Below are 54,209 nucleotides of genomic sequence, written 5' to 3' on the forward strand. Positions count from 1 at the left end.
GAATTGAGGAGCTGAGCCGTGAAGATCGTGGTGGGCATGTCGGGCGCCAGCGGCTCGATCTATGGGGTGCGCATGCTGGAGGTGCTGCAGCAGGCCGGTGTCGAGACGCACCTGGTGATGTCGGACGCGGCCAAGCGCACCATCGTCTACGAGACCGACCGGAGCATCGCCGACGTCAAGAAGCTCGCCACCCACGTGCACGAGCTGAGCGACATCGGCGCCTGCATCTCCAGCGGCTCGTTCCGCCACGACGGCATGGTGATTGCGCCGTGCTCGATCAAGACGCTGTCGGCGCTGGCCAACTCGTTCAATGCCAACCTGCTGATCCGCGCCGCCGATGTGACGCTGAAGGAACGCCGCAAGCTGGTGCTGATGGTGCGCGAGACGCCGCTGCACCTGGGCCACCTGCGGCTGATGACGCAGGTCACCGAGACCGGCGCCGTGATCCTGCCGCCGATGCCGGCCTTCTACCATCTGCCGAAGACGCTCGACGACATCATCAACCAGTCGGTCAACAAGGCGCTGGACCAGTTCGGCGTCGACGTCAGCCTGTTCAAGCGCTGGACCGGCAACGAGGAGCGCGAGCATGCACAGGCTCGCCGCTAGCGCGCCGGGCACGGTGCGGCTGTTCGAGGCCGAAGGCACAGTGGCCAGCGGTCTCGGCCAGGGCCGGATACTGACCCAGCTCGACTGGGTGCTGGTGCAACTGCGCCGCCATTTCGACTGGCCGGTGCATCCCGGCACCTTCAACCTGCGCCTGCAGGGTCCGCGCTGGGCCGAGCTGCGCAGCGCCATGCACGCGCATCCTGGCCTGGTGGTCGAGCCGCCAGCCGGTTATTGCGCCGCCAAGTGCTTTCGGGCCCGCGTCGGTGCGGCGCGCCTGCCGGCGGCGGTGGTGCTGCCGGCGGTCGACGGGTACCCGCCCGACCAGCTCGAGCTGGTGGCGTCGGTGAACCTGCGCCAGGCCCTGAACGTGGTGGACGGCGCACGCGTGCCGGTGCTGGTGGAGGCATGACGCAGCGCGCCGGCGCGGCGATGCTGAGCGCGGCTGCATTCAAGGTCCTGCGGCGCTGCTGCCCGGCGCTGGTGCTGAGCGTCGACGCCGATGCCTACGCGCGCTCGACCTATTCGTGGCTGGTGGCGGTCGATGCGCAGACGCTGCGCTTCGCCGTCGATGGCGGCGGCGATACCAGCGCCAACCTGGTGCGCGACGGTCGCGCGACGCTGCAGGTGATCGGGCAGGGCGGTCTCAGCCTGCTGCTGCGCGGTCCGGTGCAGCGGCTGGCCTCGACGCCGCCGGCGCTGGCGGAGCTGGGCATGGAAGCCTGGCAGCTGCAGATCGCGGAGCAGACCGACCAGGCCTGGCCGGGCGTGCGCACCAGCAGCCTACGCTACCGTGCTGCCGATGCAAGCGCCGTGCCGACCATGCGGCAACTGGGGTCACGCATCGGTGCCGGCTTGCTGGGCTAGGGCTGGTGCCGACCACAAGTCAGCAGACGCCATGCGATCGCGCTTGCAGGTCAGGAGCCAATTCGCTTCCCGGCGTCGTCGGCGCGCAGCCGGCGGCGGGTGTCGCATGTGCGACGTGCCCGGCCGGGCGAGCAGGCGCGGAATTGAACTGGATCATCGCGGCCGGCGATCGAAGGGGCAATAGTCATCCGTGGCGGGTCCACGCAGGCCACGCCCATGCCGGATGCCATCTCGCGCCGGCAGCAGGGCACAGGGCAGCGCCGACCACAAAGGGGGTTGATTGCGGAGACGGTGGGTGAAGACCCCGGCGTCGCCCTGACCGGCATAAGCAGCTAGGATCGAGCCAGGTGTCCCATTCCCATCCGTGTGAGCACATCGTTTCGTGACAACCATGGACCGACCGCCACCACCACGCCGCGCTGTCCTGGGTGAGGACGGCCTGTGGCACATCGACGTCCGTGGGCTGGAGCCGCCGCAGCCGCTGGTGAGTATCGTGCGCGAGCTGTACGAGCGGCGCGACGATGCCGGCGCCCGGTTCGTGGCCCACCTCGACCGCGATCCGGTCATGCTCTACCCCGAACTGGCCGAGCGCGGCTGGGTCGCCGAACGTCTGCAGGGAGATCCCGGTGAAGTCCGCTTGCTGCTGCGCCGCCTTGGATGACCGCACCGGTGGCGGCACGCCCGGCGGCGGCACCGAGCGACCCTCGGCGGCCGAGCTGATCGCCGATCCGGCGCATCTGGAGCGGCGCAAGGCCGCGCACGACGCCGCGCTCAAGCGCATCGCGGCCGACCCCAAGATGCAGGCCACGCGCCAGGCCGCGCGCGCCAGCAGCTTCCTCGGCACCGCCAAGAGCCGCTTGCTGCCGGCCTCGATGCCGTTTCGCTTCTTCGGTGCGGCGACGCTGTTCCACCTGCTGTTCTGGCTGCTGCTGCTGCTCGATCCCGCGGCCGCCACCGGTTTCGTCAGCGGCCTCGGGCCGCCGCTGGCGGCGCTGCACAGCCTGACCCTGGGCACGCTGGCGATGACCGCCATCGGCGCCAGCCTGCAACTGCTGCCGGTGGCCACGCGCCAGCCCATCGGCAGCACACGCTGGATCGTGCTGCTGTGGTGGCTGTACCTGCCTTCGCTGCTGCTGCTGCTGGCCGGCATGGCGCTGCCGCAGGTGACGCTGCTGGCGCTCGGCGCGGTCGGCGTCACGCTGGGCCTGGTGGTGTACCTGATGCTGCTGGCGCGCAACCTGGCCGGCGCACGCGGCATGCCGGTGGTGCTGGTGCACGGCTGGCTGGCGCTGGCGGCGCTGGCCGTGCTGCTGCTGGCGGCGCTGTCGATGGTCGGCGGCTACGCCGGCTGGCCGCCGGTGCTGGACCGCGGCCGCGCGCTGCCGCTGCACGTGGCCTATGCCGGCTACGGCTTCATGGTCATGCTGGTGATGGGTTTCTCGGCCATCCTGGTGCCGATGTTCGCGCTGTCGCCGCCGCCGGCGACGCGGCTGGCGCTGGTCGGCGCCGGGCTCGGCGCGGCGGCGCTGCTGCTGGTCTGGTTCGCATTGCCAGAGGCGGCGTCGCCCTGGTGGTGGGTGCTGGCCTGCGTGCTGGCGCTGACCGGTTTCGCCATCCACGTGACGCAGATGCGGCGCTGCCTGGCCCAGGGCATGCGCAAGGAGCTCGGCAGCTCCTTCGTGCTGGTCAAGCTCGGCTGGGCCCTGATTGCCGCCAGCCTGGCGGTGGCGGCGCTGCAGGCGGCCGGCCACGCGCTGCCGGCGCTCGGCGCGCTGCTGGCCTGGCTGCCGGTGACGCTGGCGGCGCTGCTGCTGATGCTCGGCCTGCTCAGCGTGCTCACCGGCATCCTGTCGCGCATCCTGCCGTTCCTGGCCTCGATGCACGCGCCGGCCGGCAAGCGCGGCCCGCCAGTGCCCTCGTCGCTGACCGCCGCGGGTCCGCAGCGCTGGCACGCCTGGGCGCACCCGCTGGCCTGCGCGCTGCTGCTGGTCGCCACCTGGACCGGTCAGCCCTGGCTGATGGCGCTGGCGGCGCTGGCGGGCGCCACCGGCGCACTGGCCTTCGTGGCCTTCTTTGCCCACGCCTGGCGCCGCATGCGGCCGCCAGCCACGACGACGGCCGCGCCGGCGGCCTGAACGATTGCGGGCGGACAGCCCGAAGCTTGCGCTGGATCAATGAAATAGTATTCAAGTACCGAAATACTCCAGACCATGAACAGTGACCGTCAAATCGCCCGACTCCTGACCGAAGAGCACCGCGGGCAGCTCGATCTCCTGGGCCGCGTCGAGGCCGCCATGGCCGGCCGCAAGACCGATGAAGCCGTGCTGCGCGAGCTGGCCAAGGCGCTGCATCAGCAGGTCGAGCACGACGTCGGTCGCCACTTCGACTTCGAGGAGAACGAGTTGTTCACCCGCATGGAGGAATCGGGCGAGGGCGACATCGCCGGGCTGCTGGCCGACGAGCACGCGGCGATCCGCGATGTCGCCGAAGAGTTGCTGCCGTTGGCGGCGGCGGCGATCGAGGGATCGCTGGACGCCGACGGCTGGGACGCGTTGCGCCGCACCGCGCTGGAGATGGTGGAGCGCCAGGTGGCGCACATCCAGAAGGAAGAGATGGCCTTGCTGCCGCTGCTCGACGATCTGCTCGACGACGAGACGGACGCCATGCTGGCCATGGAATACGCAAGCTGAATCCAAGGAGACATTGATGACCGCTACTGCCCAGATCGAACGTGCCGTCGAGATCCGCGCCCTGCGCGCCGACGACCTGCCGAATGTCGTCGACATCGACGCCGGCATGCAAGGCCGTTCGCGCCGCAACTATTTCCAGCGCCGCCTCGATGCGGCGGTCCGGGAGCCGCAACTGCACGCGCAGTTCGCCGCCGTCGACGGCAAGGGGCTGGCCGGCTACGTGCTGGCGCGCGTGATGAGCGGAGAATTCGGCCGCGACCAGCCCGGACTGCGGCTGGAGGTGGTCGGCGTGCGTCCCGATGCGCGCGGCCACGGCATCGGCCGCCAGATGCTGGAGGCGCTGAGCAACTACGCCCAGCGCCACGGCCTGCAGGACATCCGCAGCACCGCGCTGTGGAGCGACGAGCGCATGGTGCGCTGGATGCGGGCGCGCGGCTTCCGCCTCGGCCCGGTGTGGGTGGTGGACGCATCGGTGGCAGCCAACCAGCCCGAGCGCGACGACGCCATGGTGATGGCGCCGACCGACGGCCGCGACTACAGCCTGGACGAGGCCAACGACGCCGAACTGGCCGCGCGCGGCCGGCCCGACGTGCGGCCGATGCGGCCCGAGGACCTGAACGAGATCGTGCGCGTCGACACCGAGCTGACCGGCCGCAACCGCCGCGACTACATCGCCGGGCGCCTGGGCGAGGCCATGAACGACAGCGCGATCCGGGTTTCGCTGACCGCACGCATCGACGACGCCATCGTCGGCTACCTGATGGCCAAGGCCGACCTGGGCGACTTCGGGCGCACCGAGCCGACCGCCATCATCGACACCATCGGTGTCGATCCGGCCTATGCCGGGCGCGGTGTCGGCCGCGCACTGCTCGACGAACTGTTCGCCAACCTGGGCGCCCTGCAGGTCGAGCGGGTCGAGACCGTGGTCGGTCCCGACAACATGAACCTGCTGGGCCTGCTGCTGCGCTGCGGCTTCGCGCCGAGCCAGCGCCTGACCTTCGTACGCGACATCTGACGCGCCGGCACGACCGCACACCGCAAGAGCCGAAACACCGCACGAGCGCCGACACCATGAGCTACCTGCCCGACGACGCCACGATCCGCGACGCGCTGCGCGAGATCGAAGATCCGGAAGCCGGCATGGACATCGTCGAGCTCGGGCTGATCTATGCCATCGACGTGCAGGACGAGCGGGTGACGGTCGACATGACCATGACCTCGCCGGCCTGTCCGGTGGCCGACATGCTGGTCAGCCAGGCCACCGCCGCGGTGCAGCGCCTGTGCCCGCCGGACTGCGAGGTCGAGGTGCGGCTGGTCTGGGAGCCGCCCTGGGACGCATCCATGATGAGTGGCATCGCCAAGGAGTTCTTCGGATGGACGCCCCCCTGAATCCGGGGCCGTTGGCACGTGCACCGCTGCTGGTACTTGGTTTCGTTGCCCTGTTGAGTGGCGCGCTGGCCGGGCTGGCGCGCCTGGGCTGGGGTGTGCCGAATCTGTTCGGCGGGCTGGCGGTGGCGCATGGCCCGCTGATGCTGTGCGGCTTCTTCGGCACCGTGATCGCGCTCGAGCGCGCCGTGGCGCTGGGCCGCGCCTGGGCCTACCTGGGGCCGCTGGCGGCGGCGCTCGGCGTGGTCGCGATGCTGCTGGGCCGGATGCCCTGGAGCATGTGGCTGCTGGTGCTGGCCGCCGCGGTGCTGCTGGCGGCCTCGCTCGACGTGGTGCGGCGCCAGTTCGCGCTCTATACCTTCACGCTGGCGCTCGGCGCGGCGTCCTGGCTGCTCGGCAACTTGGTGTGGACCCTGACCGGCCTCGTGCCGGCGGCGCTGCCCTGGTGGATCGGCTTCCTGGTGCTGACGATTGCCGGCGAACGGCTCGAGCTGTCGCGCATGCGGGCACCGTCGAAGGCGGCGGTGCGCACTTTCGGCCTGATCGTCGCCGTGCTGGTGGCGAGCTTCGTCGGCGTGACGGCCGGGCAGGACTGGGCCATCCGCGTGATGGGTCTCGGGCTGCTGGCGCTGGCGGCCTGGCTCGCGAGCGAGGACGTCGCGCGACGCACCGTGCAGCGCAAGGGGCTGACGCGTTTCATCGCCGTGTGCCTGCTGAGCGGCTACGTCTGGCTGGCGGTCGGCGGCGCGGTGCTGGCCTGGACCGGCTCGCTGCTGCCCGGCAGCGCCGGCTACGACGCCGCCCTGCACGCGCTGCTGCTGGGCTTCGTGTTCGCCATGGTGTTCGGCCACGCGCCGATCATCCTGCCGGCGGTGCTGAAGGTGCTGGTGCCATACCACCCGCTGTTCTACGCCTCGCTGATCGTGCTGCACGCCTCGCTGCTGCTGCGCCTGGGCGGCGACGCGCTCGGCGTGCACGAGCTGCGCAGCTGGGGCGGTATGGGCAACCTGATCGCGCTGCTGATTTTCATCGCCAATACGGTCACCGCAGTGCTGCGTGGACGCGTCAACGTGAATGCACCGCGAGCCGCTGCGCCAGCCAGGCCGCCACCCACGCTGTAAGCCACCCGTCCGCCCATTATTTTCAGACAACCCGGTAGGAGACCACCATGAACGCACCCATCGAACGCATCTTTGTCCCCAGCGTGCCGCCGCCGGAGCGCCACGCCACCATCTTCGCCGCCTTCGATGCGCTGCCGGTGGGCGGTGCGTTCGAGATCCTGAACGACCACGACCCGATGCCGCTGATGTTCCAGTTCGAGCGCACGCGCTCGGGCCAGTTCGACTGGGAATACCTGCAGCGCGGACCGGAGCAGTTCCTGGTGCGGATCAGCCGCCTGGAAGCAGCTGCCGGCGCCGTCGTGGCCGGAGCCGCCGGCGCGCACGGCGCCTCGGGCGGCTGCGGCTGCTCGGGCGGCTGAGCGGCGCACGCGCCAGTCCGGATCGGCCGACGGCAGCGTGCCCGGCCGGCCACACAGCACAGATCAAACAAGAGGAGTCAAGACAGTGAAAGCAAGCCTGCAAGCCGGCGTCAGCGCCACCGAGAGCATCGCCATCGACCGCGAGCGCACCATCGACTTCATGGGCGAGAAGGCGCGCGTCTACGCCACGCCCTCGCTGGTGCGCGATATCGAGGTGAGCTGCCGCAACCTGCTGCTGCAGCATCTGGATGAGGGCGAGGACTCGGTCGGCACGCGCGTCGAGGTGGACCATATGGCCGCCACCCTGATGGACATGGCGGTGGAGCTCACCGTGACCATCGCCGAAGTGAAGGGCCGCATGGTGACTTTCGAGATTACCGGCAAGGACAGTGTGGAGCCGATCTGCCGCGGCCGCCACAGCCGCTTCGTGGTCGACGTCGCCACTACCGAGCAGCGCCTCGCCGCCAAGGCGCAGAAGGCGGGCCTGGCGTGAAGAAAGCCGCCGCCGCGCCGCGCCGCGTGCCCACCTACTGCTACCAGTGCGTGGCCGGGCCGGACCTGCTCACCGTCAAGGTGCAGGACGGCGTGGCCACCGAGGTGGAGCCGAACTTCTGCGCCGCCGAGGTGCATCCCGGCGGCGGCAAGGTGTGCGTCAAGGCCTTCGGCCTGATTCAGAAGACCTACAACCCGAACCGGGTGCTGACGCCGATGAAGCGCACCAACCCGGTCAAGGGCCGCAAGGAGGATCCCGGCTTCGTGCCGATCAGCTGGGACGAGGCCTTCACCTTGATCGCCGACAAGCTGAACGCGATCCGCGCCGAGGGCCTGCTCGACGAATCCGGCTACCCGCGCATGGCGGCCAGCTTCGGCGGCGGCGGCACGCCGCAGTCGTACATGGGCACCTTCCCGGCCTTCTTGTCGGCCTGGGGTCCGGTGGACATGGGCTTCGGCTCGGGGCAGGGGGTCAAGTGCTACCACTCCGAGCACCTGTACGGTGAGTTCTGGCACCGCGCCTTCATCGTCGCGCCCGACACGCCGAGCTGCAATTACCTGATCTCCTGCGGCAGCAACATCGAGGCCTCGGGTGGCGTCGCCGGCGTCTGGCGCCACGCCAACGCGCGCGTGCGCGGCATGAAGCGCGTGCAGGTGGAGCCGCACCTGTCGGTCACCGGCGCCTGCTCGGCCGAGTGGGTGCCGATCAAGCCCAAGACCGACGCCGCCTTCCTGTTCGCGCTGATCCACGTGATGCTGCACGAGGTGCCGGTGGACCGGCTCGACATCGATTTCCTCAAGCGGCGCACGGCGTCGAGCTACCTGGTTGGGCCGGGCGGCGGCTATCTGCGCGATCCGCAGTCGCACAAGCCGCTGGTGTGGGACGCGGTGCAGCAATGCGCGCGCGAGCACGATGCGCCTGGCCTGGTTGAAACCTTGTCCGTGCCTCAGGGCGTACAGATCGAGGCGATCGAGATCGGCGCCGACGACGAGATCACCCACCAGGGCCTGCTCACCGGCGTGACCGCGCACGACAAGCTGATGGCCCACATGCAGCCGTATTCGCCCGAATGGGCGGCAGGCGTGTGCGACGTGCCGGCCGCCACCATGCGCCGCATCGCGCTCGAATACCTGGAGCACGCCTGCATCGGCCAGACCACCGAGGTCGACGGCGTCACGCTGCCGTACCGCCCGGTCGCGGTGACGCTGGGCAAGACCGTCAACAACGGCTGGGGCGGCTACGAATGCTGCTGGGCGCGCACGCTGCTGGCGACGCTGGTCGGCGCGCTCGAGGTGCCGGGCGGCACCATCGGCACCACGGTGCGGCTGGCCAAGCCGCTGGCCGAGCGCCTGCTGAGCGTCAAGCCGGGGCCGGACGGCTTCATGAGCTACCCGCTCAACCCGACCAGCAAGGAAGGCTGGCTGCCGCGCCCCAACATCCGCAACGCCTACAAGACCATGGTGCCGCTGGCCGGCGACGGCGCCTGGAGCCAGGCGCTGGGGCCGACGCACTTCTCGTGGATGTTTCTCGACGAGACGCCCGAGGGCCTGCCCACCGTGACGCCACCCGACGTCTGGTTCTTCTACCGCACCAACCCGTCGATCTCGTTCTGGGACACGCAGGCGCTGGGCGAGAAGATGGCGCGCTTCCCGTTCGTGGTGGCGTTCGCCTACACGCGCGACGAGAGCAACCATTTCGCCGACGTGCTGCTGCCCGACGCCACCGACCTGGAGAGCCTGCAGCTGATCCGCATCGGCGGCACCAAGTACGTCGAGCAGTTCTGGGACCACCAGGGCTACGCGCTGCGCCAGCCGGCGGTCGAGATGCGTGGCGAAACGCGCGACTTCACCGACATCGCGACCGAGCTGGCACGCCGCACCGGCCTGCTGGCGCCCTACAACGCCGCCATCAACCGCGGCGCCGCCGGCGCCCGGCTGCGCACCGCGCACGGCGACTACGCGCTGCAGGAGGACGTGGCGCACGACCGCGACGCCATCTGGGACGCGGTGTGCAAGGCCGCCAGCGCCGAGCTCAGCGGCGGCACCGAGGTGCACGGCCTCGACTGGTGGCGCGAGCAGGGGTTGATGACGCGCCCGTTCCCGCGCCTGGACTGGTACCTGTTCCCGGTGCTGGAGCGCCAGGGCCTGCGCTTCGAGATGCCCTACCAGGAGCGGCTGGCGCGCGTCGGCGTCGAGCTTGGGCGCCGGCTGCACGAGCGCGGCATGCACTGGTGGGACACCCAGCTGGCCGAGTACCAGGCGCTGCCGAAATGGAAGGACTTCCCCGGCCTGTGGGAGGCCGAGTTGCAGCGCAGCGGCGGCGAATCGCCCGACTACCCGTTCTGGCTGCTGACCGCGCGCTCGATGCAGTACGCCTGGGGCGGCAACGCCGGCGTGCAGATGATCCGCGAGGTGGCCGAGAACATCGCCGGCCACCGCGGGCTGATCATGAACACCCGGCGTGCCGTCGAGCTGGGCCTGGCCGAGGGCGACGAGGTGGTGATCCGCACGCCGCAGCGCCTCACGCGCGGCCGGTTGGTGCTGCGCCAGGGCATCCGGCCCGACACGCTGCTGGCGATCGGCCAGTTCGACCACTGGGAAACGCCGCTGGCCAAGGACTTCGGCCTGCCGAGCCTGAACACGCTGGCCAGCATGTCGATGGAGCTGACCGACGCCACCGGCTCCAGCGCCGACATCGTGCGCGTGGCGCTGCACAAGGCCACGGCGGCCGACCGCGCGGCGGCCCCGGCGGCTGGCGGCAAGCGGAGGGCACACGCATGACCAAGTGGACCATGGCAGTCGACCTGCGCCGCTGCGTGGGTTGCCAGACCTGCACCGCCGCCTGCAAGCACGCCAACGCCACGCCGCCGGGCGTGCAGTGGCGGCGCGTGCTCGACATGGAGTTCGGCGAGTACCCGAACGTGCAGCGCGCCTTCGTGCCGGTCGGCTGTCAGCACTGCGACGACCCGCCCTGCCTGCCGGTGTGCCCGACCACGGCGACCAAGAAGCGGCCCGACGGCATCGTCACCATCGACTACGACCTGTGCATCGGTTGCGCCTACTGCGCGGTGTCGTGTCCGTACCAGGCGCGCTACAAGACCGAGCGCGCCACCTTCGCCTACGGCAAGCCGAGCGAGCACGAGGCGCTGCGCCACGACGAGGACCGCCTCGCGGTGGCGACCAAGTGCACCTTCTGCGTCGAGCGCATCGACGAAGGACTGGAGCACGGCCTGACGCCGGGCGTCGACCCGGCGGCGACGCCGGCCTGCGTCAACTCCTGCATCGCGCAGGCGCTGATCTTCGGCGACGTCGAGGACCCGGACAGCAACGTGTCGCAGCTGCTGGCGCGCAGCCAGCACTTCCGCATGCACGAGGAGCTCGGCACCGGCCCCAACATGCGCTACATCTGGGACAGCGCCGACCCGATGCCCGACGAGCTGGCGGCGCGGGTCGAGACCAAGCTGGAGGAAAACCCATGAGCTACGGACCCAACCCCTGGGTGCAGCAGCACTGGGACTTCCGCGCGGCGATGAACTTCATCGGCGGCGGCGCCGGCTGCGGCCTGGTGATCGCGGCCGTGCTGGCCGAAGGCCCGCGCATGCTGCAGGTGGCGTCGCTGCTGCTGGCGCTGGCGCTGATCGGTATCGGCCTGCTGCACGTGTGGGCCGAGATCGGCCGGCCCTGGCGCGCGCTCAACGTGTTCATCAACCCGGGCCAGTCCTGGATGTCGCGCGAGGCCTGGGTCGCGCCCTGGCTGATGGCCAGCGGCGCGCTGGCCGCCTTCGTCTGGCCGGCCGCGGGCTGGCTGGCGGCGCTGCTGGCGGCCGCCTTCCTGTACTGCCAGGCGCGCATCCTGCAGGCATCCAAGGGCATCGTGGCCTGGCGCGAGCCGCGCATCATCCCGCTGATCGTCATCACCGGACTGGTCGAGGGCCTGGGCCTGTACCTGCTGCTGGCCGTGTTCTGGGGCGGCGCTGACCCGGGCCTGTGGCTGGTCTTCGGCGCCCTGCTGCCGCTGCGCCTGCTGGCCGGTCAGCGCTGGCGCCTGGCCCTGGCCAGCGGCCGCACGCCGGCGCGCACGCTGCAGTCCTGCGACGACGCGCTGCGCGTGCTGCATGGCGGCAGCCTGTCGGCGCTGGTGCTGGTGACCCTGGCCCTGCTGGTGCCGATGCACGGCACGCCGCTGGCGATCCTGCAGGTGCTGGCGGGCGCCGTCGCGATGCTGAGCGGCGCGGTGTTCAAGTTCCTGCTGGTCACCCGCGCTGCCTTCAACCAGGGCTTTGCCTTGCCGCACCTGCCGGTGCGTGGCGTGCGTCGCTGACCGGTGCCGCCGGGCAGCCCCATAACCCAGGAGACAAGCCCATGAACACCCACAGCGCCGAAGCGGTGAGCGCAAGCCCGGTCGGGTTGCACCCGCAGATCGAGTCGATGCCGCGCGAGCAGTTGCGCGATCTCCAGTTGCAGCGCCTGCGCGAAACCCTGGCCAACCTGCTGGCCAACGTGCCATGGCAGCGTGAGCGGCTGCGTGAAGCGGGCTTCAGCGATGCGCAGGATCTGCAGTCGCTGGATGACGTGCAGCGGCTGCCTTTCAACCTCAAGACCGACCTGCGCGACCACTACCCGTTCGGCCTGTTCGCTCGGCCGCAGCAGCAGCTGGCGCGCATCCACGCGTCATCGGGCACCACCGGCAAGCCGACCGTGGTCGGCTACACCGCCGGCGACCTCAATCGCTGGGCCGATCTGGTGGCGCGCTCGCTGCACTGCGCCGGCGTGCGCTCGGGCGACCTGGTGCACAACGCCTATGGCTACGGCCTGTTCACCGGCGGGCTGGGCGCGCACGACGGCGCCACACGGCTGGGCTGCCCGGTGGTGCCGGTCTCGGGCGGCAGCAGCGAGCGCCAGATCGGGCTGATCATGGATTTCCGGCCGCGCGTGCTGTGCGCGACGCCGTCGTACGCGCTGACGCTGGCCGAGGTCGCCGAGCAGATGGGCATCGACCTGCGCGGCAGCGGCCTGGGGATCGGCATGTTCGGCGCCGAGCCCTGGAGCGCCGAGATGCGCGCGGAGATCGAGACGCGCATCGGCCTGCGCGCGGTCGACATCTACGGCCTGTCCGAGATCATGGGTCCTGGCGTCGCCTGCGAATGCGAATGCCGCAACGGCCTGCACGGCTGGGAGGACCAGTTCCTGTTCGAGGTCATCGATCGCGACACCGGCCTGCCGCTGCCCGACGGCGAAGTCGGCGAACTGGTGATCACCACGCTGACCAAGGAGGCGCTGCCGATGCTGCGCTACCGCACCCGCGACGTCACGCGCGTCACGCGCGAGCGCTGCGACTGCGGCCGCACCCATGTGCGCATCCTGCGCGTGACCGGGCGCACCGACGACATGCTGATCATCCGCGGCGTCAACGTCTATCCATCGCACATCGAGGCGGTGCTGGTGGGACGCCCCGGCATCGCGCCGCATTACGAACTGACGGTGCGCCGCGAGGGCACGCTGGATACCGTGGCGGTATCGGCCGAGGCCCAGCCCGGTATTCCCGAGGCCTCGTACCCCGAACTGGCGAAGGAGCTGAGCCACCACATCAAGTCGATGATCGGCATCTCGACCAGGGTCACCGTGGTGCCGCCCGGCAGCATTGCGCGCTCGGAGGGCAAGGCGGTGCGGGTGCGCGATCTGCGGCCGAAGGAAGGCGCGGCGGCGACACTGCACTGACGCCGGCGCGGCCGGCCGGCGTGCGAACCGCCCGCGCGTCAGTGGATGCGCTCGGTCAGCAACGACCACACCGGCGTCAGCCCGGCCGGCAGCGGCGCCAGCTTGCCGAGGTCGATGTGGCTCTCGTCGGGGCTGTGAAAGTCGCTGCCGCGCGAGGCCGCCAGGTCGAACTCGCGCGCCAGGTCGGCATACCGCAGCACCTCGGCGGCGCTGTGGTTGCCGGTGACCACCTCGACCGCCTGGCCGCCATGCTGCCGGAATTCGGAGAACAGCGCGTATTCCAGCGTGGCCGAGAAGTTGTAGCGCGCCGGATGCGCGATCACGGCGACGCCGCCGCTGTCGGTGATCCAGCTGACCGCATCGCCCAGCCGCGCCCAGCGGTGTGGCACGAAGCCCGGCTTGCCTTCCGTCAGGTACTTGCGGAATACCTCGGCGGTGTCGCGGCAGACGCCGCTCTCGACCAGGAAGCGGGCGAAATGCGTGCGCGAGATCAGGCGCGGGTTGCCGACGTACTTGAGTGCGCCTTCGTAGGCGCCGGGGATGCCGACCTTGGCCAGTTGCGCGCCCATCTCGACCGCGCGCGGCCCGCGCCCGTCGCGCGTGTCGGCCAGACCCTCCATCATGCGCGGGTCGGTGTGGTCGAAACCGAGGCCGACGACGTGCACCGTGCTGTCGGCGAAGGTGACCGAGATTTCGACGCCGGTCAGGTAGCGCAGGCCCAGCCCGCGCGCGGCGTCCATGGCGCGCTGCTGGCCGCCGACTTCGTCGTGGTCGGTCAGGGCCCACAGGTCGACGCCGTTGGCCTTGGCGCGGGCCGCCAGTTCCTCGGGCGTCAGCGTGCCGTCGGAGGTGGTGGAATGGCAGTGCAGGTCGGGGTTGAGCGGAAAGGTCACGGTGTCGATTCTACGAACCGCACATTGACTTCGCTGCGCTCGATGACTTTGCCGCTGCGCAGCGTCGACGACGGCGGCTGCGCCACCAGGACAACGCCGGAGCGGGCGGTGGCAGCTTGGTCATTTCATCGTCGAAGCCGCGCCGCGGCAAGGCCATGTCGTCATGCGGTCGCCGCCGGCGGCTGCGGCCAGTCCTGCTGCGGCCCGCGGATCAGCTCGAAGGCGCGCGCCATCTGCAGCACGCCGAGGTCGTCGAAGCGCTGGCCGGCGATCTGCAGGCCGATCGGCAGCCGGGCGCCGGGCGTGCCGGGTGAATCCATGTAGCCGCAGTTGACCGAGATCGCCGGCTGCTCGCCCATGTTGAAGGGCACCGTGAATCCGATGTGCTCCAGCCCGCGCAGAGGGTCGTTGGTGGGCGAGGGCCATTCGGCCGGTGCCGGCGCGTTCGGCGCCACTGGCGAGAGGACGTAGTCGAACGCCTGCATCGCCTGGGTGGTGGCGACGCGCGTGGCGTGGGTCTGCGCGTAGGCCTCGAAGACTTCCGGCCCGGACATGTGGTGCGCGCTGTCGGCCCATTCGCGGATGCAGGGCAGCACCTGGGCGCGCGTGTCGTGCGGCATTGCGCGCAGGTCGACGTACGAGCGCATGCGCCAGAAATGGTCCAGGCCGGCCAGCATGGCGGGCGTCAGGAACGCCGGCATCGGCGTCACGATGGCACCCTGGGCCTCGAACAGGTGCGCCGCGTGCTCGACCGCGACCCGGATCGCCGGCTCCACCGGCAGGCCGCAGCCGGGCCGCAGCAGCAGGCCGATGCGCAGGCCCTGCAGCGGCTTGTCCTGGCGCCAGGCCAGCGACCAGTCGATCGCCTGCGGCGGCAGGCTCATGCTGTCGCGTGCGTCGGGCCGGCTCAGCACCTGCATCATCAGCGCCGCGTCGGCGACGTTGCGCGTCATCGGCCCGGCGGCGCGGCCCATGTAGGGTGGGTCGATTGGCACCCGGCCTAGGCTGGGCTTGAGGCCGACGATGCCGCACCAGGCCGCCGGCAGCCGGATCGAGCCACCGATGTCGCTGCCGATGTGCAGCGGCCCGTAGCCCGCAGCCGCCGCTGCGCCGGCGCCGGCGCTGGAGCCGCCCGGCGTCAGCGCCAGATCCCAGGGGTTGCGCGACAGCTGGTGGAAGCTCGACAGCCCCGACGACAGCATGCCGTAGTCGGGCATGGTGGTCTTGGCCAGCAGCACCGCGCCGGCCTCGTGCAGGCGCGCCGCCGGTGGTGCGTCGGCCGTGGCCGGGACAAGCGTCGTCGCACGGGTGCCCAGCGGCACCGGGTCGCCCTGGGTGGCGATGTTCTCCTTGATGGTGACCGGCACGCCATCCAGTGCGCCGCAGGGTTCGCCCCGGAGCCAGCGTGCCTCGGAATCCCGTGCCTGCGCCAGCGCGGCTTCCGGACGCAGCAACCAGGTGGCGGCGATGTGCGGCTCCCAGCGCTCGATCTGCGCCAGCACCCCCTGCACCACCTCGACCGGCGACAGGCTGCGCGCCTTGTAGCCGGCCAGCAGTTCGTGGGCGCTGAGTTGGTGCAGGGCAGTGGTCATGGCGTGGCTCGCTGGCAGGAAAAACGAAAACGGCCCGCGCATGGTACCCGCGCGGGCCGTTTCGGGTTGCCAGGCCGGGGCGGCCGGCCTCGGCTCAACCCCAGCTCAGCGCCGACAGGTCGTTGACGAAGACCGGCATGTCCTTCCACAGGCCCTGCACGCGGCGGTTGGCCACCGTGACCCACTGCGGCTGGTACAGCCAGGCCAGCGCCGCGTCGTCGGCCAGCAACTTCTGCGCCTCGCCGAGCAGCTTGTTGCGCTCGGCGACGTCGGCGGTGGTCTTGATGCGGCTGAACAGCTCGTTGAACTTCGGGTTGTTGTAGCCCCAGTAGTAGTCCGGCTTGGTGAAGTTGTCCAGGTCGAAGGGCTCGACATGGCTGACGATGGTCAGGTCGTAGTTCTTCGGTCCGCCATAGGTGTTGGCCAGCCACTGCGCCCACTCCACGTTCTGCACCTTGGCGGTGATGCCGATCTTGGCCAGCTGCGCCACGATGACCTCGCCGCCCTGGCGTGCGTAGGGCGGCGGCGGCAGCACCAGGCTCAGCTCCAGCGGCGTGCTGATGCCGGCTTCCTTGAGCAGCGCCCGGGCTTTCTCCGGGTTGTAGGGGTTGACGCCGGTGGTGTCGACGAAGCCGGCGGCGCCGGGTACGTAGTGGCTGCCGATCGGCACGCCGAAGCCGTCGCCGGCCCCCGAAATGACCGCCTTGCGGTCGATCGCCATGCTGATGGCGCGGCGCACGCGCACGTCGTTTAGGGGCTTGCGCGCGTTGTTGATGGCCAGCACGGTCTTGGCGCGCGAGCCGCTGACGATGGTCTGCAGCCCACTGTTGGCCTTGAACTGCGCGGCGCCGCGCGGCGTCACGCGCGGGAAGGCGTCGACGTCGCCCGACAGCACGGCCGCCACCTGCGCTGCCGGGTCGCTGATGAAGCGGAAGGTGGCGCGCTTGATGCGGATGCTGCCCGGCGCGCGGAAGGTGGGCGAGGCCTTCAGCGTCAGCGACGAGCCCTTGGCCCAGCTGTCGAGCACATAGGGGCCGGTGCCCACGGGCTTGGTGTTGTTGTCGGCCGCGCTCTTGGGCTCGACCATGACGGCGGTTGCCTGGCCCATGTAGAACAGGAAGTCCGGATCCGGCTCCTTGTTGATCACCACCACCGTGTGGTCGTCGATCACGCGCACGCTCTCCATGGCCGCGAATGTGCGCTTGTCCTTGTTGGTGCTCTTTTCGCCGGCGGCGCGCTCGAACGCGTATTTCACTGTCGCTGCGTTGAACGGCTCGCCGTTGCTGAACTTCACGCCCTTGCGCAGGAAGAAGGTGACCGTGCGCAGGTCGGGCGAGATTTCCCAGCGCTCGGCCAGCAGCGGGCTGATGCTGCCGTCGCTGTTGATCTTGGTCAGCGGCTCCAGCACGTTGTAGTGCACGATCTCGGCGATCGCCGAGGCGGCGCCAGCCGTGGGGTCGAGGCCTGGCGGCTCCAGCGTCATGCCGAGCACGATGGCATCGCGGCGCGACTGGGCGAATGCGGGCAGTTGCGCCAGCGTTGCCACGGCGGGCAGGGTCAGGGCGAAGTCACGGCGTTTCATCGTGGGTGCTCTCCTCGAACGGATCGGTCTGGACGCTGCGCATGGTAGCGCAGCCCCCGCAACGCATCAGACTGCCACGGCGGCGGCAAGTTCAGGCACCGAGGCCAGCAGTGTGCGCGTGTAGGCGTGCTGCGGCTCGCGCAGCACCTGGCGCACCGGCCCCTGCTCGACGATCAGGCCGCCTTTCATCACCGCCACGTCGGCGCACAGGTAGCTGACCACGGCCAGGTCGTGGCTGATGAACAGGAAAGTCACGCCCTGGTTGTCGCGCAGGTCGGCCATCAGGTTGAGCACCTGGGCCTGCACCGAGACGTCGAGCGCGCTCACGGCCTCGTCGGCGACGATGAGCTTCGGCCTGGTGATCAGCGCCCGCGCGATGGCGATGCGCTGGCGCTGGCCGCCGGAGAACTCGTGAGGGAACTTGTCCAGTGCGTCGGCGCGCAGGCCGACCGAGGCCAGCGTGGCGGCGGCGCGCTCGCGCTGCTCGGCGCGCGAGGCGCCTTCCAGCGCCGCTGCCGGCTCGGCCACGGTGCGCCAGATCGGCCGGCGCGGATCGAGCGAGCCATACGGGTCCTGGAACACCATCTGGAAGTCGCGCCGCGCGGCGCGCAACTCGGCGGCGGGCAGGGCGTGCAGATTGCGGCCGAGGAACAGGATCTCGCCGCTGGTGGGCGCCTCCAGCGCCATCACCAGGCGCGCCAGCGTGCTCTTGCCCGAGCCCGATTCGCCGACCAGGCCGAAGCTGCGCCCGGCCGTGACCTGCAGCGACACGCCACGCAGCGCCGGCACTTCGGCCGGTGGCTTGAACAGCGATTCGCGCGGCAGCGTGTAGCGGCGCGTGACCTCGCGCACTTCGAGCAGCAGGGGATTGGCGGCGGCCGTGTTCATGCGGGGCTCTCCGTGCTGCGGGCCGCCCGCAGCACCACCTCGGCGCGGCGGCAGCGGAACCAGTGCGTGTCCGACAGCCGCACCACCGGCGGTTCGGTCGGGTAGCAGGCGTCCTCGGTGAAGGGGCAGCGGCCGGCGAACGGGCAGCCGGTCGGCAGGCCGAACAGGTCCGGCACGCTGCCCGGGATGGTCGGCAGGCGCTCGCTGCGGTGCGCCACCAGGCGGTGACCCAGGCTCGGGCGCGCCGCCAGCAGGCCGCGCGTGTAGGGGTGCGCGGCGTGGCCGAACACCTCGTTCGCGCGGCCGCTCTCGACCACGCTGCCGCCGTACATCACCAGCATGTGCCGCACGTTCTGCGCGATCAGGCCGAGGTCGTGCGAGATCAGGATCAGCGCCATGCCGCGCTCGCGCACCAGCTCGTTGATCAGCGCCAGGATCTGCTGCTGCACCGTGGCGTCGAGCGCGGTGGTCGGCTCGTCGGCGATCAGCACGTCAGGCTCGCAGGCCAGCGCCATGGCGATCATGATGCGCTGGCGCTGGCCGCCGGAGAACTGGTGCGGGAAGCTGTCGATGCGTTGCCCCGGGTTCGGAATGCCGACGCGCTCCAACAGGCTGGTCACCTTCTCGCGCGCGGCGCGGGGCGACAGCCGCTGGTGCAGCATCAGCGGTTCGGCGATCTGCGCGCCGACGCGGTGCACCGGGTTCAGCGCCGTCATCGGTTCCTGGAAGATCATGGCGATCCGGAAGCCCCGGATGGCGCGCCAGTCGCGGTCGCGCAGGCCGATGAGTTGGCGGCCGTCCAGCTTGAGGCTGCCGCTCACCGTCGCGTTCTCGGGCGCCAGGCCCATCAGCGCCAGCGCCGTCATCGACTTGCCGCAGCCCGATTCGCCGATCAGGCCCAGGGTGTCGCCGCGCTCCAGCGTGAACGCCATGTCGCGCACGGCGGGCGCGCTGCCGCGATGGGTGTGGATGTCGACGCGCAGGTCGGAGACTTGGAGCAGGGCCATGCCTTTCAGCCTCTCCTGGAAAGCCGCGGATCGAGCAGGTCGCGCAGCCCGTCGCCCAGCAGGTTGAGGCCCAGCACCGACAGCGCGATCGCCACGCCCGGCCATACGGCCAGAAGCGGCGACTGGAACATCAGCGTCTGCGCCTCGGCCAGCATGCGGCCCCAGCTCGGCTGCGGTGGCTGCGTGCCCAGGCCCAGGTAGGACAGCGCCGCCTCGGCCAGGATGGCGACAGCGAAGCGGATGGTGGCCTGCACGATCAGCACCGCCAGGATGTTGGGCAGGATGTGCTGCCAGGTGATGGCCCACTGGCCCTTGCCCGAGGCGCGTGCGGCCAGCACGTAGTCGCGGCTCCAGACGGCGTTGGCGGCGGCGCGGGTGATGCGTGCGAAGGTCGGGATGTTGTAGATGCCGATGGCGACGATGGCGTTGACGATGCCCGGCCCGTACACGGCGGTGAGCATGATCGCCGACAGGATGGCCGGGAAGGCGAAACCGAAGTCCGACACGCGCATGATGGCTTCCTCGACCCAGCCGCGCCGTGCCGAGGCCAGCAGGCCGAGCGCGGCGCCGACGGCCAGCCCGATGCCGACCGCGATCACGCCGACCAGGATCGAGGCGCGTGCGCCCACCAGCAGCAGCGAGACGATGTCGCGCCCGAAGGCGTCGGTGCCGAGCCAGTGGTGCGCATCCGGCGCCAGCAGCTTGGCGTCCATGTCCACGTCGTAGACCGAGTACGGCGTCCACAGGTAGGACAGCGCGGCCGCCAGCAGCAGCAACGCCGTCAGCACGCCGCCGATGACGAAGCCCGGATGGCGCAGCGCACGCTGTCGGAAGCCTGGGGCAGCGCGCGTATTCATGCCGTGGGTCGACCGCAGGCCGCTCGGAACTTGAGGGCGCTCATATTTCAGACGCCTTCACGCGCGGGTCGATCACGGCGTACAGCACGTCGACGAAGAAGTTGACGATCACCACCATCGCCGCCAGCAGCATCACGCAGTTGCGCACCACGATGACGTCGCGGTTGGCGATGCTCTGGAAGATCAGCCGGCCCAGGCCGGGCAGGTAGAACACGTTCTCGACCACGATGGTGCCGGCCAGCAGCTCGGCGAACTGCAGGCCCATCACGGTGATGACCGGGATCATGGCGTTGCGCAGCACGTGGCCCCAGAGCGTGGCGCGGCGCGACAGGCCCTTGGCGCGCGCGGTGCGCACGAAGTCCTCGCGCAGGACCTCGAGCACCGCCGAGCGCGTGAAGCGCGCCAGGATGGCGGCCTGCACCACGGCCAGCGCGAAGGCCGGCAGGATCAGCGATTGCAGTCCTTCCCACAGCCCGGCCCACACGTCGTCGTCGAAATACCAGCCATCGAAGCCGCCGGCCGACAGCCACTGCAGCTTGACCGAGAACAGCAGGATCAAGAGGATCGCGAACCAGAAGTTGGGGATCGCAATGCCGATCTGCGCCAGCGTCATCAGCCCGACGTCACCGGCGCTGTTGTGGCGCGAGGCCGCGTACACGCCCACCGCCAGTGCAATGACGGTGGTCAGCAGCATGGCCAGCACGGCCAGCGGCACGGTGAGCAGCAGGCGCTCGGCGATCAACTCGGCGACCGGCGAGCCGTAGGCGTAGGAGTTGCCCATGTCGCCGCGCAGCAGGCCGCCCATCCAGTTGAGGTAGCGGGTGAGAGCCGGCCGGTCGAGCCCGAGTTCGGTGGCCTTGGCGGCAACTGCCGCCGGGTCGGCATCGGGGCCCATCAGCATCTGGGCCGCGTTGCCGGGCAGGATCTCCAGCACCGCGAACACGATCACGCTGGTGGCCGCCAGCGTGGCGATCAGCGTGAGGATGCGTTTGAAGAGGAAATAGCTCATGCACGGCCACCGGCGGGGCAGGGCATTATCAACACAAGCGGTGGCGGCTTTGGTGCCGTGCACCGGCCGCACTGCACGCGCACCGGATAATTGGCTCCCGAAATGTCTGCCTGCATGGAGTTGTCGTCATGGCGCTGCTGATCACTGACCAGTGCATCAACTGCGATGTCTGCGAGCCCGAATGCCCGAATGAGGCGATCACGATGGGGCCCGAGATCTATGAGATCGACCCCCACAAGTGCACCGAATGCGTCGGCCACTTCGACGGCCCGCAGTGCGTGGAAGTGTGCCCGGTGGAATGCATCCCGATCGACCCGAACCACGTCGAGGATCGGGAGACCTTGTGGCAGAAGTATCTCCGCCTGCAGGCGGAGAAGGTCTGACCGGCGGCGGTGCTGAGCCCGCCAGTCGGCGCGGGCACCCGGCTTACTTTGGATCCGGTCGCGCGCCGGCGCCTGGCGCTGCGGCTTGGCTTTCCGGGCTCGATGCAGGCAGTGCGACAGGCTTGTCCGGTTTGGTGGGTTTGGCGCGCGGCGGCTTGTCGGTATGGATGTGCGCCGTTGCGCGCGCCATGTCGCCGGCTGCCAGCAGATCGAACGCCTGGGCCGCACGCATGATGGCGGCTTCGATCTGCGTCAGCTCATCGGCTGGCGGACGGCGCAGCACCCAGCCGACCACTTCCGACTTGTGGCCGGGGTGCCCGATACCGATGCGCAGGCGCCAGTAGTCGCCAGTGCCCAGTTGCGCATGGATGTCGCGCAAGCCGTTGTGGCCTGCATGGCCGCCGCCTTGGTTCAGCTTGGCCTGGCCGGGCGCCAGGTCGAGTTCGTCGTGCGCGACCAGGATCTGCTCCGGCGCGATCTTGTAGAAGCGCGCCAGCGCGGCGACCGAACGGCCCGACAGGTTCATGAAGGTCTGCGGCTGCAGCAGCCACACGCTGTGTCCGCCGACGTTGGCGCGCGCCACCAGACCCTGGTAGCTGCGCTCCATCGCCAGCCGGGCATTGAGCTGGTGCGCGACCTGATCGATCCACCAGAAGCCGGCGTTGTGGCGCGTGGCTTCGTACTCGGGTCCCGGGTTGCCCAGGCCGACGAAGAGCTTGATCATGGCCTTGATTATCGACAACTGAGTGCAATGAAAACGGCCCGCGCGAGCGGGCCGTGTGTTGTGCGCGTGCGGCCGCGGGGGCCGCGCTGCATCACTTCTTGTCGGCTTCGGCGTCCGGTGCGGCGCTGCCGGCTTCGCTGGCTGCACCTGCCTCGCCTTCGGCCTCGGCTTCGGCAACGACCGGATTCACCACCGAGATCAGCACCACGTCCTCGGCCGCATGGCCACGCAGCACCGGCTCGACGTGCTCGGGCAGGGTGATGTCGGCGAGCGTCAGCGTGTCGCCCTTCTGCAGCTTCGACAGGTCGACCGAGATCGACTCGGGTAGGTCGGCCGGCAGGCAACTGACTTCCAGTTCGGTCAGGATCTGGCTGACCAGGCACTTGTCGATCTTGACCGCGGTCGATTCTTCCTCGCCGCTGTAGTGCAGGGGCACCTTGATGGTGATCTTTTCCTTGGCCGACACGCGCTGGAAGTCGATGTGCAGGATCTGCTGGCGGAACGGGTGGACCTGCAGGTCGCGCAGCAGCACCTTGCTGACCTTGCCACCGAGGTTCATGTCCAGCACCGACGAATGGAAGGCTTCCTTCTTGACGGCCTGCCACAGCGCGTTGTGATCCAACTCGATGAGCTGCGGCTCACCGTGCCCGCCGTAGACAATGCCCGGCACCTTGCCGGCATTGCGCAGACGGCGGCTCGCACCCGTTCCCTGCTTCTTGCGCTCGAAAGCGACGAATTTCATCTTGATACTCCTTCGGACCCACCGCGACCAGTGTGGCCCAGCTTCAAAAAAGACCGTCCGGCCGAATTGCCGGGCGATCGGCTTGTTCCGCTAGAACAGGTTCTCCTGCTCCTGGAACAGACTCATCACCGATTCGCCGCGCGCGATGCGACTGATCGTCTGCGCGATCAGCGGCGCCACCGAGAGCTGGCGGATCTTGCTGCACTGCGACGCGGCGTCGCTGAGCGGAATGGTGTTGGTGACCACGACCTCGTCGAGCGCCGCGCCCTGGGCGATGCGCTCGATGGCGGGGCCGCTGAAGATCGGGTGCGTGCAGTACGCGTACACCTTGCGGGCGCCGCGTTCCTTCAGCACCTCGGCCGCCTTCACCAGCGTGCCGGCGGTGTCGATCATGTCGTCCATGACGACGCAGTTGCGGCCGTCGATGTCGCCGATCACGTGCATGATCTCGCTGACGTTGGCCTTGGGTCGGCGCTTGTCGATGATGGCCAGGTCGCAGCCGAGCTGCTTGGCCAGGGCGCGCGCGCGCACCACGCCGCCGACGTCGGGGCTCACCACCAGCAGGTCGTCGTAGTTCTTCTGCCGCAAATCGCCCAGCAGCACCGGCGAGGCGTAGATGTTGTCGACCGGGATGTCGAAGAAACCCTGGATCTGGTCGGCGTGCAGGTCCATCATGATGACGCTGGACACGCCGACCGCCTGCAGCATGTTAGCCACCACCTTGGCGCTGATCGGCACCCGGGTCGAGCGCGGGCGGCGATCCTGGCGGGCGTAGCCGAAGTAGGGGATGACGGCGCTGATGCGTTCGGCCGACGAGCGCTTGAGCGCGTCGACCATGATCAGCAGCTCCATCAGGTTCTCGTTGGTCGGCGCGCAGGTCGACTGCACCACGAACACGTCGCGCGCACGCACGTTCTGCTTGATCTCGACCGTGACTTCGCCGTCGGAGAAGCGGCCGACGTCGGCCGCGCCCAGCGTGATCCCCAGGTTGCCCGCGATCTCGGCGGCCAGCGCCGGATTGGCGTTGCCTGTGAACACCAGAAAGTCAGAGGAGTTGAACGGGTGCATGCGCTTTCTGGCGGGTCACTGTACGGTGCGGCGAAAAGCCGGGATCGCGCGCATCGCGCGCGTCCCGGACTCTCGATTGCGAACACTGGTTTGGCAGGGGAGGAAGGATTCGAACCCTCGCATGCCGGAATCAAAATCCGGTGCCTTAACCGACTTGGCTACTCCCCTACACAGGTCGCCGGCCGAAAACGGCTGGCCAGCCACCCTCAACTGTCATCTGGCGCCCAGCCGCGCAGCGGATGGACTTCCAGATTGCCGCAAATGCGCACCTGCCAGCCTGGCGGTACCTCTGGCGTGGCGACCTGGGCCGCCAGCGCATCCGGCACCAAGGCGAACACCGCGCTGCCCGAACCGGTCATTGCGCCCCTGAGGCCCAGTCGCGCCAGTCGCTGGACCGTCTGGGCCACCTGCGGGCAAAGCCGCTCGGCAACCGGTTGCAGGTCGTTGCGGCCGTGGCCGTACGGATCTGCTGCAAAGCCTGAAAGTATAGCAGGAGGCGTGTCGCGTCGCAGGTCCGCGGCGTTGAAAATGTCCGCCGTGGCCAGTCCCTGCGGCGGTTTCACCACAATGAAGCGGGCCGGCGGCAGCGCCAGCGGGCTGATCCGCTCGCCGATGCCTTCAACCCAGCCGTGGCCGCCGTGCAGGAAGAACGGCACGTCGGCGCCCAGTTCGAGGCCGATGGCCGCCAGCTGTGACCGGCTCAGACCCAGGCGCCAGAGCCGGTTCAGCGCCAGCAGGGTGCTGGCCGCGTCCGACGAGCCGCCACCCAGGCCGGCCTGCGCCGGAATGCGTTTCTGCACGCCGATGTGCGCCCCTTCGGTGCAGCCGGTGGCGACCTGCAGCTGCCGCGCGGCACGCACGATCAGGTCGTCGGCCGGCAGCGCCGTGCCAAGGTCCTCGCGCGTGATCGAACCGCCTGTGCGGCGCTCGAAGTGCAGCGTGTCGCACCAGTCGATCAGCATGAAGGCCGACTGCAGCAGGTGGTAGCCGTCGGCGCGCCGGCCGGTGACGTGCAGGAACAGGTTCAGCTTGGCCGGGGCTGGCACCTCGTAGAGCGCGCGCATGGCGGGATTTCAACGCTCCAGCACCACGCGCAGTTCGGCCGTCGGCAGCGGCATCAGCCGGCGGGCGACTAGGCGACCGCTGTCCAGGCTGCCCAGGTCGGCCTCCCAGCCATCGACCGCCTGCGGCGTGCCATTCAGCCAGCCGAACAGCGCGCGCACCGGAATTGCGGCGCCGGTGAGTTCCAGCGCCAGCGCTTCCAGCGATTCGTAGCGGCGCGTCTGTTCGCCCTGGCGCAGCAGGGTCTGGCCCGGTTGCCACTGCATCACCGCCAGCGTGCTGCCCAGCGGCGAGGTCAGGCTGAGCTCGCCGGCCTGCGGGTTGCCGTTCAGCTCGAAACCGGCGAAGAAGGATTGCGGCGGCTCGGAGGCGACGACCAAGCCGAGCCGCCCGGACCAGCGCTCGGGTTGGGTCGTGGCTGTCGGCTGGCCGGGCGGACTGGCGCAGGCCTGCAGCAGCAGCGCTGCGGCGACCAGCAGCCAGCCGGACAGCAGGCGGCGCGTGCTCGCCCATGTCCGGTCCATCGCCGGCTTCACGGTGTCACCTGCAGGCGCTTGAGCGTCTTGACCAGGGTATCGTTCTCGGCATCCAGCCGCAGGCCGTCGCGCCAGATCCGGCGCGCGTGGTCGTGCTCACCGAGCACCCACAGGACCTCGCCCAGGTGCGCCGCGATCTCCGGGTCTGGGCGCTTCTGGTAGGCCGCCTCCAGGATGCTGCGTGCCTCGCTGGCGCGCCCCTGGCGGTAGGCGACCCAGCCCAGGCTGTCCTGGATGTAGCTGTCGTCGGGCGACAACTGCACCGCCTTCTCGACCAGGGCGCGCGCCTCGTCCAGCCGCAGGCCCCGATCGGCCAGCGAATAGCCGAGCGCGTTGTAGGCATGGTGCGCTTCGGGGTTGATCTCGATCAGGCGGCGAAACAGCCGCTCCATTTCGGCCAGGCGCTCGGCGCCCTCGGCGGCCATGCCGGCGTCGTAGAGAAGGACCTCGTCGTCGGGGCTTTTCTCCAGCTCGGCGCTGAGCAGCAGGTAGGCCGCCTCGGCCTGTCCGTGCTCGCGCAGCAGCTGCGCTTCGGCCAGCAGCTTCTGTCGCGCGTCCTCGGCACGGCGTTCAGGCGCCGCGCGGATCGCCTGGCGCGCTTCCTCCAGCTGGCCCTGGCGCGCCAGCAGGTGGGCACGGCGTACCTGCACCGCCAGGATCTGGTCGGGCGAGTCGACCTGGGCCAGCAGCTTCTCGGCGCCGGCGTAGTCGCGGCGGCGCTCGGCGATGCGCGCCAGCATCATCAGCGCCTGGCTGCGCCCGACCTCGCGGCTGGCGCCGGGCTGCTCGGCCTGCGCCTGGACCAGTTCCAGGTAGCGTTGCAGGGCGGTTTCGGCCTCGGCCTCGCGGCGTTCGTCGGCCAGCAGGGCGCCCTTGACCAGCCAGCCCTCGGGATAGTCCGGCAACTGCTGGTTGAGCTGGTCGAGTTGCGCGTGGGCGTCGGTGAAACGGCCCAACTCGACCAGCGCGCGCGCATAGCCGATCCGCACTTCCGGCGTCGCCTGCGGATTGTTGAGGTGGCGCAACACCAGGGCTTCGGCCAGCGGCTCGTTGGCCGAGGTCATCAGCTGCAGCGCCAGCAGCGCCGGCCATTCGGAACTGGCGCCATCGTCCTGGCCCAGCGTGGCCGCCGACAGCGCGCCCGCCGGGTCGCCGGCCTGCAGCCGCATGCGGCCGATGGTGGTCCATGCCGCCGGCGCCAGCTCCTTGTGGGCGATGGCATCCGACAGCCCCAGCTCCACGGCTTGCGCGGCCACCGTCCGGTCGGGCGCGCGCTGGTAGAGCGCCGGAATCGCGCTGATGAAGGAGACCTTCTCGGCCTCGGGCAGTGCCGCCAGCAGCTTGCGCAGCGGCGCGTCGGTGTCGGCCACGCGGCCGAGCGCGATCAGCACCTGCAGCTGGTAGCGGCTGGCTTCCACGGAATCGGGGTAGGCCTGGCTCCAGGCGCGCGTGGCCTCCAGCGCCGCCGGGCCGGCGCGCGACTGGATCGCCATCTCGGTGGCGCGCTTGAACAGCGACTCGTCCCCGGTGCGGCGCGCGGCGTTCAGCATGTGGGACGCGCCGGTCTGCGCATCGCCTTGCTGCAGTGCGAATTCGCTCAGCAGCAACTCGTACAGCAGCCGGGCCGTCATGCGCGACTGCGGCTGTGACTGCGCCTGCATTGCGGTGGCGGATGCAGCCGGCCTGGCCGCTGGTGTCACGGGTGCCTGGGCCAGCGACGTGGACCCGGCCGATGCCAGCAGCAGCGCGAGCAGGACGCGATGGGAGGACTTCATCGAACGATAATAATCCAAGCCCATGTCCCGTCGCCGCCATGCCTGAGCTACCCGAAGTCGAGGTGACCCGGCGCAGCTTCGCCGACCGCATCACGGGCGCGCGCATCCTGTCGGTACGGCTGGGGCGGCCGCTGCGCTGGCCGCTCGGCCGCGCGCCCGAGAGCCTGCACGGCTTGTCGGTGCTGAAGGTGAGGCGCCGCGGCAAGTACCTGCTGCTGCAGCTCGACGAGGGCGTGCTGCTGATGCACCTGGGCATGTCCGGCAGCCTGGTGTTTCGCCCCGAGCTGCCGGTGCCTGGCCCGCACGACCACTTTGACCTCGTGACCAGCCAGGGCGTGCTGCGCCTGCACGATCCGCGCCGTTTCGGCGCGGTGGTCTGGTCCGCCGGCGCCGATGTCGATCCGGCGCACAAGCTGCTCTCGACTCTGGGTACCGAGCCGCTGGACGACGGCTTCGATCCAGCCGCGTTCCACGCCGGCCTGAAGCTGCGCCGCGCGCCGATCAAGCAGGTGCTGCTGGCGGGCGACCTGGTGGTCGGTGTCGGCAACATCTACGCCTCCGAGGCCTTGTTCATGGCCGGCATCCGCCCCACGGTGCGTGCCTGCCGCCTGTCGCGCCCGCGCGCCGACCGCCTGCACGCGGCGATCCGCGAGGTGCTCTGCCGCGCGGTCGAGCGCGGCGGCAGCACGCTGCGGGACTTTTCCAGCGCAACCGGCGAGAGTGGGCATTTTCAGCTCGAGGCCGCGGTCTACGGCCGCGCCGGCCAGCCCTGTCTGCGCTGCGGTGCGCCGATCCGGCAGATTCGGCAAGGCCAGCGCTCGACCTTTTTTTGCGCCCAGTGCCAGCGCGGCTGATGGGGGCTGCGCCGGGCGTGCCGATGCCGCAGCAGGGCCCGACCGGCTTCTCGCAGCGCATCATCGCCTGGCAGCGGCAGCACGGGCGCCACGACCTGCCCTGGCAGGCCAGCCGTGATCCCTACCGGGTCTGGCTGTCCGAGATCATGCTGCAGCAGACCCAGGTCAGCACCGTGCTGGCGTACTACCCGCGCTTCCTGGCGCGCTTTCCCGATGTCGCCAGCCTGGCGGCGGCGTCGCTGGAAGACGTGCTGGGCCTGTGGAGCGGACTGGGCTACTACACCCGGGCGCGCAACCTGCACCGCTGCGCCCGACAGGTGACGGAGCGCTGCGCCGGCCGCTTTCCGCGCAGCGCGCAGGCCTTGCAGGAGCTGCCCGGCATCGGCCGCTCCACCGCCGCCGCGATCGCCGCGTTCTGCTTCGGTGAGCGCGCCGCGATCCTGGACGGCAACGTGAAGCGCGTGCTCGCGCGGGTGTTCGGCATCGATGCCGACTCGAGCCTGGCCGCCAACCAGCGCGCGCTGTGGCAGCGCGCCGAAGCGCTGCTGCCGAACCGGGATCTGCCGGATGCCATGCCGGCCTACACGCAAGGTCTGATGGATCTCGGTGCGACGATCTGCACGCTGCGCCGTCCGGCCTGCGCGATATGTCCCTTGCAGGATGTCTGCGTGGCGGCGCGCGAAGGCCAGCCGGAGCGCTACCCGGTCAAGAGCCGCCGCCCGCGCCGCGGCCGCATGACGCTGTGGCTACTGCACGCCGTCGATGCGCGCGGCCGGGTGTGGCTGGCGCAGCGACCGGCCAGCGGCATCTGGGCGCGCCTGCACTGCCTGCCGCAGTACGCCACGCGCGATGCCTTGCTGGACAGCCTGCCCGTGGCGGCGCGCCGGACCGTGGTGGAGCACGCGCCCTTCGTCCATGTGCTGACCCACCGCGATCTCGACGTGCACGTGCTCAGCGCGCACCTCCCGGCGTCGGCCTGCCAGGCGCCCGAGGGATGCTGGTACGCGCAAGCCGAGTGGCCGGCACTGGGCCTGCCGGCGCCGGTGCGCCGCTTTCTCGGCGCGCAGCTTCAGTCCTGACGCACGTCCAGTTCGCGGTGCCGGCGCAGGGTCTGCCATTCATCGCCGAACAGCGCCGCCAGTTTCTCGACCAGGTAGACCGAGCGGTGCTGCCCACCGGTGCAGCCGATCGCCACCGTGACGTAGCTGCGGTGGTCGCGCGCCAGCGCCGGCAGCCAGGTGCGCACGAAGTCGGCGATCTGCTCCAGCATCAGCTGCACCGGCGGCTGCGCGTCGAGAAAGTCGATCACCGGCTGATCGCGCCCGGTGAGCGGGCGCAGATCGGGTTCGTAATGCGGATTCGGCAGCATGCGCACGTCGAACAGGTAGTCCGCGTCCAGCGTGATGCCGCGCTTGAAGGCGAAGGACTCGAACACCAGCGTCAGCTGCGCCGTCGGCAGCGCGATCAGGTCCTTCACCGCGGCCAGCAGCTGCGCCGGACGCAGGAAGCTGGTGTCGATCACGTGCGAGCGCTCGCGCAGGTCGCCCAGCAGTTCGCGCTCGTGCTGGATCGCCTGCATCAGCGTGTGGTGGCCGTTGGTGTCGGGCTGCAGCGACAGCGGGTGCCGGCGTCGGGTCTCCGAGAAGCGCCGCACCAGCGTGTGGTCGCTGGCGTCGAGAAACAGCAGCCGCAGCGACAGGCCGCGGTCGCGCAGGCCTTGCAGCAGCAGCGGCAGCTGCGGCAGCGACTCGCCGCTGCGCACGTCCATGGCGATGGCGATCTTGCGCCCGCGGCGCTGGTCTTCCAGCGCGATGAAGGGCTGCAGCAGCTCGGGCGGCAGGTTATCGACGCAGAAGTAGCCGGCATCCTCCAGCGCGTGCAGCGCGATCGACTTGCCGGACCCCGACATGCCGGTGATCACCACCAGTTCGGTCATCATGCGCGCGCCTTGCGGCCGCGCTTGGACGGCGTGGCCTGATCGGCCGAGCTGGCTGCGGGCGACTGCAGCATTTCCAGCGCGTGCGCCAGCGTGGCTTCCGAGATGCGCTCGCCGCCCAGCATGCGGGCGATCTCGCGCGTGCGCGCCTCGCCTTCCACGACGTTCACCGCGCTGGTGGTGGTGCCGCCACTGCCGGCCTGCTTGCTGACCAGCAGGTGCCGGTTGGCGCAGGCCGCCACCTGCGGCAGATGGGTTACGCACAGCACCTGCCGGTCCTGGCCGAGCCGGCGCAGCAGCCTGCCGACGGTCGCCGCCACCGCGCCGCCGACGCCGGCGTCCACTTCGTCGAACACCAGCGTGCCGGCCTCGCCGAGCTGGCTGGTGGTGACGGCGATGGCCAGTGCCAGGCGCGACAGCTCGCCGCCCGAGGCGACTTTCTCGATCGCCCGCGGTGTCGAGCCGGCGTGGGCGGCGACCAGGAAGGCCACGCCCTCCAGCCCGTGCGCGGTCGGTTCGGCCAGCGGCTGCAAGCTGACCTCGAAGCGGCCGCCGGCCATGCCCAGATCCTGCATCGCCGCCGTGACCGCGTCGGCCAGGCGCGGTGCGGCCTTGGCACGCTGGGCGGAGACCTGGCGTGCGACTTGCAGGTACGCCGCGTGCTGTTGCTGCGCATCGCGCTGCAGCCGATCCAGGTCGGCGCTGGATTCGAGTTGCGCCAGTTCAGTGCGCCAGCCTGCCAGCAGCGCAGGCAGCTCCTCGGGCGGGCGGCGGAAGCGGCGCGCCAGCCCGACCCACTGACCCATGCGCTGGTCGAGCTCGGCCAGCTGATCCGGATCCAGGTCGGCGCGGCGCAGGTAGGCGTGCAGGCTGTGGGCGGTGTCGCGCGCCTGCGCAGCGCTGGCTTCCAGCACCTCGACCAAAGCCGTGAATTCGGGCTCGATGCCGCTTTCGGCCTGCAGCGCCTCCTGCGCCTGCGCCAGCGCCGGCAAGGCGCCGAGGGTGCCGGCGTCGTCGCCTTCCAGCGCCGCCGCAGCCGTCTGCGCGGCGTCGATCAGCGCCTGTGCGTGCGACAGCCGGGTGTGCTGCTGGTTCAGCTCGTCCCATTCGTCCTCGCGCGGTGCCAGCTTGTCGAGTTCGCCGATCTGCCATGTCAGGCGCTCGCGTTCCTGCGCCAGTTGGCCCTGCGCAGCCCGCGCCCGCTGCAGCGCGGCCTGCGCCTGCTGCCAGTGCTGCCAGGCTTCGGCCAGCGGCGCGGTGTCGACGCCGGCGTAGGCGTCCAGCAGGGCGCGGATCGCAGCCGGCCGCGTCAGGCTCTGCCAGGCGTGCTGGCCGTGGATGTCGAGCAGCCAGTCGGCCAGTTCGCGCAATTGCGTCAGGGTGGCAGGCGAGCCGTTGATCCAGGCGCGGCTCTTGCCGGCGGCGCCGATCGTGCGGCGCAGCAGCAGCTCCGAGGCATCGACCTCGAAGCCGTTGGCCTCGAGCCAGGGCAGGGCGGGTGGCGGGGCGTCGAACTCGGCGCCGATCTCGCAGCGCGGCTGGCCTTCGCGCACCCACAGCGCATCGCCGCGGCCGCCGAGCACCAGCTGCAGCGCATCGACCAGGATCGACTTGCCGGCGCCGGTCTCGCCCGTCAACGCGGTGAAGCCCTCATGCAGGTCGAGCTCCAGCGCCGGCACGATGACGAAATCGCGCAGCATCAGGTGGCGCAGCGCCATGGTGCTCAGACGCCTCCTTCGTTCCAGTGCAGCTTCTCGCGCAGCGTGTCGAAATAGCTCCAGCCCCTGGGGTGCAGGAAGCGCACGCGGAACTCCGAGCGCCGCACGACGATGCGGTCGCCGTGCTGCAGCGAGGTGATCGACTGCATGTCGAAGCTGGCGCTGGCGTCCTTTCCGGCGACGATCTCGATCGAGATCTCGACCGGATCGGCCAGCACGATCGGCCGGTTCGACAGCGTGTGCGGCGCGATCGGCACCAGCACCCAGGCCGGCACCAGTGGATGCAGCAAGGGTCCGCCGGCCGACAGCGCGTAGGCGGTCGACCCCGTCGGCGTGGCGATGATGATGCCGTCGGCGCGGTGGTTGGCGACGAAATGCCCGTCGACGTCGACGCGCAACTCGACCATGCTGGCCGCGGCACCGCGGTTGACCACCACGTCGTTCATGGCGAATGCCTCGAACACGCTGACGCCTTCGCGGAAGACCCTGCCGTGCATCAGGGTGCGGTGATCCTCCTCGTAGGCGCCGGCCAGCATGAGCGCCAGCGTTTCGCGGTACTCGCCCAGCGGGATATCGGTCATGAAGCCGAGCCGGCCCTGGTTGATGCCGATCAGCGGCGTGCCGTAGCGGGCCAGCTGGCGCCCGATGCCCAGCATGGTGCCGTCGCCGCCGGCCACCACCGCCAGATCGCAGTCGCTGCCGATGGCGGCCACGTCGAGCGCGCTGAACTCCGTCAATCCGGTGCTGAGCCACGTGTGTTCGGCCAGGCTGACTTCGCAACCCTGCTCACGCAGGAAATGGCCGATGTCGGCAATGACCTCGCGTGTCGAATCGGTGGTCGTGCCGGTGGCCGATTCAGCGTACTTGCCAACCAGGGCGACGCGGCGGAACTTCAGGCTCATTGCCAAATTACATCATAATGATTTGAATGCTTGACGACCGTGCCCGCCTGCTGCTCAAGACATTGATCGAGCGCTACATCGCGGACGGTCAGCCAGTCGGATCGCGCACGCTGTCGCGTGCGTCGGGGCTGGATCTGTCGCCCGCCACCATCCGCAACGTGATGTCGGATCTGGAGGAACTAGGTCTGATCGCCAGCCCGCATACCTCGGCCGGCCGGGTTCCGACCGCCCGCGGCTACCGGCTGTTCGTCGACACCATGCTGACCGCGCAGCGCCCCGAGTTGCCGGCGCCGCAACTGGCGCCGGACCAGCCGCAGAAGGTGATCGCCAGCGCTGCGCACCTGCTGTCCGACCTGTCACAGTTCGTCGGCGTGGTGATGGCGCCCAAGCGCAGCTCGGTGTTCCGCCACATCGAGTTCCTGCGTCTGTCGGAGCGGCGCCTGCTGCTGATCATCGTCGCGCCTGACGGTGACGTGCAGAACCGTGTGCTGTTCACCGAAGTCGACTACACGCCGGCCGAACTGATCGAGGCCTCCAACTACCTCAACACGCATTTCTCCGGCATGGCGATCGAGCAGGTGCGCACCCGGCTGCACCAGGAGGTCGATCGGCTGCGCGGCGAGATCGCGACCCTGATGCAGGCGGCCGTGCAGGCCGGCTCGGAAGCCATGAGCCAGGCGCAGGACGAGGTCATCATCTCCGGCGAGCGCAATCTGCTGTCGGTGAGCGATTTCTCCAGCGACATGAACCAGCTGCGGCGCGCGTTCGATCTGTTCGAGCAGAAGGCGCAGCTGCTGCGCCTGCTCGACGTGTCCACCCAGGCCGAGGGCGTGCGCATCTTCATCGGCGGCGAGAGCCAGGTGGTGCCGGTGGAGGAGCTGTCGGTGGTCAGCGCGCCATATGAAGTCGATGGCCAGGTGGTCGGCACACTGGGCGTCATCGGCCCCACCCGTATGCCCTACGACCGCATGATCCAGATCGTCGACATCACCGCGCGCCTGGTCAGCAACGCGCTCAGCCAGGGCAAGGGCAGCGGCGCCTAGAATCGCGTTCGGCGGGGGCGTTAGCTCAGTTGGTTAGAGCAGGGGACTCATAATCCCTTGGTCGCTGGTTCGAGTCCAGCACGCCCTACCAGAATTCAATGCTACAATGCGCGGCTCTGCGCGGCTGTAGCTCAGTTGGATAGAGTACTTGGCTACGAACCAAGGGGTCGTGGGTTCGAATCCTGCCAGCCGCGCCAACACAATCGCAAGAAGCCTCGCAAGTCATGGATTTGCGGGGCTTTCTCGCATGGAGGCGAGGCCCATGTTCACAGGCATCATCACCGCCGTCGGCCGCATCGTGGAGGTGCGTGATCTGGGCGCCAGCAGCGCGCACGGCAAGCAGCTGGTCATCGAGACGCCGGCAGCCTATCTGGACGACGTCGAGCCGGGCGACAGCATCGCGCTGAACGGCGCCTGCATGACGGCGACGCAGGTCGATGCGGCAGGCAGGCGCTTCGTGATCGATATTTCGGCCGAATCGCTGGCGCGCACCAGCGCGCTGGACCGGCCCGGGCCGGTGAACCTGGAGAAGGCCTTGCGGGCGCACGACCGACTGGGTGGGCACATCGTGTCGGGGCATGTGGACGGCATCGGCGAGGTGACGCAGTTCGCGCCGATCGGCGAGAGCTGGGAACTGCGCATCCTGGCACCGAAGGAACTGGCGAAGTACCTGGCCTACAAGGGCTCGATCACCGTGAACGGCGTCAGCCTGACGGTGAACCGCGTCGGTGATCTGGCGGCGGGCTGCGAGATCAGCATCAACCTGATCCCGCACACGGTGCAGAACACGGCGCTGCATGCGCTGGCAACCGGTGCGCGCGTCAACCTGGAAATCGACCTGATCGCGCGCTATGTCGAGCGCATGCTGAGCGCGACGACTACCTGAACCACGGCAGCTTGACCAGTCCGGTTGCGAGCGTGGTGCCGCATAGCACCACGGCGCCACAGCCCAGCATCCAAGGCGTGATCGCCTCGCCCAGCAGCGTGGCGCCGTAGACGATGGCGAACACCGGCACGGCGAAGGTGACGGTGAGCGAGCGTGCGGGCCCCAGCGTCTCGATCAGCCGGAAGTACATGATGTAGGCGATGCCAGTGCACAGCACGCCGAGCGCGACGACCGAGGCCCAGGCGCCAGCGCTGGGGGCGGTGGCAGGCCACAACAGCAACGCCGGCAGTGCCAGACCCAGTGCGGCGCCGATCTGGCTGCCGGTGGCGGTCATCAGCGCCGGCAGGCCGCTGAGGTAGCGGTGCGTGTAGCTGGCCGCGGTGGCGTAGCTGAAGGTGGCGCACAGGCAGGCCAGCACGGCCCAGGCGGCCATGCCGGCCGAAGTGCCCTGAAAACTGATCTTGTCCCAGGCCAGCAGGGCGACGCCGATGAAGCCGATCACCAGGCCGATCGTGCGCGAGGCGCCGGGCTGGTGGCCCAGCCAGGCCCAGGCGACCAGGGCGCCGAACAGCGGCACGGTGGCGTTCAGGATCGACGACAGGCCGGTCGGCAGGTGCAGCAGCGCGAAGCTGAACAGCGCGAACGGGATGCCGGAGTTGATCAAACCGCACAGCAGCACCGGGCCGGCGTGGCGCCGCAGCGCCAGCCACTGGCCGCGTGCGAGCATCAGCGGCAGCAGGAACAGCGCCGCCACGCTGACGCGCACGAAAGCCGTCGGCAGGGCGCCGAACTCGAGTGCCGCCTGCTGCATGAACATGAAGGATGAGCCCCAGATGGCGGCCAGCAGCACGAATTCCAGCGCCACCAACCCGGACACGGGCACGGTGGCAGGGGCGGCGGCTCGGGCGGGCATGGCGCGCAAGTATCGCCGAGCACCGCGTTGTGCGGCAGGCTTCCTACAATCTCGGGCCATGCAAGTCACTTCCAGCATCTTCAAGGCCTACGACATCCGCGGCACCACGCCGGTGACCATCAACGAGGCGGTGGCCGAGGCGCTCGGCCTGGCCTTCGGCACGCAGGCGCTGACGCTGGGCGAGCGGGTGGTCGCGGTGGGCCGTGATGGCCGCCTGTCCGGCCCCGCGCTCGGCGCGGCGCTGATCCGTGGCCTGGTGGCGGCCGGCATCGAGGTGATCGACATCGGCCTGGCCACCACGCCGATGCTGTACTTTGCCGCGCACACGCTGTGCAGCAGCGGCATCCAGGTCACCGGCAGCCACAACCCGCGCGACGACAACGGCTTCAAGATGGTGCTGGCAGGCCGCGCCATCCACGGCGAGGACATCCAGTCGCTGCGCCGCATGATCGAGGCCGAGAGCTGGCAGCGGCGTGATGGCGGCAGCGTGCGCCCGCACGACGTGCTGCCGGCCTACCGGGAGCGCATCGTCTCCGACATCCGCCTGGCACGGCCGATGAAGATCGTGGTCGATTGCGGCAACGGCGTTGCCGGAGCCTCGGCACCGGCCATCTTCCGCGCCATCGGCTGCGAAGTGATCGAGTTGTTCAGCGAGGTCGACGGCAGCTTTCCCAACCACCATCCCGACCCCAGCAAGCCCGACAACCTGCGCGATGTGATCCTTGCGCTTCAGCAGACTGACGCCGAACTCGGCCTGGCCTTCGACGGCGATGGCGACCGGCTCGGCATCGTCACCAAGGACGGGCAGAACATCTTTCCCGACCGGCAGATGATGCTGTTCGCCCGCGACGTGCTGTCGCGCGTGCCGGGCGGCACCATCGTCTACGACGTCAAGTGCTCGCAGCGCCTGGCGCCGGCCATTCGTGCGGCAGGCGGTGAGCCGCTGATGTACAAGACCGGCCATTCGCTGGTCAAGGCCCGGATGAAGGAACTCGATTCGCCGCTGGGCGGCGAGATGAGCGGCCACATCTTCTTCAAGGAGCGCTGGTTCGGCTTCGACGATGGCACCTACGCGGGCTGCCGCCTGCTCGAGATCCTGAGCCGTTCGCCCGACGCCAGCGCGGTGCTGAACGAGCTCCCGACCAGCCACAGCACGCCGGAGCTGAACGTGGCCTGCGCCGAGGGCGAGCCGCATCGGCTGGCGGCCGAACTGCAGGCGCTGGCGGGGGATGCGTTCGCGGCGCCGGCGCAGGTGTCGACCATCGATGGCCTGCGGGTCGACTGGGCCGACGGTTTCGGGCTGATTCGTGCCAGCAACACCACGCCGGTGCTGGTGCTGCGCTTCGAGGGCCATACGCCGGCAGCGCTGCAGCGCATCGAGGCCGACATGCTGGCCCTGCTGCGCCGCGTCAAGCCCGATGCGCAGGTCGGTGCGTCGGCGCACTGACAGAATGACGAGATGACCTTGCCGCTGCGCGGCTTCGATGACCAAATGACTGCCGATCGGTACATGAAGTCTCGCGCCTCGCAGTGGTCATGGCGGCGCAGCCGCCGTCATTGACGCGCAGCGAAATCATTCCGTCATCGAGCCCGCTGTGTCCCGCCTGCTCTACGACCTTGCCACCTGGCTCGCCCAGCCGCTGCTGCGGCGCAAGCTGCAACGGCGCGGCGCGGCGGAGCCGGGTTATCTGGAGGCGGTGGATGAGCGCTTCGGGCGCTACAGTACCGCACGACCCGAGGGCGCCGGACCGCTGGTGTGGCTGCATGCCGTCTCCCTGGGCGAGACACGCGCCGCCGCCATCCTGCTGGCGGCGCTGCGCGAGCGCATGCCGAGCATGCGGCTGCTGCTCACGCATGGCACTGCCACCGGACGCGCCGAAGGCCTGAAGCTGCTGCGGCCGGGCGACGTGCAAGTCTGGCAGCCCTGGGACACGCGGGGCGCCGTGCGGCGCTTCCTGCGCCACTTCCGGCCCGATGTCGGCGTGTTGATGGAGACCGAGGTCTGGCCCAACCTGGTGCTGGAAAGCCGGGCGCATGGCGTGCCACTGGCGCTCGCCAACGCCCGCCTGTCGGCCAGATCCCTGCGTGGGGCGGAGCGGGCCGGCTGGCTGATGCGGCCGGCCTACCGCGCGCTGGCGGCGGCCTGGGCGCAGACCGAAGCCGATGCCCAGCGGCTGCGCCAGATCGGCGCGCCGGTGGCGGGCGTGTTCGGCAACCTCAAGTTCGATGCCGAGCCCGACGCGGCGCTGCTGGCGCGCGGCAAGGCCTGGCACGTGTGGTCGGCGCGTCCGGTGGTGATGCTGGCCAGCTCGCGTGAAGGCGAGGAGGCCGAGTTCCTGGGCCGGCTACGCGATCTGGCGGCAACCACCGAAACAGCAGGCCGTGCCGACGCAGCGCATTGGCCGCAATGGTTGATCGTGCCGCGCCATCCGCAGCGCTTCGATGCCATCGCCGAGTTGATCCTGGATCAGGGATTCAGCCTGTCGCGCCGCAGCCAGTGGGCTGACGGGCCGCCGGTCACCGCCGAGGTCTGGCTGGGCGACAGCCTGGGCGAGATGCCAGCGTATTACGCTCTTGCCGATGTGGCCCTGCTGGGCGGCAGTTTCGCGCCGCTGGGCGGGCAGAACCTGATCGAGGCCGCGGCCTGCGGTTGTCCGCTGGTGATGGGGCCGCACACCTTCAACTTTGCCGAGGCCGCCGAGATGGCGGAAGCCGCCGGCGCTGCGCGCCGGGTGCCGGACCTGGGAGCGGGTCTGACGGTGGCGCTGGCCTGGCTTACCGACGCCGTGGGGCACACTGGCCGGCGCCAGGTCGCGCTGGATTTCTCGCGTGCCCACCGTGGCGCCGCCATGCGCAGCGCCGAAGCCGTTGCCGGCTTGCTGCGCCGCGCCTGAGACGGCCACATTTCCGGCACACGCGTCGAGGCTTTTTCGGCTGCGCATTTCGCCCAGTGGTCTGTTAAAGTTTGTTGGCCTGCTTCCGGCTCCTCTGGTAACGATTGAAAGGCGCAAGGTGCTTCGGTTCTTCGGCATTTTCCTGGTGGTTCAACTGGTGCTGTTCGGCATCGAGATGCTCGGTCCGGTGCAGCAGGCGGTGGTGCACCCGTGGACCGGCTGGCTGGCCAGCGTCAGCGCCAGCATCGTGCACCTGATCGACCCTTCGGTGATCTCCTATGGCCGCGTGCTGCAAAGCGCGAAGACCGGCTTCGGCGTGTCGATCGAGGCCGGCTGCAATGGCGTCGAGGCGACCATCGTGCTGGTGGCGGCGATGCTGGCGTTTCCCTCCTCCTGGCGCATGAAGCTGTGGGGCATCGGGCTGGGCTTCATCGCCGTGCAGGCGGTCAACCTGATCCGCATCGTCAGCCTATTTTTCCTCGGGCAGTGGAATTTCCAGGTGTTCGAGTTCGCGCACCTCTACATGTGGCAGGCGCTGATCATGCTGGACGTGCTGATCGTCTGGCTGCTGTGGATGCGCTACGTCGCCAAGCGCGATCCCAAGCCGGCAGTCGCTGCGGCGGCCTGAGCGCCCGCCATGCCCATGCGCGCCACCCTGATCGGCCGCTTCCTGCTGCTGGCGGTCGTCTGGCTGGCCCTGCTGCTGCCGCTGTGGTACTGGGCCGCGCGCTGGTTCGCGGCGCCGCCGATCTGGCTGGCCGGCACCGTGATGAAGAGCCTGTTCCACTGGGTCGAGGGTTTCGAGCAGGAAGGCGTCAACGCGGTACTGCACACCCTGGTGCAGGTGCGCATGCAGGGGCCGACCGGCGACGTGCTGGCCGAACTGGCGCCCGAGGTCAGCTACCCGACCTACGGCTACGGCATGGTGCTCCTGTGGGCCATGCTGCTGGCCGCACGCACCGGGCGCTGGTGGCTCAAGGGCCTGGTCGGCAGCCTGATCCTGATTCCGGCGCAGGCCTGGGGCATCTGCTTCCAGTGGCTGCGCGACGTGGCGATCGGCTCCGGCCCGACCGGGTTGGCCTACCTGGGCTGGAACCAGTGGTCGCTGGAGGCAATCGCCTACGGCTACCAGTTCGGTTTCCTGATGATGGCGCCGATGGCGCCGATCCTGCTGTGGCTGATGTTCAACCGGCGCTTCGTCGCGGCGCTGTGGCTGGAAGCGGCGCTGGAAGGCGCGCCGGAGCAGCGCCAGCAGGCGCCATCGAAGCCGGCCAACAACGCCTAGGTTTCGCGGGCGGGAACCGTGCGGAAGGCGTTTGCCGCGCGCGCCGCTCTCAGGGCATCAGCATCCGGTTGATCGGCAGCAGATCGGTGTAGTCGAGCGAGCCGCTGGCCTGCTTCAGACGCAGCAGGCCGACCAGCACGTCGTAGCGCGCCCGCGCCAGGTCGCGCCGGGTCTGGAACAGCTGGCTTTGCGCGTTCAGCACGTCGATGTTGATGCGTACACCCACCTGGTAGCCGAGCTGGTTGGCCTGCAGGGCGGTCAGGCTGGACTGCTCGGCCGCCTCCAGCGCCTTAACCTGTCCCAGGCCCGACTGCACGCCGAAGAAGGCGGCGCGCGTGGCCTGCGACACCGTGCGTTCGATGTTGTCGAGGTCGGCGCGCGCCTTGTCCTGCAGCGCCAGGGTTTCGCGCACCCGGTTCTCGATCGCGTAGCCGGCGAACAGCGGCCAGTTCAGCACCACGCCGATGCCGGCGTTGGTGCTGCGGTAGCGCGCGCCCGGCGCCGCGCTGACCGAGGGGTTGCCGTCCGGATAGCGGCTCTGGCCGACGCTAGCCTGCAAATCCACGGTGGGCAGGTGGCCGGCCTTAGCCTTCTCGGTCTCCAGCCGCGCGATGTCGAGCGCCATGCGGCTCTGGATCACGGCCGGATGCTGCGCAGTCGCCAGATCGACCCAGGCCTGCACGCTGTCGGGTTGCGGCAGCGGCAGCACGATCGGTTCGGCCAGCGGGCGCGGCTGCGTGCCGATCTGGCCGACCAGCTGGTCCAGCGCCAGCTTCTTGACGCGCAAGTCGTTCTCGGCGGCGATCTCCTGCGCCGTGGCCAGGTCGAAGCGTGCCTGCGCCTCGCGGCTGTCGGTGATGGTGGCGTTGCCGACCTCGAAGTTGCGCTTGGCGAACTCGAGTTGCTCGGCGACGGCGGCCTTGAGCGCGCGCACGAAGCGCAGCGAGTCGTCGGCCGCCAGCACGTCGAAGTAGGCCTGCGACAGGCGCACGATCAGGTCCTGCTCGGTGCCGGCGAGCTGCACCTGCGCCAGTTCGGCCTGCATCTTGCCCTGGTCCCAGCTGATGCGGTTGGCCGGCCGGTACAGGGGCTGCGAGCCGACCAGCGAGCCGTTCAGCACGTTGAACGAGCGGCTGGACGAATTGCCGGCGACGTTGACGTCGCTCCAGCTGCGCTGCGCGCCGGCCTGCAGGCCGAGCTGCGGCAGCAGCCCGGCACGGGCCTGGTCGGCGCGGGCCTGGCTGGCCTGCGCCTGTGCCTGCGCCGACTGGGTGGCGGCGTCGTAATGCTGGGCGCTGTCGTAGAGCTGCAGCAGGGATTGCGCTTGCGCTGGTACCAAGCCCCAAGCCAGAAGGGCGACGGCACAGGTCAGGGAGCGGCGAAAGGGCAGGCGCATCGGTGTCCTTCAGTAGCGCGGAATGCTGGGGTCCACGGTCAGCGACCAGGCATCAATACCCCCGGCGATGTTGGCGACATGCGTGAAGCCGCGCTGCGCCAGGAACATCGCCACCTGCATGCTGCGGCCACCGTGGTGGCACAGCACTGCGACCGGGCGCGCCGCATCGAGCTCGTGCAGGCGCGGCGGGATGCTCATCATCGGCATCTGCAGCACCTCGACGCCGTTGGCGTGCACGCTGGCGACACGCCACTCGGCCGGTTCGCGCACGTCCAGCAGCAGTGGCTCGCCGTTGGCACGTGCGGCCTGCAGCCAGGCCGGCAGCGCTTGCGGGGTGACCTGCTCGATCATCAGACGGCCGAGGGCTGCGCCGGCAACATGGTTCAGAAGCGGAAGCGCGCCGGTTCGGGGAAGCCCAGCAGCCGCGGTGCCACCGTGTCCCAGGGCTGGGTTTCCATCAGGCCGGCCTCGCTCCTGCGCACCAGGGTGGCGCGCATCATGGGTTCCTCGCCGACGATGCCCATCAGGCGACCGCCGGGTTTGAGCAGTTCGAGCAGCGCGTCGGGCAAGCGCGCCACCGAGCCCGACAGCACGATGACGTCGAACGGGCCGTCGGCCGACAGGTCCGCACTGGCGCCATCGGCCACGCGCACCTCGACGTTCAGCACGCCGGCGCGCTGCAGGTTGGCGTAGGCGCTCTGCGCCAGTTCGGCGTCGAACTCCAACGTCAGCACGCGCTGCGCGCGGTGGCCGAGCAGCGCCGCCATGAAGCCGGAACCGGCGCCGATCTCCAGCACCTTCTCGTGCTTGGCCACCTGCAGATCCTGCAGCATGCGGGCCTCGACGCGCGGCGCCAGCATCACCTGACCGGCGGCGATGGCGGCGTCGCCGGGCTTGAGCGGGATCTCCAGGTCGGCGAAGGCCAGCGCGCGGTGCGCCGGCGGCACGAAGTCCTCGCGCCGCACCACGGCCAGCAGGTCCAGCACATGGGCGTCGAGCACGTCCCAGGGGCGGATCTGCTGCTCGATCATGTTGAAGCGGGCTTGTTCGACGTTCATCTCAAAGGCTCCATGCGTGAATGCGGGCAAACCCTGAATTCTATCGGCCGCCGCCGGTCTGCCCCAGGGGCGGGGACTTGCGGAACCGGCGCTTGAGCCAGCCCGCCAGATCGTCCAGGTAACAGTACACCACCGGCACCACCACCAGCGTCAGCAGCGACGAGGTGATGACGCCGCCGATCACCGCCTGGCCCATCGGTGCGCGCTGCTCGGCGCCCTCACTGACGGCGAAGGCCAGCGGCACCATGCCAAACACCATCGCCAGCGTGGTCATCAGGATCGGCCGCAGGCGCACGCGCGCGGCTATCAGCAACGCCTGCTCGCGCGGCAGCGCCTCGTGCACGCCGTCGAGCGCGCCGGTTTCGCCGACCCGGCCCTCGCGCGCGCGAATGGCGAAATCGACCAGCAGGATGGCATTCTTGGTCACCAGACCCATCAGCATGACGACGCCGATGATGGAGAACATCGACATGCTGGAGCCGAACAGCATCAGCGCCAGCACCACGCCGATCAGCGTCAGCGGCAGCGAGGTCATCAGCGCCAGCGGCTGCAGGAAGCTCCTGAACTGGCTGGCCAGGATCATGTAGATGAAGATCACCGCCATCGCCAGCGCCTGCAGCGCGTAGGCGAAGCTCTCCTGCATGTTCTTGGTGGCGCCGCCGAAGGTGTAGCCATAGCCGGGCGCGAAGGCCGTCTGCCCGAGCGCGGTGCGGATGTCGCCGGACACCTCGCCGGTGGTGCGGCCGTGCACGTTGGCGGTGATCATGATCTCGCGCAGCATGGCGCGGCGGTTGATCTGGTTGGTGGTGGTGGCCTGCTCCAGTTCGGCCACCTGGTTCAGGCGCACGATGCGCGGCGTGCCGTCGGGGTTGACGCCGACGGTGAGCGGCAGACGCTCCAGGTCCTGCAGCGTGGTGCGCGCTTCGGGCGCCAGCCGCACCACGACGTCGTAGGTCTGGTCGTCCGGCGCGCGCCAGTTGCCGGCGATGGTGCCGGCGATCAGGGTGCGCAGCGGGCCGGCGATCTGCGCCGAGCTGAGGCCGAGCTCGGAGGCGGCCTCGCGCCGCACCTTGACCTCCACCGTCGGCTTGTCGGGCTTGCTGCTGGAGTCCAGGTCGACCAGGCCAGGGATGGCGCGCAGCTGCGCCATCAGGGGGCGCGCCAGGCGTTCGAGCTCGGCCTGGTCCGGGCCCTGCAGCGAGAACTCGATCTGCTTCTGCCCCCCCACCGGCTCCAGCAGGCCGGCCTGCGTCACCGTGATGCCGGGCACGGCGCGCAGGCGCTGGCGGAAGTCGGCCGCCAGCTCGTCGGCGCTGCGCGTGCGCCGGTGGCGGTCGACCAGCCGGATGTACAGGCTGGCGTTGGTCTTGCCGGTGGCGTTGCCGCTGTTGATGGTGGTGACGGTGTAGACCACCTCGGGATAGCTTTCCAGGATCGCCGATACCTGCCGCGCCTTGGCCTCGGTTGCCTCCAGCGCCGAGCCCTGCGGCGTGTAGAAGGCGATGTTGGTTTCGGAGAAGTCGGCCTGCGGCACGAACTCGGTGCCCAGCAGCCGCACCATGGCCACGCTGGCGCCGAAGATGGCGGCGGCGATCAGCAGCGTCAGCAGCTTGTGCGCCAGCGCCCAGCGCAGCAGGCGCTGGTAGCCCTTGGCCAGGCGCTCGGTGGCGTCGTCGAACCAGGCGGTGACGCGGCCGATGGTCTTGTCGTAGAGCGTGACCGGCGGGCCGGCCTTGGCGCCATGGGTGCGGATGCTGGGGTCGTGCCAGACCGAGGACAGCATCGGGTCCAGCGTGAAGGCGACGAACATTGAGATCAGCACCGCCGCCACGATGGTGATGCCGAACTCGTGGAAGAACTTGCCGATGATGCCTTCCATGAAGCCGATCGGCAGGAACACCGCCACGATCGACAGCGTGGTGGCCAGCACCGCTAGACCGATCTCGTGCGTGCCCTCCATCGCGGCGCGGAAGCGGTCCTTGCCCATCTGCGCGTGGCGCACGATGTTCTCGCGCACCACGATGGCATCGTCGATCAGCAGGCCCACGCAGAGGCTCAGCGCCATCAGCGTGATCATGTTGATGGTGAAGCCGAACACCTGCATGAAGAAGAAGGTGCCGATGATCGAGATCGGCAGCGTCAGGCCGGTAATGACGGTGCTGCGCCACGAGTTGAGGAACAGGAACACGATCAGCACCGTCAGCGCCGCGCCCTCGATCAGGGTCTGCCGCACGTTGGTCACGGCGACCCGGATCGGGCGCGAGAAGTCGGTCACCGGCTCCAGCCTGATGCCGGGCGGCAGCTCCGCGCGCAGCAGTTCCACCGCCTGGTACAGGCCATCAACGACCTCGATGGTGTTCTCGTCCTGCGCCTTCTGTACCGATACCAGCAGCGTGCGCTCGCCGTTGTAGAGCGCCAGCGATTCCTGCTCCTGCGCGCCGTCGTGCACGCGCGCCACCTGCTCCAGGTAGATCGGCGCGCCACCGCGCCGGGTGACGATGATGCGGCCGAAGTCCTCCGGCCGCTGCATGCGGCCTTCGAGCTGCACGGTCAGCTCCTGCGCCGGCGTGCGCACCGGCCCGAGCGGTTCGTCCTGGTTCTCGCCGCGCACAGCCGCCATCACCTGGTCGGGCGTCACGCCCAGCGCTTCGAGTGCCTGCGGCTGCAGGTACAGCTTGATTTCGCGCTTGGAGGCGCCGACCAAGTTCACAGCGCCGACACCGCGCACGTTCTCCAGCCTTTTCTTGAGCACCTGGTCGGCCCAGTTGGTCAGCTCGATGGCGGACAGGGCTTGCTGGCCCGGCGGCGGATCGGGCAGTACCGCCAGCGACCAGATCGCGCGGCTGGCCGGATCGAAGCGCAGCACGCGCGGTTCCTTGACCTCGTCGCGCAGCAGCGGGCGTACCTGGCCGACCTTCTCGCGCACGTCGTCGGCTGCCTTGCGGCCGTCGATGTGCAGCTGGAACTCGATGATGACGACCGAGAAGCCCTCGTAGCTGCGCGAGTACAGGGCGTTGATGCCGGCTATCGAGTTGACGGCTTCCTCGATCTTCTTGCTGACCTCGCTCTCCACGATGGCGGGTGCGGCGCCAGGGTAGTCGGTGGTGACGACGACGACCGGGAAGTCGACGTTCGGGAACTGGTCCACCTGCAGGCGCTGCAGCGAGAACAGCCCGAGCACGACGAAGGTCAGCATCAGCATGCTGGCGAACACCGGGTTGTTCAGGCTGACCTTGGTGAACCACATGGCTGGTGATGGGTGCTCAGGCGCGGCTGCGCGGCGTGGCCGGCAAGCTCATGGCCGCACGTTGCCCGGCGGTGCGCTGGCGATGGAGGCCGGTTGCGCCAGCCGCACCTGCGTGCCCTCGCGCAGCAGGCCGGCGGCGCCGCGCAGCACCAGCGCGCCTTCCGGCACGCCGGTGACCGCGACCCAGGTTTCGTCGGCGACCGCGGCGCGGGTGCCGGTCTGCACCGTGTGGTGGGCGATGCGATCCCCCTCGACGACCTGCACGTAGGGCAGCGGCTTGTCGGTGCGCACGGCGCTCAAGGGAACCGCCAGCGCCTGCTGCTGTGCGGTTGCCAGCTGCCCCTGCGCGAACAGGCCCTGGCGCAGGCCGGGCTGGCCGGCCACGCTCAGGTACACCAGCACGCTGCGGCTGCCGGCCTGCGCGCTCGGATTGATGCGCGCCACCGTGGCCTGCACCGGCTCGGCCACGCCTTCGATGGCCAGGCTGGCCTGCTGGCCGACCTGCACGGCGACCGAATCGGCGGGGCTGAGTGCCGCCTCCAGCTCGAGCCGGCTCAGGTCGACGATCTCGACGATGCGCGCCTCGGGCGACACGCGCTCGCCGGGCTGCGCCAGCCGCTGCGAGATCTGGCCGCTGATCGGCGCCCGCAGCACGGTATCGGCAAGCGACTTACGCAGCACCTCGATGCCGGCCAGCGCGGCGCGGTGGTTGGCGCGGGCGCTGTTCAGGCCGGCCAGCGAGTTGTCGAGCGCAGTCTTCGAGATGAAGCCCTGCTGCACCAGCGCGGCGTTGTTGTCGTACTGGCGCTGGGCGATGTCGACCTGCGCCCGGGCGGCGTCGGCCTGTTGCTGTGCTTGGCGCACGCGGTCGGCGTATTCGCTCGATTCGACGCGTGCGATCACCTGGCCGACCTCGACCCGGTCGCCTTCGCGCAGTGTCAGACCCTGCAACTCGCCCGGCACGCGTGCCTTCACCAGCGCGGTGTTGACGGCCTTGAGCACGCCGGAGATCGGCAACCCGCTGTGCAGCAGCTGCGTCCGGACGCGGGCGACATCGATGGCGCCGAGCTCGATCACCGGGTTTTCGAGCTGCGCCGACTGCGCCTGCCGTTCGGCCTGGCGCGCGCTGTAGCTGCGCCAGCCGAGCAGGACGAGTCCCGCCAGCGCCAGCAGCAGCACGGTGGTTTTCAGCCAGCGGCGGAGCGCGGAGTTCATGGGCGCGATTGTTCCCGCCGCAGCCCGCGCACGATCATGTCGGCATGCAGGTCCAGCAGCACCGGCGGGTCTGGCAGCTGCCCGGCGGGGCCGCAGGGCGCCAGCGAGAAGCGCCAGATCACCAGCTGCACCAGCGGCGCCAGGATCAGGTGGCTTGCCAGCGCCGGGTCGAGCGGGCGGAATTCCCCGCGCTCGATGCCGCGCTGCACGATCCGGCGCACCAGCTCGTGCCCGGGCTGCACCACCTCGTCCTGGTAGTAGCGCGCCAGCTCGGGGAAGTTGGCGGCCTCGCTCATGATCAGCTTGGTCAGGCCGGCCGCCGGCGTGCCGCCGTACTGGGTCCACCAGCGGCGCACGAACTCATGCAGCAGCTCGGCGCTGCTGCCGGCGTAGCCGGCCACCTCGCGCATGGCGTCGGCCAGGTGCCGGCTGGCGTTCTCGCGCACCACGGCCTTGAACAGCTCTTCCTTGCTGGGAAAGTACAGGAACAGCGTGCCCTTGGAGACGCCGGCGCGGGCGGCGACTTCCTCCACCCGGGTGGCGGCGAAACCCTTCTCGACGAACAAGGCCAGCGCCGCCTCGAGCAATTCGCCCGGGCGTGCCTGCTTGCGGCGTGTGCGCCGGGGCGCCGCCGTTGGGGTGGGTTTCTGGGAACTCATTTAATGACTGACTGGTTAGTAATATTACTGGGTCGTCTCGGATCGCGTCAAGCTCTTTCTCCGGCCCGCTGGCCGCACCGGCGGCAGGGGCATCCCGTTGGAACTGGAAACATGTCACAAACGGTTTGCAGCGCGCCGAACGCCGGCATCCCGCCCGCGCACCCCGGCGAGCCGAATGAAGGAGCACCACCTCATGTCTGAACGCATCGATTACAAGAAGACCAGCCCACGGGCCTTTGCCGCCATGCTGGCGCTGGAGCAGGCCGTGCACGGTTTCGGGCTCGAACCCCTGCTGCTGGAACTGGTCAAGACCCGCGCCTCGCAGCTCAACGGCTGCGCGTTCTGCCTCGACATGCACACGCGCGATGCACTGGCGCAGGGCGAGACCGCGCAGCGCCTGTTGCTACTGCCGGCCTGGCGCGAGACCGGGCTGTACTCGGGGCGCGAACGCGCCGCGCTGGCCTGGACCGAGGCGCTGACGCTGGTGCACGACGACTACGTGCCGGATGCGGTGTACGAGCAGGCCAGCAGCGCCTTCACGCCGCAGGAACTGGTGGAGCTGTCGCTGGCGATCGTCGCCATCAACGGCTGGAACCGGCTGTCGGTGGCGTTCCGGATGCCCCTGCCGGAAGCGCAGGCGGGGCCGGCCTGAGTTCCGGCGCTGGCTGGCACTGGCCCGCCCTGGTCAGCTGATCTCGCGCGACCGGTGCGGAGCGCCGCGCGTCCGCGTCGCCGCTCGGTGTTTCAGAGCCCCAACTGGAGCAGCGCGCTCTCGCTCATGCGGTCGCGGCCCCAGGGCGGATCGAAGGTGAGGTCGACCTGGATGTAGCCGGCGCGCGGCAGCGCCTGCAGCTTCTCGCGCACCTCGTTGCTGATGCTCTCGCCCATGCCGCAGCCGGGCGCCGTCAGCGTCATCACGATGTGCACGGCGAAGCTGTCGTCCTCGTCCTCGCGCACGTCGCATTCGTAGACCAGGCCGAGCTGCACGATGTCGACCGGGATCTCCGGGTCGTAGCAGGTCGCCAGCGCCTTCCAGACCAGTTCCTCGAAATCGTCGCGCGTCAGCGCCGACGGATCCTCGATGTCGTAGCCGACCTCCACCGGTGGTGCCTGGCCGATGGCGTCGGCGTCCTCGCCCTTCAGGCGCACCAGGTTGCCCTCGGCGGCCAGGGTGAAGGTGCTGCCGAGCGCCTGCGTCAGCACCGCGATGGTGCCGGACGGCAGGGTCATCGGCATGCCGTCGGGAATGCGCTCGACCTCGACGTCGCGTTGCAGGATGACGTTGTCACGCATGTACATGATGTTCTCAAACCTCCTTGCTGGCGCCGGCCTGGTCGGCTTCGGCCAGCGCGTGCATCAGTGCGTGCCAGCCGAGCAGCGCGCACTTGATGCGGCTCGGGTAGCGGCGCACGCCGGCCAGGCTTTCCAGCTTGCCCAGGTGCGCCTCGCCCGGCTCGATCTCGCCGGTCAGCACACCGCGGAAGCGCGCGTGCAGGTCGCGCGCCACCGCCAGTTCATGGCCATGCAGGGCTTCGCTCATCATCGACGAGGAGGCGATGCAGATGGCGCAGCCATGGCCGGTGAAGCCAATGTCCTGCAGCACGCCGTCTTCGACCCGGACCTCGACCGCTACCGAGTCGCCGCACGAGGGGTTGGTGCCCTGTGCCTTCTGCGTCGGCTGCGCGAGGTGGCCGTAGTGGCGCGGCGAGCGCTTGTGCTCGAGCACCAGGTCCTGGTAGAGATCTTCGATCGGTTCGTTCATTGCATCCTGATCCTCAGGCTGGCGTATCCGGCGTCGGGGTAGACCGCGCGCGTCGGTGGATCGCCGGGCGGCAGTTCGATGCGCGTGGTGCGCAGCAGCAGTTCTTCCATCAGCAGGCGCAGCTCCAGCCGCGCCAGCGGCGCGCCGGGGCAGACATGGATGCCGGCGCCATACAGCAGGTTGCGCGAAGGGTCGCGGTCGATCCGGAATGCATCCGGCTCCTCGAAGGCGCGGGCGTCGCGGTTGGCGGCGACCCAGTTGATCGAGATGCGCTCGCCGGTGCCGAGCTGGCGCCCGCCGAGTTCCACCGGGGCGCGCGTGATGCGGCGATTGGCCACCAGCGGGCCGTCGATGCGCAGGATCTCGTCGATCGCCGGCGGCAGCAGCTCGGGCCGCTGGCGCAGTTGCTGCTGCCAGTCGGGATGCGCTGCCAGCCAATGCAGCAGGATGCCGACCGAGGCGGAGATGGTGCCGACCTCGCCCACGGTCCAGTTGCGCAGCACGCTGGCCAGCTCGCGCAGATCCAGCGGACGACCGTCGACGCTGGTGTGCATCAGCTCGGTGTTGATGTCCTGATCGTGCGGCGCGTCCTCGCGGGCCGTGCGCATGCGCTCGACGAAGGCCTCGAACTCGGCCGCGATGGTCGAGGTCAGCACGCGGTTGCCGGATCGCGTGGCGGCATGGCTGCGGCGCAGCCAGTTGAGCAGCTCGTCCTGCACCAGCGGCGGCCAGCCGAGAAAGGCGCACTGCACGCGCACCGCGAACGGCAGCGCGAATTCGTGGTTGATTTCGAGGTCGCGCAGCGCCAGCGCCTGGCCGACGGTATTGGCCACGACCTCGCAGCAGACCGGCTCGAACTGCTTCATGCGCTCGGGGCTGAAGAACGGATCGAGCGCGCGCCGGTAGGCCGTGTGCTGTGGCGGGTCGTAGCCGTTGGGCACCGCCGGGTGCTGCGATACCGCGCTGCCGAAGGTCTCGTGGTCCTGCAGCACGCGCATCACGTCGGCGTGGCGCAGCACCGACCAGTGCATGCTCTCGCTCCAGGCCACCGGGCAGCGCTCGCGCAGTTCGTCGAACGCCGCACGCTGATCCGCCTGCACCTGTGCCGAGCGCGGATCCCAATTGGGCCTGGGGGCTTGCGTCAACGCAGCACCTCCAGCGCATGGGTGACGCCGGCGATGAGCTGATCGACCTCATCGGGGGTGTTGTAGAGCGCGAACGAGGCGCGCGTGGTGGCGCCGACGCCGAAGTGGTCGATCAGCGGCTGCGCGCAGTGGTGGCCGGTGCGCACGGCGATGCCGCGCGCGTCCAGCAGGGTGCCGATGTCGTGCGGATGCACGTGGTCGGCGACGAAGGAGACGATGGCCGATTCGTGCGCGTGCGGCGCCAGCACGCGCAGTCCCTTGATGCCGGCGAGCCCTTGCACCGCCCGCTCGCGCAGCGCGCGCACGTGCAGGTCGATGGCGGGCAGGCCCTGGGCCAGCAGGAACTCGGCCGCGGCGGCGATGCCGACCGCGCCGCCGACGTTAGGCGTGCCGCCTTCCAGTCGCATCGGCACCTCGGCGAATTCCGCGTCGAACAGGCCGACCCGCTCGACCATGTCACCGCCGAAGCGCAGCGGCGTGAGGCGCGCCAGCGCGGCGCGGCGGCCGACCAGCGCGCCGGTGCCCATGGGGCCGTACATCTTGTGGCCCGAGAAAGCCATGAAGTCGGCGCCGATGGCCGCGAAGTCGAGCGTCTCGTGCGACACCGCCTGGGCGGCGTCGAGCACGGTGAGGGCGCCGGCCTCGCGCGCCAACTTGATCAGCTGCTCGTAGGGCGGCCGCTCACCGGTGGCGTTGGCGCAGGCGGTGGTGGCGAACACGCGCGTGCGATCGCTCAGCAGCGCCTGCAGGTCGGCAGCGTGCAGACGGCCGTCGGCATCGGGCCGCAGGATGCGCAGGGTGGCGCCACTGCGCTTGGCCACCTGCTGCCACAGAATCAGGTTGGCGTGGTGTTCCAGCCCGGTGCTGATGATCTCGTCGCCGGGCTGCAGCACGGCCGGGCGCTCGCAGGGCGTGGCCAGCCCCTGCGCCACCATGTTGAGTGCGTCGGTGGTGCCGGAGGTGAAGACCAGCTCGTGCTCGGGCGCGGTGGCGCCGACGAAGCGCTTGAGCATGGCGCGCGCCGCATCGAAATCGTCGGTGGCGCGCTGCGACAGCGTGTGCACGCCGCGGTGCACGTTGGCGCGGCGGTGCTGCTCGAAGTGGCGCATGGCATCCAGCACCGGCGTCGGCATCTGGGTGGTGGCGCCGTTGTCCAGGTAGACCAGTGCGTGACCGTTGATCTGCTGGTGCAGCACCGGGAACAGCGCGCGCAGTTCGGCCAGCTTGCCCTCGTTCCAGTCCGGGCGCTTACCCACGGCCGACCTCCGTCGACACGGTCTTCGGCGCCCCGGCGCCGTCGTCGAGCAGGCGTGCGATGGCACGCGACATGCGGTCGGGCGCGTCCAGCGACTCGATCAGCGCGTCGTCGCCGATGGTCTTGTTCAGCAGGTCGTTGGCCATGCCCTGCACGATCAGGCCGCGCGCCACGTTGCTGGCGATGCCGCGCTGCTGGGCGTAGAACAGCGCGTCCTCGGGCAGCGCGCCCCAGGTGGCGCCATGCACCGCCTGCACCTGGTCGTGCAGGATCTCCAGGTGCGGCCGCAGCACCAGCCGCGGTTCACCGTGCAGCGGCACGCCCCACAGGCGCTGGTGCACGTCGGCGTCGTCGCAGCCGGGGGCGATGTAGCTGTGCGCATTGAGCACCACGCGCGCCGCATCGCGCGCCAGTGCCAACGCCTGCACCTGACCGTAGCTGCGCGGCGCCAGGTGGCGTATGCGGTTCTGGAAGTCGAGCGAGGTGCCGGCATTCATGAACACGGCACCGGCGCAGGCGCTCGATTGCTCCTCGTCGAGATCCATCACCAGGCGCTGCAGGTGGTAGCGGCTGCCTTCGCCGATCAGTGCCTGGCGGTACTGCGCACCCTGCGCCAGCCGGACCTGCACGTGGTGGGCGATCTGGTCGTCGTCCTGCGGTTCGACCACGCGCAGATGCACCAGCGAGGCACCGGCGGCCAGGCGCACATGCAACTGCAGGTTCTGCACCAGCGGGCCGATGCCGGCCGGGTGCGGATGGGTCTCGACCAGCACCGCGCGCACGCCGGCGCCGACCTCGATCACCGCCAGTGGCGCCTCGACCGTCGCCTGCGGCTGGTATTGCAGCGTCAGCCAGGTGGCCTGGTCGGCCGCGCGGCCGTCGGCCTGTTCGAGTTGCAGGCGCAGTCCTTCGCGGCACAGGGCGCGATGCGCCCAGGCAAATGGTGCGGCGTCGTCGCGGCTGGCATCGTCGGGCAGCGGCAGGTCGGCGAACAGCTCGTGGCGCTGCGTCGCGTTGGCGGCGTCCAGGATGCGCGTGACGATGCGCGTGCTCGGCTGCGCCTGCGTCGGCTGCACGCTCCAGCCAGAGGCGGCGGCGGGTTGACCGGCAGCCTGCGCTTCGTCGCCCAGCCACAGCGCTGCCGGCGGCGGCGACAGGTGGCGGAACGCCTCGGTCTTGCGCGTGATCCAGCCGCTGCGCTCGAGCTGTTCGCGCGCGGCCTGCATGTCGGTGCGGGCCGCGCTCATGCCGCCACCCTGGCGGCCTGCGCCGCCTGCACGTAGCCTTGCGATGCCACGCGCCGCGCCAGCTCGATGTCGCCCAGTTCGCCGATGGCGCCGTCCTGCAGCCAGGCGACCTGGTCCGGCTGCAGCGCCTCGATCAGGCTCAGCTGGTGGCTGATGACAATGAAGCCGCAGCCGGCCTTGCGCTGCCGCTGCACCAGGTCGATCACGGCGCGCAGCCCGTCGACGTCCATGCCGGAGTCGATCTCGTCCAGGATCGCCAGCTGTGGCTCCAGCAGGGCCAGCTGCAGCAGCTCGTTGCGCTTGCGTTCGCCGCCCGAGAAGCCGTCGTTGACCGGCCGGCCCAGCATGGTGTCGGGCAGGCCCAGCGGCGCCGCGGCGCCGCGCGCACGCGACAGGAAGTCGAAGGCGTCGAGCGGCTTCTCGCCGCGCGCCTGGCGCACCGCGTTGAGCGCGGTGCGGATGAACAGGTTGGTCTTGACGCCGGGCACGTCGGGCGGCGACTGGTAGGACAGGAACACACCGGCGCGCGCGCGCTCCTCGGGCTCCATGGTCAGCAGGTCCTTGCCGTCCAGCGTGGCGCTGCCGCTGGTGACGGTGTAGCGCGGATGGCCGGCCAGCGTCATGCCGAGCGTGCTCTTGCCGCTGCCGTTGGCGCCCAGCAGCACCACCACCTGGCCGTGCGCGACGTCCAGCGACAGCGACTTCAGCACCGGGTGGCCGGCGACGTCGACGCTCAGGTTGCGCACCGTGAGCAGGGGATTGGCTTGATTGGTCATGTTCGGTTCCTTGGTTGGTGTTGCGTCGGGCTTCAGCCCACCGCGCCCTCGAGCGATACCGCCAGCAGCCCCTTGGCCTCCAGCGCGAATTCCATCGGCAACTCTTCCAGCACCGCCTGGCAGAAGCCGCCGACGATCAGCGCCGTGGCCTCCTCGGGCTCGATGCCGCGCTGCTGGCAGTAGAACAGCCGCTCTTCCGAGATGCGCGTGGTGGTGGCCTCGTGCTCGACCACGGCATCGGAGCGCGCGGTGTCGACGTAGGGGAAGGTGTGGGCGCCGCACTCGCCGCCGATCAGCAGCGAGTCGCACTGCGTGTGGTTGCGCGCGCCGCTGGCCGTCGGCGCCACGCGCACCAGGCCGCGGTAGCTGTTCTGCGACTTGCCGGCGCTGATGCCCTTGGAGATGATGCGGCTGGAGGTGTTCTTGCCCAGGTGGATCATCTTGGTGCCGGTGTCGGCCTGCTGGTGGTGGTGCGTCACCGCGACCGAGTAGAACTCGCCGCTGGAGTCGTCGCCGCGCAGCACCACGCTGGGGTATTTCCAGGTGATGGCCGAGCCGGTCTCGACCTGCGTCCACGAGATGCGCGAGCGCTTGCCGGCCGCCAGGCCCCGCTTGGTGACGAAGTTGTAGATGCCGCCGACGCCGTTCTCGTCGCCCGGGTACC

At 69.9% G+C, this 54,209-nt stretch carries 56 protein-coding genes and 3 tRNA genes (1 of these 59 running past the window's edge); 28 read left to right on the forward strand and 31 right to left on the reverse strand.

Features of this window, described 5'->3' with window-relative positions; genetic code table 11:
• The 16 genes from PK606_RS04635 to PK606_RS04710 form a co-directional block, all read left to right on the forward strand.
• Positions 1–2, forward strand: partial view of a UbiD family decarboxylase gene (locus PK606_RS04635; protein WP_324561199.1) — a 2-nt sliver only. Its footprint begins 1,351 nt before the window's first position; a 2-nt sliver of its 1,353-nt coding sequence is all that appears in the window; the start codon falls outside the window, past its left edge; its stop codon straddles the left edge of the window (only 2 of its three bases are visible, at positions 1–2).
• Positions 3–18: 16 nt separating this feature from the next.
• Positions 19–606, forward strand: coding sequence for a UbiX family flavin prenyltransferase (locus PK606_RS04640; protein ID WP_324561201.1), 588 nt, complete (start codon positions 19–21; stop codon positions 604–606).
• On the forward strand, positions 587–1,015 hold the full coding sequence (locus PK606_RS04645; protein ID WP_324561203.1) for a DUF120 domain-containing protein: 429 nt from the start codon (positions 587–589) through the stop codon (positions 1,013–1,015). Before PK606_RS04640 ends, PK606_RS04645 begins: the two co-directional genes overlap by 20 nt.
• Positions 1,012–1,470, forward strand: coding sequence for a pyridoxamine 5'-phosphate oxidase family protein (locus PK606_RS04650; RefSeq protein ID WP_324561205.1), 459 nt, complete (start codon positions 1,012–1,014; stop codon positions 1,468–1,470). Before PK606_RS04645 ends, PK606_RS04650 begins: the two co-directional genes overlap by 4 nt.
• A 391-nt stretch (positions 1,471–1,861) precedes the next feature.
• On the forward strand, positions 1,862–2,131 hold the full coding sequence (locus tag PK606_RS04655; RefSeq protein ID WP_324561306.1) for a DUF2249 domain-containing protein: 270 nt from the start codon (positions 1,862–1,864) through the stop codon (positions 2,129–2,131).
• Positions 2,124–3,605, forward strand: a complete 1,482-nt coding sequence (locus PK606_RS04660; RefSeq protein ID WP_324561207.1) for a hypothetical protein — start codon at positions 2,124–2,126, stop codon at positions 3,603–3,605. The genes PK606_RS04655 and PK606_RS04660 overlap by 8 nt, the downstream gene beginning before the upstream one ends.
• Before the next feature lie 75 nt (positions 3,606–3,680).
• Complete coding sequence (locus PK606_RS04665) at positions 3,681–4,160, forward strand: hemerythrin domain-containing protein (RefSeq protein WP_324561209.1); 480 nt, start codon at positions 3,681–3,683, stop codon at positions 4,158–4,160.
• A gap of 16 nt (positions 4,161–4,176) precedes the next feature.
• A complete protein-coding gene (locus tag PK606_RS04670) occupies positions 4,177–5,175 on the forward strand; it encodes a GNAT family N-acetyltransferase (RefSeq protein WP_324561211.1) in 999 nt (332 codons plus the stop codon).
• A 56-nt stretch (positions 5,176–5,231) separates the two neighbouring features.
• Positions 5,232–5,549 (forward strand): metal-sulfur cluster assembly factor, encoded by a 318-nt coding sequence (locus PK606_RS04675; RefSeq protein ID WP_324561213.1) that lies wholly within the window; start codon positions 5,232–5,234, stop codon positions 5,547–5,549.
• Complete coding sequence (locus PK606_RS04680; RefSeq protein ID WP_324561215.1) at positions 5,534–6,667, forward strand: DUF8744 domain-containing protein; 1,134 nt, start codon at positions 5,534–5,536, stop codon at positions 6,665–6,667. Before PK606_RS04675 ends, PK606_RS04680 begins: the two co-directional genes overlap by 16 nt.
• Positions 6,668–6,714: 47 nt before the next feature.
• Positions 6,715–7,026, forward strand: a complete 312-nt coding sequence (locus PK606_RS04685; protein ID WP_324561217.1) for a DUF2249 domain-containing protein — start codon at positions 6,715–6,717, stop codon at positions 7,024–7,026.
• Between the two features lie 85 nt (positions 7,027–7,111).
• Positions 7,112–7,519: a thioesterase family protein gene (locus PK606_RS04690; protein ID WP_324561219.1), complete on the forward strand. Its 408-nt coding sequence runs from the start codon at positions 7,112–7,114 to the stop codon at positions 7,517–7,519.
• Positions 7,516–10,299 (forward strand): molybdopterin-dependent oxidoreductase, encoded by a 2,784-nt coding sequence (locus tag PK606_RS04695; protein ID WP_324561221.1) that lies wholly within the window; start codon positions 7,516–7,518, stop codon positions 10,297–10,299. The genes PK606_RS04690 and PK606_RS04695 overlap by 4 nt, the downstream gene beginning before the upstream one ends.
• Positions 10,296–10,997 (forward strand): 4Fe-4S dicluster domain-containing protein, encoded by a 702-nt coding sequence (locus tag PK606_RS04700; RefSeq protein WP_324561222.1) that lies wholly within the window; start codon positions 10,296–10,298, stop codon positions 10,995–10,997. Before PK606_RS04695 ends, PK606_RS04700 begins: the two co-directional genes overlap by 4 nt.
• A complete protein-coding gene (locus PK606_RS04705; RefSeq protein ID WP_324561224.1) occupies positions 10,994–11,839 on the forward strand; it encodes a hypothetical protein in 846 nt (281 codons plus the stop codon). Before PK606_RS04700 ends, PK606_RS04705 begins: the two co-directional genes overlap by 4 nt.
• Positions 11,840–11,880: 41 nt before the next feature.
• Complete coding sequence (locus PK606_RS04710) at positions 11,881–13,236, forward strand: phenylacetate--CoA ligase family protein (RefSeq protein WP_324561226.1); 1,356 nt, start codon at positions 11,881–11,883, stop codon at positions 13,234–13,236.
• A gap of 38 nt (positions 13,237–13,274) precedes the next feature.
• Here the strand turns inward: PK606_RS04710 and PK606_RS04715 are convergent, their stop codons facing one another.
• From PK606_RS04715 to PK606_RS04745, 7 genes are all read right to left on the reverse strand, one after another.
• On the reverse strand, positions 13,275–14,129 hold the full coding sequence (locus PK606_RS04715; protein WP_324561228.1) for a 3',5'-nucleoside bisphosphate phosphatase: 855 nt from the start codon (positions 14,127–14,129) through the stop codon (positions 13,275–13,277).
• Between the two features lie 161 nt (positions 14,130–14,290).
• Positions 14,291–15,721 (reverse strand): amidase, encoded by a 1,431-nt coding sequence (locus PK606_RS04720; protein ID WP_324561230.1) that lies wholly within the window; start codon positions 15,719–15,721, stop codon positions 14,291–14,293.
• A 94-nt stretch (positions 15,722–15,815) separates the two neighbouring features.
• The gene (locus tag PK606_RS04725) at positions 15,816–17,303 is read right to left on the reverse strand and encodes an ABC transporter substrate-binding protein (RefSeq protein WP_324561232.1); all 1,488 of its coding nucleotides are present in this window, start codon (positions 17,301–17,303) and stop codon (positions 15,816–15,818) included.
• Between the two features lie 66 nt (positions 17,304–17,369).
• Entirely contained in the window at positions 17,370–18,191 is an 822-nt protein-coding gene (locus PK606_RS04730) for an ATP-binding cassette domain-containing protein (protein WP_324561234.1), read from the reverse strand.
• Positions 18,188–19,198 (reverse strand): ABC transporter ATP-binding protein, encoded by a 1,011-nt coding sequence (locus PK606_RS04735; RefSeq protein WP_324561236.1) that lies wholly within the window; start codon positions 19,196–19,198, stop codon positions 18,188–18,190. The genes PK606_RS04730 and PK606_RS04735 overlap by 4 nt, the downstream gene beginning before the upstream one ends.
• Before the next feature lie 5 nt (positions 19,199–19,203).
• Positions 19,204–20,055: an ABC transporter permease gene (locus tag PK606_RS04740; RefSeq protein ID WP_324561238.1), complete on the reverse strand. Its 852-nt coding sequence runs from the start codon at positions 20,053–20,055 to the stop codon at positions 19,204–19,206.
• Between the two features lie 40 nt (positions 20,056–20,095).
• Positions 20,096–21,064: an ABC transporter permease gene (locus PK606_RS04745; RefSeq protein ID WP_324561240.1), complete on the reverse strand. Its 969-nt coding sequence runs from the start codon at positions 21,062–21,064 to the stop codon at positions 20,096–20,098.
• A 128-nt stretch (positions 21,065–21,192) separates the two neighbouring features.
• Between PK606_RS04745 and PK606_RS04750 the strand changes: the two genes are divergently transcribed.
• On the forward strand, positions 21,193–21,447 hold the full coding sequence (locus tag PK606_RS04750) for a YfhL family 4Fe-4S dicluster ferredoxin (protein WP_324561242.1): 255 nt from the start codon (positions 21,193–21,195) through the stop codon (positions 21,445–21,447).
• Positions 21,448–21,490: 43 nt separating this feature from the next.
• Here the strand turns inward: PK606_RS04750 and pth are convergent, their stop codons facing one another.
• The 7 genes from pth to PK606_RS04785 form a co-directional block, all read right to left on the reverse strand.
• Complete coding sequence (gene pth / locus PK606_RS04755) at positions 21,491–22,171, reverse strand: aminoacyl-tRNA hydrolase (RefSeq protein ID WP_324561243.1); 681 nt, start codon at positions 22,169–22,171, stop codon at positions 21,491–21,493.
• A gap of 91 nt (positions 22,172–22,262) precedes the next feature.
• Positions 22,263–22,913: a 50S ribosomal protein L25/general stress protein Ctc gene (locus tag PK606_RS04760; protein WP_324561245.1), complete on the reverse strand. Its 651-nt coding sequence runs from the start codon at positions 22,911–22,913 to the stop codon at positions 22,263–22,265.
• A 90-nt stretch (positions 22,914–23,003) separates the two neighbouring features.
• The gene (locus PK606_RS04765) at positions 23,004–23,981 is read right to left on the reverse strand and encodes a ribose-phosphate pyrophosphokinase (protein ID WP_324561247.1); all 978 of its coding nucleotides are present in this window, start codon (positions 23,979–23,981) and stop codon (positions 23,004–23,006) included.
• Positions 23,982–24,072: 91 nt separating this feature from the next.
• Positions 24,073–24,149 (reverse strand) — tRNA-Gln (locus PK606_RS04770).
• Between the two features lie 38 nt (positions 24,150–24,187).
• Complete coding sequence (gene ispE, locus PK606_RS04775; protein WP_324561249.1) at positions 24,188–25,045, reverse strand: 4-(cytidine 5'-diphospho)-2-C-methyl-D-erythritol kinase; 858 nt, start codon at positions 25,043–25,045, stop codon at positions 24,188–24,190.
• Between the two features lie 9 nt (positions 25,046–25,054).
• Positions 25,055–25,567 (reverse strand): lipoprotein insertase outer membrane protein LolB, encoded by a 513-nt coding sequence (locus tag PK606_RS04780; protein ID WP_324561251.1) that lies wholly within the window; start codon positions 25,565–25,567, stop codon positions 25,055–25,057.
• An 8-nt stretch (positions 25,568–25,575) separates the two neighbouring features.
• On the reverse strand, positions 25,576–27,354 hold the full coding sequence (locus PK606_RS04785; protein WP_324561253.1) for a tetratricopeptide repeat protein: 1,779 nt from the start codon (positions 27,352–27,354) through the stop codon (positions 25,576–25,578).
• A 38-nt stretch (positions 27,355–27,392) separates the two neighbouring features.
• Here PK606_RS04785 and mutM point away from each other — a divergent pair, with 38 nt between their 5' ends.
• A complete protein-coding gene (mutM, locus tag PK606_RS04790; protein WP_324561255.1) occupies positions 27,393–28,208 on the forward strand; it encodes a bifunctional DNA-formamidopyrimidine glycosylase/DNA-(apurinic or apyrimidinic site) lyase in 816 nt (271 codons plus the stop codon).
• Positions 28,208–29,287, forward strand: coding sequence for an A/G-specific adenine glycosylase (gene mutY, locus PK606_RS04795; RefSeq protein WP_324561257.1), 1,080 nt, complete (start codon positions 28,208–28,210; stop codon positions 29,285–29,287). Before mutM ends, mutY begins: the two co-directional genes overlap by 1 nt.
• On the opposite strand, the gene rapZ is transcribed toward mutY, so the two are convergent.
• Genes rapZ through PK606_RS04810 form a run of 3 tightly spaced genes read right to left on the reverse strand, consistent with a single transcriptional unit; the run spans position 29,278 to position 32,764 of the window.
• Positions 29,278–30,147: an RNase adapter RapZ gene (gene rapZ / locus PK606_RS04800; RefSeq protein ID WP_324561259.1), complete on the reverse strand. Its 870-nt coding sequence runs from the start codon at positions 30,145–30,147 to the stop codon at positions 29,278–29,280. The two genes, mutY and rapZ, sit on opposite strands and share 10 nt — an antisense overlap.
• On the reverse strand, positions 30,144–31,862 hold the full coding sequence (gene recN, locus PK606_RS04805) for a DNA repair protein RecN (protein ID WP_324561261.1): 1,719 nt from the start codon (positions 31,860–31,862) through the stop codon (positions 30,144–30,146). The genes rapZ and recN overlap by 4 nt, the downstream gene beginning before the upstream one ends.
• A gap of 5 nt (positions 31,863–31,867) precedes the next feature.
• Positions 31,868–32,764, reverse strand: coding sequence for an NAD kinase (locus PK606_RS04810; protein ID WP_324561263.1), 897 nt, complete (start codon positions 32,762–32,764; stop codon positions 31,868–31,870).
• A 26-nt stretch (positions 32,765–32,790) separates the two neighbouring features.
• On the opposite strand from PK606_RS04810, the gene hrcA reads away from it, so the two are divergent.
• The 4 genes from hrcA (at position 32,791) to PK606_RS04830 (ending at position 34,693) form a co-directional block, all read left to right on the forward strand.
• Positions 32,791–33,807 (forward strand): heat-inducible transcriptional repressor HrcA, encoded by a 1,017-nt coding sequence (gene hrcA / locus PK606_RS04815; RefSeq protein ID WP_324561264.1) that lies wholly within the window; start codon positions 32,791–32,793, stop codon positions 33,805–33,807.
• A gap of 14 nt (positions 33,808–33,821) precedes the next feature.
• Positions 33,822–33,898: transfer RNA gene (locus PK606_RS04820), tRNA-Ile, on the forward strand.
• Positions 33,899–33,927: 29 nt separating this feature from the next.
• Positions 33,928–34,004 (forward strand) — tRNA-Arg (locus PK606_RS04825).
• 65 nt (positions 34,005–34,069) lie between these two features.
• Positions 34,070–34,693, forward strand: coding sequence for a riboflavin synthase (locus tag PK606_RS04830; protein WP_324561266.1), 624 nt, complete (start codon positions 34,070–34,072; stop codon positions 34,691–34,693).
• On the opposite strand, the gene PK606_RS04835 is transcribed toward PK606_RS04830, so the two are convergent.
• Positions 34,686–35,606, reverse strand: a complete 921-nt coding sequence (locus PK606_RS04835; RefSeq protein ID WP_324561268.1) for a DMT family transporter — start codon at positions 35,604–35,606, stop codon at positions 34,686–34,688. The two genes, PK606_RS04830 and PK606_RS04835, sit on opposite strands and share 8 nt — an antisense overlap.
• 58 nt (positions 35,607–35,664) lie before the next feature.
• On the opposite strand from PK606_RS04835, the gene PK606_RS04840 reads away from it, so the two are divergent.
• The 4 genes from PK606_RS04840 to PK606_RS04855 all read left to right on the forward strand — a co-directional run bounded on the left by PK606_RS04840 (position 35,665) and on the right by PK606_RS04855 (position 39,785).
• Positions 35,665–37,053 carry a phosphomannomutase/phosphoglucomutase gene (locus tag PK606_RS04840; protein WP_324561270.1) on the forward strand — a complete coding sequence of 463 codons (1,389 nt, stop codon included), beginning with the start codon at positions 35,665–35,667 and terminating at the stop codon, positions 37,051–37,053.
• Between the two features lie 148 nt (positions 37,054–37,201).
• Entirely contained in the window at positions 37,202–38,500 is a 1,299-nt protein-coding gene (locus PK606_RS04845) for a 3-deoxy-D-manno-octulosonic acid transferase (RefSeq protein ID WP_324561272.1), read from the forward strand.
• Positions 38,501–38,618: 118 nt separating this feature from the next.
• Positions 38,619–39,128, forward strand: coding sequence for an exosortase H (gene xrtH / locus PK606_RS04850; RefSeq protein WP_324561274.1), 510 nt, complete (start codon positions 38,619–38,621; stop codon positions 39,126–39,128).
• Between the two features lie 9 nt (positions 39,129–39,137).
• Positions 39,138–39,785 carry an exosortase H-associated membrane protein gene (locus PK606_RS04855; protein WP_324561277.1) on the forward strand — a complete coding sequence of 216 codons (648 nt, stop codon included), beginning with the start codon at positions 39,138–39,140 and terminating at the stop codon, positions 39,783–39,785.
• Between the two features lie 49 nt (positions 39,786–39,834).
• Here the strand turns inward: PK606_RS04855 and PK606_RS04860 are convergent, their stop codons facing one another.
• From PK606_RS04860 to PK606_RS04885, 6 genes are read right to left on the reverse strand one after another with little or no spacing between them, the layout of a single operon-like run.
• The gene (locus PK606_RS04860; protein ID WP_324561279.1) at positions 39,835–41,181 is read right to left on the reverse strand and encodes a TolC family outer membrane protein; all 1,347 of its coding nucleotides are present in this window, start codon (positions 41,179–41,181) and stop codon (positions 39,835–39,837) included.
• A 9-nt stretch (positions 41,182–41,190) separates the two neighbouring features.
• Complete coding sequence (locus PK606_RS04865; protein ID WP_324561281.1) at positions 41,191–41,532, reverse strand: rhodanese-like domain-containing protein; 342 nt, start codon at positions 41,530–41,532, stop codon at positions 41,191–41,193.
• Between the two features lie 32 nt (positions 41,533–41,564).
• A complete protein-coding gene (locus PK606_RS04870; RefSeq protein ID WP_324561283.1) occupies positions 41,565–42,239 on the reverse strand; it encodes a protein-L-isoaspartate O-methyltransferase family protein in 675 nt (224 codons plus the stop codon).
• A gap of 40 nt (positions 42,240–42,279) precedes the next feature.
• Positions 42,280–45,486, reverse strand: a complete 3,207-nt coding sequence (locus tag PK606_RS04875) for an efflux RND transporter permease subunit (protein WP_324561285.1) — start codon at positions 45,484–45,486, stop codon at positions 42,280–42,282.
• Between the two features lie 48 nt (positions 45,487–45,534).
• On the reverse strand, positions 45,535–46,701 hold the full coding sequence (locus tag PK606_RS04880) for an efflux RND transporter periplasmic adaptor subunit (RefSeq protein WP_324561287.1): 1,167 nt from the start codon (positions 46,699–46,701) through the stop codon (positions 45,535–45,537).
• A complete protein-coding gene (locus tag PK606_RS04885) occupies positions 46,698–47,360 on the reverse strand; it encodes a TetR/AcrR family transcriptional regulator (RefSeq protein ID WP_324561289.1) in 663 nt (220 codons plus the stop codon). Before PK606_RS04885 ends, PK606_RS04880 begins: the two co-directional genes overlap by 4 nt.
• 193 nt (positions 47,361–47,553) lie before the next feature.
• Here PK606_RS04885 and PK606_RS04890 point away from each other — a divergent pair, with 193 nt between their 5' ends.
• Positions 47,554–48,012, forward strand: a complete 459-nt coding sequence (locus PK606_RS04890) for a carboxymuconolactone decarboxylase family protein (RefSeq protein ID WP_324561291.1) — start codon at positions 47,554–47,556, stop codon at positions 48,010–48,012.
• A gap of 92 nt (positions 48,013–48,104) precedes the next feature.
• On the opposite strand, the gene sufT is transcribed toward PK606_RS04890, so the two are convergent.
• The 7 genes from sufT to PK606_RS04925 all read right to left on the reverse strand — a co-directional run.
• A complete protein-coding gene (gene sufT / locus PK606_RS04895; RefSeq protein WP_324561308.1) occupies positions 48,105–48,662 on the reverse strand; it encodes a putative Fe-S cluster assembly protein SufT in 558 nt (185 codons plus the stop codon).
• A gap of 4 nt (positions 48,663–48,666) precedes the next feature.
• Positions 48,667–49,122, reverse strand: coding sequence for a Fe-S cluster assembly sulfur transfer protein SufU (sufU, locus tag PK606_RS04900; RefSeq protein WP_324561293.1), 456 nt, complete (start codon positions 49,120–49,122; stop codon positions 48,667–48,669).
• Complete coding sequence (locus PK606_RS04905; RefSeq protein WP_324561294.1) at positions 49,119–50,267, reverse strand: cytochrome P450; 1,149 nt, start codon at positions 50,265–50,267, stop codon at positions 49,119–49,121. The genes sufU and PK606_RS04905 overlap by 4 nt, the downstream gene beginning before the upstream one ends.
• Entirely contained in the window at positions 50,264–51,523 is a 1,260-nt protein-coding gene (locus PK606_RS04910; RefSeq protein ID WP_324561296.1) for an aminotransferase class V-fold PLP-dependent enzyme, read from the reverse strand. The genes PK606_RS04905 and PK606_RS04910 overlap by 4 nt, the downstream gene beginning before the upstream one ends.
• Positions 51,516–52,769 carry a SufD family Fe-S cluster assembly protein gene (locus PK606_RS04915; RefSeq protein WP_324561298.1) on the reverse strand — a complete coding sequence of 418 codons (1,254 nt, stop codon included), beginning with the start codon at positions 52,767–52,769 and terminating at the stop codon, positions 51,516–51,518. The genes PK606_RS04910 and PK606_RS04915 overlap by 8 nt, the downstream gene beginning before the upstream one ends.
• Positions 52,766–53,545 carry a Fe-S cluster assembly ATPase SufC gene (gene sufC, locus PK606_RS04920; RefSeq protein WP_324561300.1) on the reverse strand — a complete coding sequence of 260 codons (780 nt, stop codon included), beginning with the start codon at positions 53,543–53,545 and terminating at the stop codon, positions 52,766–52,768. The genes PK606_RS04915 and sufC overlap by 4 nt, the downstream gene beginning before the upstream one ends.
• Before the next feature lie 32 nt (positions 53,546–53,577).
• Positions 53,578–54,209 (reverse strand): SufD family Fe-S cluster assembly protein (locus PK606_RS04925; protein ID WP_324561302.1); only part of this gene is annotated, 632 nt, incomplete at its 5' end.

This window comes from Ottowia sp. (genome assembly GCF_035444425.1).
Taxonomy (GTDB): domain Bacteria; phylum Pseudomonadota; class Gammaproteobacteria; order Burkholderiales; family Burkholderiaceae_C; genus Ottowia.

Coding starts and splice junctions, on each gene's coding strand:
- PK606_RS04645 (WP_324561203.1), top strand. CDS start 587: ATGCACAGGCTCGCCGCTAGCGCGCCGGGCACGGTGCGGCTGTTCGAG.
- PK606_RS04650 (WP_324561205.1), top strand. CDS start 1,012: ATGACGCAGCGCGCCGGCGCGGCGATGCTGAGCGCGGCTGCATTCAAG.
- PK606_RS04655 (WP_324561306.1), top strand. CDS start 1,862: ATGGACCGACCGCCACCACCACGCCGCGCTGTCCTGGGTGAGGACGGC.
- PK606_RS04665 (WP_324561209.1), top strand. CDS start 3,681: ATGAACAGTGACCGTCAAATCGCCCGACTCCTGACCGAAGAGCACCGC.
- PK606_RS04670 (WP_324561211.1), top strand. CDS start 4,177: ATGACCGCTACTGCCCAGATCGAACGTGCCGTCGAGATCCGCGCCCTG.
- PK606_RS04675 (WP_324561213.1), top strand. CDS start 5,232: ATGAGCTACCTGCCCGACGACGCCACGATCCGCGACGCGCTGCGCGAG.
- PK606_RS04680 (WP_324561215.1), top strand. CDS start 5,534: ATGGACGCCCCCCTGAATCCGGGGCCGTTGGCACGTGCACCGCTGCTG.
- PK606_RS04685 (WP_324561217.1), top strand. CDS start 6,715: ATGAACGCACCCATCGAACGCATCTTTGTCCCCAGCGTGCCGCCGCCG.
- PK606_RS04700 (WP_324561222.1), top strand. CDS start 10,296: ATGACCAAGTGGACCATGGCAGTCGACCTGCGCCGCTGCGTGGGTTGC.
- PK606_RS04705 (WP_324561224.1), top strand. CDS start 10,994: ATGAGCTACGGACCCAACCCCTGGGTGCAGCAGCACTGGGACTTCCGC.
- PK606_RS04710 (WP_324561226.1), top strand. CDS start 11,881: ATGAACACCCACAGCGCCGAAGCGGTGAGCGCAAGCCCGGTCGGGTTG.
- PK606_RS04720 (WP_324561230.1), bottom strand. CDS start 15,721: ATGACCACTGCCCTGCACCAACTCAGCGCCCACGAACTGCTGGCCGGC.
- PK606_RS04725 (WP_324561232.1), bottom strand. CDS start 17,303: ATGAAACGCCGTGACTTCGCCCTGACCCTGCCCGCCGTGGCAACGCTG.
- PK606_RS04730 (WP_324561234.1), bottom strand. CDS start 18,191: ATGAACACGGCCGCCGCCAATCCCCTGCTGCTCGAAGTGCGCGAGGTC.
- PK606_RS04735 (WP_324561236.1), bottom strand. CDS start 19,198: ATGGCCCTGCTCCAAGTCTCCGACCTGCGCGTCGACATCCACACCCAT.
- PK606_RS04740 (WP_324561238.1), bottom strand. CDS start 20,055: ATGAATACGCGCGCTGCCCCAGGCTTCCGACAGCGTGCGCTGCGCCAT.
- PK606_RS04745 (WP_324561240.1), bottom strand. CDS start 21,064: ATGAGCTATTTCCTCTTCAAACGCATCCTCACGCTGATCGCCACGCTG.
- PK606_RS04750 (WP_324561242.1), top strand. CDS start 21,193: ATGGCGCTGCTGATCACTGACCAGTGCATCAACTGCGATGTCTGCGAG.
- pth (WP_324561243.1), bottom strand. CDS start 22,171: ATGATCAAGCTCTTCGTCGGCCTGGGCAACCCGGGACCCGAGTACGAA.
- PK606_RS04760 (WP_324561245.1), bottom strand. CDS start 22,913: ATGAAATTCGTCGCTTTCGAGCGCAAGAAGCAGGGAACGGGTGCGAGC.
- PK606_RS04765 (WP_324561247.1), bottom strand. CDS start 23,981: ATGCACCCGTTCAACTCCTCTGACTTTCTGGTGTTCACAGGCAACGCC.
- ispE (WP_324561249.1), bottom strand. CDS start 25,045: ATGCGCGCGCTCTACGAGGTGCCAGCCCCGGCCAAGCTGAACCTGTTC.
- PK606_RS04780 (WP_324561251.1), bottom strand. CDS start 25,567: ATGGACCGGACATGGGCGAGCACGCGCCGCCTGCTGTCCGGCTGGCTG.
- PK606_RS04785 (WP_324561253.1), bottom strand. CDS start 27,354: ATGAAGTCCTCCCATCGCGTCCTGCTCGCGCTGCTGCTGGCATCGGCC.
- mutM (WP_324561255.1), top strand. CDS start 27,393: ATGCCTGAGCTACCCGAAGTCGAGGTGACCCGGCGCAGCTTCGCCGAC.
- mutY (WP_324561257.1), top strand. CDS start 28,208: ATGGGGGCTGCGCCGGGCGTGCCGATGCCGCAGCAGGGCCCGACCGGC.
- rapZ (WP_324561259.1), bottom strand. CDS start 30,147: ATGATGACCGAACTGGTGGTGATCACCGGCATGTCGGGGTCCGGCAAG.
- recN (WP_324561261.1), bottom strand. CDS start 31,862: ATGGCGCTGCGCCACCTGATGCTGCGCGATTTCGTCATCGTGCCGGCG.
- PK606_RS04810 (WP_324561263.1), bottom strand. CDS start 32,764: ATGAGCCTGAAGTTCCGCCGCGTCGCCCTGGTTGGCAAGTACGCTGAA.
- hrcA (WP_324561264.1), top strand. CDS start 32,791: ATGCTTGACGACCGTGCCCGCCTGCTGCTCAAGACATTGATCGAGCGC.
- PK606_RS04830 (WP_324561266.1), top strand. CDS start 34,070: ATGTTCACAGGCATCATCACCGCCGTCGGCCGCATCGTGGAGGTGCGT.
- PK606_RS04835 (WP_324561268.1), bottom strand. CDS start 35,606: ATGCCCGCCCGAGCCGCCGCCCCTGCCACCGTGCCCGTGTCCGGGTTG.
- PK606_RS04840 (WP_324561270.1), top strand. CDS start 35,665: ATGCAAGTCACTTCCAGCATCTTCAAGGCCTACGACATCCGCGGCACC.
- PK606_RS04855 (WP_324561277.1), top strand. CDS start 39,138: ATGCCCATGCGCGCCACCCTGATCGGCCGCTTCCTGCTGCTGGCGGTC.
- PK606_RS04860 (WP_324561279.1), bottom strand. CDS start 41,181: ATGCGCCTGCCCTTTCGCCGCTCCCTGACCTGTGCCGTCGCCCTTCTG.
- PK606_RS04865 (WP_324561281.1), bottom strand. CDS start 41,532: ATGATCGAGCAGGTCACCCCGCAAGCGCTGCCGGCCTGGCTGCAGGCC.
- PK606_RS04870 (WP_324561283.1), bottom strand. CDS start 42,239: ATGAACGTCGAACAAGCCCGCTTCAACATGATCGAGCAGCAGATCCGC.
- PK606_RS04875 (WP_324561285.1), bottom strand. CDS start 45,486: ATGTGGTTCACCAAGGTCAGCCTGAACAACCCGGTGTTCGCCAGCATG.
- PK606_RS04880 (WP_324561287.1), bottom strand. CDS start 46,701: ATGAACTCCGCGCTCCGCCGCTGGCTGAAAACCACCGTGCTGCTGCTG.
- PK606_RS04885 (WP_324561289.1), bottom strand. CDS start 47,360: ATGAGTTCCCAGAAACCCACCCCAACGGCGGCGCCCCGGCGCACACGC.
- PK606_RS04890 (WP_324561291.1), top strand. CDS start 47,554: ATGTCTGAACGCATCGATTACAAGAAGACCAGCCCACGGGCCTTTGCC.
- sufU (WP_324561293.1), bottom strand. CDS start 49,122: ATGAACGAACCGATCGAAGATCTCTACCAGGACCTGGTGCTCGAGCAC.
- PK606_RS04915 (WP_324561298.1), bottom strand. CDS start 52,769: ATGAGCGCGGCCCGCACCGACATGCAGGCCGCGCGCGAACAGCTCGAG.
- sufC (WP_324561300.1), bottom strand. CDS start 53,545: ATGACCAATCAAGCCAATCCCCTGCTCACGGTGCGCAACCTGAGCGTC.